Here is a 57671-nt window from a genome sequence, read left to right as displayed (position 1 = left end):
TTCGAGTGTGGAACATTGTAATGGGCGATAGACTTTAAAATGTGCAAGGCTCATTTAAATATGAGCCTCAGTATCGCTTAACTTTTATGGAGCATACTTTAACTTTATTTCACTTCCACCAAGGGAATATTGTTCCAGCTATTGCTGCCATAGTTATCAATAGAAGCGTTTAGGTAATCTGTATCAAATCGTACTGGCACATCAAATTCGAAGCTTGCGGTGATTATTGTGCCTTTTGCTGGTGGTTTCATAAATGCTATTTCTCCAGTTGAATAATTCACTGAATATTTTTCTGTCTTTTCACCATCTAGGTAAATTTTTATTGTATCATGCACTGGCTTTTTAATAGTTCGTGTATGCTTGTCTTTTCCACTTATGTAAGTTTTCATCAGTTGAAAGATCGTTTTTTTATCGTCTCCTATGCCAATTTCTTGATTGATAACTGTAAAGTCTGACCAATCCTTAAAACGAAACCCTATTGCTTTACCTTTTCGTGCCTGAAAAAATGTTATGAGTTCTGTTAGCTGCTCGTTTGACCTGACTCCATAAGCTATGTTATACCTGGCACGTGCACGAGACCAATTAATATTGCGCTGCTCACAACCATTATGAGTTGTTACAACGTCAGTGGAAAATTCAGGTCCTCCAGTGGAACCATAAGATATATTTTCTGGAAATCTAATTTCTGTAAATGACATATGCCCTCCTGTAAAAATAAAATTGAGTTGATATAGATGAAGTAGGAAAGATCTTAAATTTTTGAAGCTGCTTTATCAATCAGGCTATAAATTTTAAATCCCGTTTCTTCTAAAAAAGTAAAGGTGTTGTTTTCTCCTACCTTACCTTTCAGTTCGTTAATGTCTTGATGACTCTGCGTTAACTGATATACACAAACACATGCAATGGCTAAAGCAACTCCAGCAAGACATGCTAAAGGAATTGGTTGGGTAAAAATAGCAACTGTAGCAAATGCTGTGAATGCTATAGCTGTTATTACAGCAGCTATGCTATAAATAGCTTCTCTTCTGTAACTATTGATTAATTTCTTTTCTATTGCCTCTTGTTGTGTTTCTTGCCCTTGTTGATGAGAAATAGTAATTACTGTATCTGTATGAATTGGCTCACTAGCGCTGGTATCAATTCTCTCTTTTTGTGTTTTTTGTTCTTTATGATCTTGCGCAATTGCTGCTTTGCTAGTTCTGATATTATATTGTTCTTCTTGCTCTGATTGATCAGAAGCAGGAACTTCTGTCACTTCACCAAAGATTTCTTCATTAGAAACTGGTTGACTTTCTGTTATATCTTCAGAAATTTCACTTAGGAGTGGCACAAAATGCCTCATGTAATTCACTACTCCTACAGTTTTTTTGCTACTATCTATCTCTAGTTGATTGAGATTTATATCTTGTATAAAAACTTCTGGATCATCATCATGTGCTGTAATTTTAGTTACTGTAATTTTTTGACTATCTTCCTCTATTGAATAAACACGGAGCTCCACTTTGTACTTGTCGCATATCATTCTGCCTTCAATGTTTGAACGACCCCATATAGGTGAAGAATCAGTTTCTGTAACCGTATTTTCAATGTCTTTTAAGTATTTACGAAAAGTCTTCTCTTCATCTATCATATTTATTTTAGTTTTTGGGTTTTGTATAGGACCATACGGACCTTCTAGTGCAACAAAGTAGTCACCAATAGCAGCGTCTTTTATTATTGCTTTATAGGTCCAACTATCTTGTTCACCATGTTGCTTAGCATAATCTGCACAATCTTTTCTTAATGATTTTGCGGTAAAATGATGACCGAGTCTTAACTAGTTCAATCCTTGAGCCACAGAGTCAAAAAAGCCATACGCGTCAAGTTAAGGAAATAAAGGTATGAAAGAGATAGAATAATAAGGTATAAGTTCTCCCAGATATACTTTTAGTGAGAGAACCAATGAATAAAATAACTTGCTTATCAAAAAAGCTCAAAGAATTTTTTAATGAAAAAGCAGAGAAAATCTCAATTACAACAAGGTTTATAAAAAGAAAGAGAAAGCTAAAAGGTTCATCATTCGTAAAAGCCATGGTCTTGGGTAATATAGGAGTTGATAATTGTAGCGTAGAAACAATGTGTCAATTACTAAACGAGGACTCGATAGATATAACAAAACAAGGTTTGGATTTTAGATTTACTGAAGAAGCAGTGGAATTTATGAAAAGGATGTATAATGAATCTGTGATTCTCTTTAAAAATATCTTGCAAGTTGATTGCAAAATCTTACAGCAATTTAATAGTGTTAAATTATTGGACAGTAGCTATATTACTCTACCTAACAGTATGGAAGAGATGTATAAAGGTTATGGTACTAGCTACAGTGGCTATGAAAGCAATACTAAGTCTGGAATAAAGTTACAATTAGTTTTCGACTACATGAATCAGATAATAGACCAACTTAATTTAACGGAGGGGGTAAGATCAGACCAGGGATATAGGAAACATTTAAGTAATATATTAAGCAATGATTTGCTAATATCTGATCTCGGTTATTTTGTGCCAAGTTCTTTTAAACAAATCAATGAAATAGGAGCTTATTTCATAAGTCGTTATAAATCTGATACCAACATATATGATGTAGAAACAAATCAAAAAATGGAGTTATTAGAATGTTTAGAGGATAAGTTATTTTTAGAAAACGAGGTATTGTTAGGAAAAGAAGCAAAAATTAGAGTAAGAATTATATGTCAGAAACTAACTGAAGAACAGTCTATGGCCAGAAGAAGGAAAGCTAATAGATTAGCAAGATCGCAGGGATATACATCCTCTAAAAGAAATCAAAAATTGTTGAACTGGTCAATATTTATAACTAATGTTCCAGAAAATAAAATTAGTGCTGAGCAAGTATTAACGATTTACAGAGTAAGGTGGCAAATTGAGTTATTATTTAAATTGTATAAAAGCCATATCAGGCTTGATAAGCTAAAAGGAAAGCCATGCAGAGTATTATGTGAACTATATGCTAAATTGTGCGCAATTCTTATATTTCACGGCATAGTTGGTTGCACAGAAGTGAAAAAGAATACAGAACTTAGCTTAACAAAGGCATTTATTGAGCTAAAAAGGCGGGTTAGAGAGTTATTTTTAGTATTAACCAAAATTAATAGTTTAAAAGCATTTCTTAAAAAACTCACTATAACTTGGTCGCTATTTTCATTAAAAGACAAACGTAGAAGGGCTAGAGTATCCACTTTAACCTCTCTAAATTTGCTCACAATCTCTTAACTTGACGCGTATGGATATGGCTTTTATACAATTTAAATAATAACTCAATTTGCCACCTTACTCTGTAAATCGTTAATACTTGCTCAGCACTAATTTTATTTTCTGGAACATTAGTTATAAATATTGACCAGTTCAACAATTTTTGATTTCTTTTAGAGGATGTATATCCCTGCGATCTTGCTAATCTATTAGCTTTCCTTCTTCTGGCCATAGACTGTTCTTCAGTTAGTTTCTGACATATAATTCTTACTCTAATTTTTGCTTCTTTTCCTAACAATACCTCGTTTTCTAAAAATAACTTATCCTCTAAACATTCTAATAACTCCATTTTTTGATTTGTTTCTACATCATATATGTTGGTATCAGATTTATAACGACTTATGAAATAAGCTCCTATTTCATTGATTTGTTTAAAAGAACTTGGCACAAAATAACCGAGATCAGATATTAGCAAATCATTGCTTAATATATTACTTAAATGTTTCCTATATCCCTGGTCTGATCTTACCCCCTCCGTTAAATTAAGTTGGTCTATTATCTGATTCATGTAGTCGAAAACTAATTGTAACTTTATTCCAGACTTAGTATTGCTTTCATAGCCACTGTAGCTAGTACCATAACCTTTATACATCTCTTCCATACTGTTAGGTAGAGTAATATAGCTACTGTCCAATAATTTAACACTATTAAATTGCTGTAAGATTTTGCAATCAACTTGCAAGATATTTTTAAAGAGAATCACAGATTCATTATACATCCTTTTCATAAATTCCACTGCTTCTTCAGTAAATCTAAAATCCAAACCTTGTTTTGTTATATCTATCGAGTCCTCGTTTAGTAATTGACACATTGTTTCTACGCTACAATTATCAACTCCTATATTACCCAAGACCATGGCTTTTACGAATGATGAACCTTTTAGCTTTCTCTTTCTTTTTATAAACCTTGTTGTAATTGAGATTTTCTCTGCTTTTTCATTAAAAAATTCTTTGAGCTTTTTTGATAAGCAAGTTATTTTATTCATTGGTTCTCTCACTAAAAGTATATCTGGGAGAACTTATACCTTATTATTCTATCTCTTTCATACCTTTATTTCCTTAACTTGACGCGTATGGTAGGACCCACATAGTAATACAGAGAAAAACATGCCGACAAAAATAAAAGATATAAAAGCCTCACAAACCACACCTAAATACACGGCGGTAGTCTACATCATAGTTTAATCATCTGTCAACCCATATTCCTTCCACTTCTCTGTAACTTTCTTTATTATTTCCTCGCTCATTTCAATTTTTCTTCCCCATTCTCGTTTGGTTTCAGGTGGAAGTTTGTTTGTTGCATCAAACCCTATTTTACCTCCGAGACCACTTTCAGGAGAAGCGAAGTCTAAATAATCAATTGGAGCATTCTCTATCATGATTGTATCACGTACAGGGTCCATTCTTGTTGAAACTGCCCACATTACTTCCTTCCAATCACGTATATTTATATCATAATCAACAACTATAATAAATTTCGTGTATAACAACTGTTTGAGAAAAGATAGTGTGCCCATAACAATTCTTTTTGCATGCCCTGGATAAGCCTTTTTTATCGACACTACCGCTATTCTATATGAACAACCTTCTGGGGGCAGATAAAAATCTACTATTTCCGGAAACTGATTGATGAGAATCGGCACAAAGATTTCGTTGAGTGCTTCACCAAGAATTGATGGTTCATCAGGTGGTTTGCCAGTAAAAGTGCTGAGATAAATTGGATCTTTGCGCATTGTAATTGCAGTGATGTTAAACTCAGGAAACTGTTCAACAGCATTATAGTAACCGGTATGGTCTCCATATGGCCCTTCATCTTGGTAATTATCCAAACTTACATATCCTTCCAAAACAATTTCTGCATGAGCTGGAACCTGAAGAGGAATAGTTTTACAATTTACAAGCTCAAGTGTTTTTTTTCGCAGCAGCCCGGCAAATTGGTATTCTGATAAAGTCTCCGGCACCGGAGTTACCGCAGCAATAATCGTTGCAGGATCGCTACCAATCACAGCAGCCGCAGGAAACTTCATATTTTGTCCCCTCTCCTTCCACCGTTTATGGTGACCTGCACCACCACGATGTGCAAGCCAGCGCATGAGAGTCGTTTTTTTATTCACAACCTGCATACGATATATTCCAAGATTGAAATTATCTTGCTTGTCTGCTGTTGGTCCTTTTGTTACCACAAGTGGCCAAGTGATAAGCGGTGCAGGCTCGTTTGGCCAGCATGTCTGAATAGGTAGCAAACTAAGATCCACCTTATCCCCAGTTAGCACCACCTCTTGACATGGGGCTTTGCTCACAACTTTGCTCCGCATCGACAATACAACTTTTAGTAGAGGAAACATTTTCACAGCATCTTTGAAGGTTTTTGGCGGCTCAGGTGATCGCAAAAATGCTAGAAGTTTACCCAGATCCCTTAATTCATCAGAATTTATACCAAGTCCGAATGCAATTCTCTCAATAGTACCAAATAAATTCACTAAAACGGGAATTGAATTTTTGCCATTTTCTGTGACAACATTTTCAAAGATGATAGCTGGTCCCTTGTTTGACAAAACCCTACGATGAATTTCTGTCATTTCAAGAATAGTTGAAACTTCTTTTTTAATTCTAATTAGATCTTTTTTTTCTTCTAATGCTCTGATGAAGTCGCGTAAGTTATTGTACATATTTTAAAAATTTTAAGCCTTTTAAGAAGTGCTTTTCCCAGCACAACTCATTCACTTATTATTATAGAGGCTCTAGAAAAATTATTCTCCAATTCGCTTTTTAAGTTTTTATATTCAGCAGTCTTTAATTCTTCATTGGTAATAAAGCTTTTCTTTATGGTTATTAAATTGCTAAATTCGGTTCCATCATTTTTATATTTACAGAACCTATTTACATATAACCAAGGAGAATCTATTTCAAAATTCAAATTTTCACAGTTTTTAATTTTGATATCTTTTATTATCATATGGCTTTCCTTAGTTTTAGGAACACCAATAAAAAGGTCTGACACTTGGTCAGAAGCTGTATTGACAACATCATTAAGCCAATTATCTCCTAAATTCAAAGCCGGCCCTAGATTTGTCTTGAAAATCTTATTTTTTTGCTGGAACTCATATTTTATTGTAAGATCCTCTACATTACGCAAGGTAAGGTCAGGCAATTCTAAGAACTTCTTTTCTTCTTCATCAAGATATACTCCACTAATCATACGAAAAACAGAATCTCTTAATTGCTCATCTGAATAATATAATCCAACACCTGTTAAGCCTAAGGCTGCTTCCCCTTGCACGGTAAGCTGGCCATATTCATTTACAACGTTATCTTCTATAGTTAATTCACTATGGGATATCACTTTTGAATTTTCACCTTGTACAGCAGGAATTTTTATGTAACTAGCTTCCTCAGAATCCAGTACTAGAGCGTTCCTATCAGCAATGTCTGGAAAAATACCCTGCGCCATACTGATGGTATTAGTTGGATCAATCCAGTATATTTTTCCATCTTCATTCATTACTCTAAGCATCACATGATTAAAATTACCCATATTGGGTAACGCTTCAGGATTAGAAGTATTAGTAGTTCCTCTCATAACTAAAATAGGTTGAACTTTGTAACCAAGTTCTTGTAAAATAGCAGCCGTGCTAGCAGAAAAGTCTTTGCAATCCCCAATTTGAGAATCAGCAATTTTCTCTAAATCTCTCGGGAAATATTTTCCTGATACTGTACTCCAGTCTCCCATGTACTGAACTTTTTCATTCAATAAAGAAGTAACAGCATTGATCTTATCTTCATCAGTACTCTCACTGGTAGCAGATTCTGCTATAGCTTTAAAAGTTGCAGGAAGTGGCTGGTTAATGATGCTATGATATCCAGGGGCTAATTTTTTAGCCAAATCCTCCCATTTAGATAGGCTCGACAGTGATACCCAAGTGTTATGTTTAATATTCAATATTCCATTATGTGGTTCATTTATTGTGTTTTCATAAATTGCTTTCTTTAAGGTAATGTTTATATAATGTACACTATCCTTTTTTTCCTCAGCAATCTCTAATACTTTTCTTGGATCATTCACTTTAATCTCTAGAGGCAATTCAGAGTTGATTTTAGTATTTTCTGCTTGTAAATAATCTCCATAATAAGAGAAGCTCAAGCCATAAAAATTATCAACAGGAACCTTTTTGTTAACTTTTTTATATCTTAAATATACTTCTGTGCCAATTTCTATTTTGGGAAATGGTATGGTTACTTGCCTTAGCTGATCAAAGCCTTTGCCAGGACTAGCCAGTGGCTTATCCTCCATCATATCTTCAGTAACTATATATTCCTCTCCATTATAAGCTGCTTTAGCCTCTAAAACAGTAAAATCTGCACCATCATCATTGTAAACAAGACTGTATAGAGAGAATCTATCACGTCCAGATTCTTTGAGTATTTTTGCTTGAAGTTCTACTTCCGTTTCGTAGGTACCATCTCTATTAACATTAATGTTAACATTAGAAAACTTAACCTCAACAGAAGCATCTTCGTACTTGCTCCACCTTGCTTCAGCTATAGTAGACATGAAAAATACTAGTAATGCTAAGTTAAAGAGAGTTTTTAAAAATTTCATTATGTCCCTACACTTATTGAACCATTAAATCCATGCAATTTTGTTCACAGTGTAAACAGGAATAAACTCAGCAGATTGGGAAAGAAGCTTATTTTCTAGAATGGCTATTTCTTTCTCTCTACCAATTATTGGTTCCGTATAATTTACCGCCGTGTTTGTCATCATTATATGCGGCGGTTATAAAATAATCAACTTTTTTACCGCCGCGGTTACAATTGTTATACGCAGCGGTAAGGAATATCTAAAATCTCTTAAATGCTCAATTTTGCACATCGCCAAGTTTTCTACTGTGTAAAGTTTGCGCTTCTTAATGTAAATGTTTTAACATTGAACATTTTTTTACTATAATATGTCTTATTATTTCCCTTAGGTAAGTATATGTCTAAGATACCACTTTTATTGATTTTTATATTTGCAGTAGCAAGTTTACCAGTAATAAACAATTGGCTTTCACATCGCAGTCAAGTCTTAAACGATGATCATATAAGTGAGAGATTAGATGACTACATAAGTAAAAATTTTGATAAGATCATAAAAACTCTCCAGGAAGAGTCAGCTAAAAATAGTTATGCTAATGCAACCAAAAATAAAATTTCTCAGCATAAAAATGAAATATTCGACTCCACTTATCCTTACTCAGGAAATGAAAATAGCAATGTCATAGCTGTAGGTTTTTTTGACTATTCTTGTGGATATTGCAAAGCTATAAAGAACGATGTAAAACAATTGATCAATGATGGCAAAATTAAGTATATCTTTAGAGATGCTCCAATACTTGGTAACAATTCTTTAAAGGCAGCAAAAGGTGCTTTAGCAACTTATTTTATCGATAAAGAAAAGTACTTAGATTTTCACTATGCTGCACTAGATCACAGAGGAGAATTTTCAGATAAAACTATATTAGGTATAGTGAAAAATATAGGGGTTAACGAGAACGACTTTAATAATTCTATGAAAAATAATGCAGACAAAATTGAGCAAATGATAAACAACAGCAAACTTTTAGTAAGGAATTTAGGAGTAGGCGGTACACCTTTTTTGATAATTGGAGATAGTCTTTTTGTAGGAGCAACTGATTTAAATGTGCTACGCAAAAAAGTGGATGAGTTAAAAGATTAATAAATTCCCTGCTTGACAGCACAAGAGAGTTTAAGTATAGTTAAAATATACTAAGTAACAATATGTATATGCTACATATTAGTTCAAGAAGAATAGTTGATGTCTGCTTGCAACATAGCATGACCTTAAGTAATTAGCCTTCCTAGGCTGATTAATCTATTAAAATACAATCATTATTTTGGAGTTATAACATGAGAGATTCTAACTATGTAAGAGAGCCAATTGCTCTTTTTCAACAAATCAAAGAAAATAAAAAATCAAGTGATTTATTGCATAATCTAAAGAGCGCTCATCCTGAAAAGCTAAAAATAGGAGCTGCTATAAAGACAGGAGATTGCTTTTTTGACCATACGCGTCAAGTTAAGGAAATAAAGGTATGAAAGAGATAGAATAATAAGGTATAAGTTCTCCCAGATATACTTTTAGTGAGAGAACCAATGAATAAAATAACTTGCTTATCAAAAAAGCTCAAAGAATTTTTTAATGAAAAAGCAGAGAAAATCTCAATTACAACAAGGTTTATAAAAAGAAAGAGAAAGCTAAAAGGTTCATCATTCGTAAAAGCCATGGTCTTGGGTAATATAGGAGTTGATAATTGTAGCGTAGAAACAATGTGTCAATTACTAAACGAGGACTCGATAGATATAACAAAACAAGGTTTGGATTTTAGATTTACTGAAGAAGCAGTGGAATTTATGAAAAGGATGTATAATGAATCTGTGATTCTCTTTAAAAATATCTTGCAAGTTGATTGCAAAATCTTACAGCAATTTAATAGTGTTAAATTATTGGACAGTAGCTATATTACTCTACCTAACAGTATGGAAGAGATGTATAAAGGTTATGGTACTAGCTACAGTGGCTATGAAAGCAATACTAAGTCTGGAATAAAGTTACAATTAGTTTTCGACTACATGAATCAGATAATAGACCAACTTAATTTAACGGAGGGGGTAAGATCAGACCAGGGATATAGGAAACATTTAAGTAATATATTAAGCAATGATTTGCTAATATCTGATCTCGGTTATTTTGTGCCAAGTTCTTTTAAACAAATCAATGAAATAGGAGCTTATTTCATAAGTCGTTATAAATCTGATACCAACATATATGATGTAGAAACAAATCAAAAAATGGAGTTATTAGAATGTTTAGAGGATAAGTTATTTTTAGAAAACGAGGTATTGTTAGGAAAAGAAGCAAAAATTAGAGTAAGAATTATATGTCAGAAACTAACTGAAGAACAGTCTATGGCCAGAAGAAGGAAAGCTAATAGATTAGCAAGATCGCAGGGATATACATCCTCTAAAAGAAATCAAAAATTGTTGAACTGGTCAATATTTATAACTAATGTTCCAGAAAATAAAATTAGTGCTGAGCAAGTATTAACGATTTACAGAGTAAGGTGGCAAATTGAGTTATTATTTAAATTGTATAAAAGCCATATCAGGCTTGATAAGCTAAAAGGAAAGCCATGCAGAGTATTATGTGAACTATATGCTAAATTGTGCGCAATTCTTATATTTCACGGCATAGTTGGTTGCACAGAAGTGAAAAAGAATACAGAACTTAGCTTAACAAAGGCATTTATTGAGCTAAAAAGGCGGGTTAGAGAGTTATTTTTAGTATTAACCAAAATTAATAGTTTAAAAGCATTTCTTAAAAAACTCACTATAACTTGGTCGCTATTTTCATTAAAAGACAAACGTAGAAGGGCTAGAGTATCCACTTTAACCTCTCTAAATTTGCTCACAATCTCTTAACTTGACGCGTATGGTAGAAACTACATTGTTGCATTTTGCTGCTAAGAGTGGCTATGAGAACATAGTAATAGCTCTAATTGAATATGGAGCATATGTTGATGCATGGGACAGCGATGGATGCACTCCTTTACATTTTGCTGCTGAATGGAACCACAAAGGCATATTAGATATTTTAATTGAAAGTGGAGCAAATGTTAATGCGTGGGACAATGATGTATGTACACCTTTACATCTTGCTACCGAAGGTGGGAATGAAAGTGTAGTAAGAGCTCTAATTGCATGTGGAGCAGATGTTAACGCGCAGAACAATGATGGACACACTCCTCTACATTTTGCTACTAAGAGTGGTATGAGAACATAGTAATAGCTCTAATTGAACACGGAGCATATGTCGATGCGTGGGATAATTATAGAAGCACTCCCTTGCATTTTGCTGCTGAAAGTGATAATGAAAACATAGTAAGAACTCTGATTGAACATGGAGCATGTGTTAATGTGTGGGATAGTTGTGGACGCACTCCTTTGCATTTTGCTAGCGATCATGAAAGTATAAGAGATATTTTAATTGAAAGTGGGGCATATGTTAGTAAACAGAACAATAATAGATATGCTCCTTTACACTTTGCTATTGAATGGGGCTGCAAAGATGTGATAAGTTCTTTGTCAGGTAATGCTAGTCCTAGGGCTGAAATGGCAGTAGGAAGAGTGGAACAAATTACACTTGCAGGAAGATTGGAGCTTTTTTAACCAAACTTGCATTTACTGAGATAATTGTTTTGTTATGAATTAAACCAAAAGTTCTGTAATATATTGAAGCTTAAAGATATCTTTAGATATGGAAGTTATTGCAGAAAATAGAAAAGCAAGGTTTGAATACTTTATCTTAGAAGAATTTGAAGCAGGTATGATCCTCTTAAGTAGTGAAGTGAAATCACTAAGGGAAAGAAAAGCAAACATTTCTGATGCTTACGTTACTGAAAAAAAAGGTGAAATATGGCTAAACAATATGCATATCGCAGAGTATAAAGCTGCAAACCAAAAGAATCACAAGCCAAAAAGAGAACGAAAATTGCTTTTGCATAAAAAAGAGATAAATAAGCTAATTGGTCAAATTAAAACCTCTGGAATAACTGTTGTGCCACTTTCTATCTATTTTAATGATAAAGGGTTGGCAAAAACTAAAATTGCCATTGTGAAAGGAAAAAAACTCTATGATAAGAGAGCAACCATAAAGCAGAGAGAGTGGGAACGTGAGAAAAGTAGATTGTCTAAGAATAATTTGTAGTAAAATATGTCTTTAAGTCCAGTTATTTTTAGCATCGGTCCTGTTTCTATATATTGGTACTCTTTAGCATATGTTTTGGGTATAGTTTTTGCATATTGGTATTTACATAAGCTAGACAATCAAAAAATATTTACTAAGAATTTTTACGATTCGTTATTAACAGCCGTTATTATAGGCATTATCCTTGGAGGTAGGCTTGGGTACGTATTGATATATGATCCAGTTCTCTATATAAGCAATCCTATCGAAATACTAAAGACCTGGGAAGGAGGTATGTCATTTCATGGCGGTGCTATAGGAGTTTTGCTTGCAGTAATAATCTCCTGTAGAAGACATAACATTCCTATATTTTACACACTGGATCTAATTTCTTGTGGAGTTCCGATAGGTTTACTTCTAGGCCGCATAGGTAATTTTATAAATGGAGAGTTATTTGGCAGGGTTACAAATATGCCGTGGGGTATGGTATTTCCAGAAAATGGTGATAATTTATTGCGCCATCCAAGCCAACTTTATGAGGCATTTTTTGAAGGAGCGCTACTTTTTGTAGTTGCAAATTCACTGTTTTTCTTGACTAGAGTGAAACTGTATTACGGTGCAACAACTGGTATTGCAGTTATGTGGTATGGAATAGCACGTTTTGTGGTTGAATTTTTCCGTGAGCCAGACTATCAAATTGGCTATTTATGGTTCAATTTAACTATGGGACAATTTCTTTCTATACCTATGATTTTGCTGGGAATGCTTATATATTTAGGTGCGTTGAACTTAAGATTTAATACGAAATCTGTTCAATAGAGAAAAGGTGAGTTTAATCGAAAAATATAGTGGAAGTTTATTTATTCCATACTATGTACAATTATGTGAATTTTTTGTCTTGCAGAGAATAAATGTAAGACCAGCAAACCTTCGTTGTATAGCTATAAGAAAAACTTAGTAGCTACTGACCAAATTCATTACTAAGTAGATATTCATTTTCCACCAGAATATTCCTGATTGAGAAGCTACTTTATTAAAACATATTTTTAAATTTTTGCCAAAACCCTGGTTGATTATCATTAACCTTTGTGAAGGCTATGTTTAAACTGTATCTCGAATCATTTGGCATGTCATATCTAATATTCAGTATTGAAAATTTGTTTTTATTATGAACAGAAACATCGTCATATGATAACTTTGTCGTGTAGCACTTTATATGTTTTTGCTTATCATATACTATATCACCTGATTCCCCTTCTAGTTCTACAAATTTAGTTTTTTTCTGACATTCTTTTATTTTTATTAGATCCTCGTTTAGTGATATTGAAACCGGTAGTGTATTCCCAGCATACTCTTTAGCTAAAAGCTCACTTTGAGGATACATTTTTATTTCCTTTCCAAAATGTGAGTCTATAAAATTATTGCTCCAAAATTTGTCTCCAGAATGTACATATTCGTCAGTAGCATACGGTACACCACCATAATTGCATTGAACTTTGTAATCTCCAACACCATTATTTTGAAAAAAATCATGAATGGCAGCGTAACTATCAGCAGCATCATTTATGTAATCCATTACCTACCCCTTAAAACCTTTTAATTTATTATATCACAAGAAATTACATCTATCAATAAAAAGACTTTTTTTGATATCAAGTATCTAGGGAGCATATTGATAGGATTGTGACATTCGTATTTCCCAGTTCTTCACATACTGCTGGACTAATTCAGGATAATTTTCAATAATTAATAAATTTTCAGCGTTTCCCTTTTCAGCTGTCTTACTGAGGTTAAACGATCCTGTGATGACTTTTTGATTATCAACAATTATTACCTTATTATGAGCAATTTTTGGCTTATTATCGATCCAAATCGGTATTCCATTTGAAAACAATTCGCTTATGACACTATATTTTGAATGGAGTTGTGATTTATCTAAGACGACTTTAACATCAACACCACGCTCTTTGGCGTTAATCAAAGATTTTGCAACTGTTCCAAGAGTAAATGTATATTCTTGAACTAAGATAGATTCTTTAGATTGGTCTATCTCGCTGATTATCGGTACAGCACAGTCTTGTTCAGGTGAGAAGCAAACTGTTGCTTTTGGGCAAGGCGAGAATGTAGGACCCACATACGCGTCAAGTTAAGAGATTGTGAGCAAATTTAGAGAGGTTAAAGTGGATACTCTAGCCCTTCTACGTTTGTCTTTTAATGAAAATAGCGACCAAGTTATAGTGAGTTTTTTAAGAAATGCTTTTAAACTATTAATTTTGGTTAATACTAAAAATAACTCTCTAACCCGCCTTTTTAGCTCAATAAATGCCTTTGTTAAGCTAAGTTCTGTATTCTTTTTCACTTCTGTGCAACCAACTATGCCGTGAAATATAAGAATTGCGCACAATTTAGCATATAGTTCACATAATACTCTGCATGGCTTTCCTTTTAGCTTATCAAGCCTGATATAGCTTTTATACAATTTAAATAATAACTCAATTTGCCACCTTACTCTGTAAATCGTTAATACTTGCTCAGCACTAATTTTATTTTCTGGAACATTAGTTATAAATATTGACCAGTTCAACAATTTTTGATTTCTTTTAGAGGATGTATATCCCTGCGATCTTGCTAATCTATTAGCTTTCCTTCTTCTGGCCATAGACTGTTCTTCAGTTAGTTTCTGACATATAATTCTTACTCTAATTTTTGCTTCTTTTCCTAACAATACCTCGTTTTCTAAAAATAACTTATCCTCTAAACATTCTAATAACTCCATTTTTTGATTTGTTTCTACATCATATATGTTGGTATCAGATTTATAACGACTTATGAAATAAGCTCCTATTTCATTGATTTGTTTAAAAGAACTTGGCACAAAATAACCGAGATCAGATATTAGCAAATCATTGCTTAATATATTACTTAAATGTTTCCTATATCCCTGGTCTGATCTTACCCCCTCCGTTAAATTAAGTTGGTCTATTATCTGATTCATGTAGTCGAAAACTAATTGTAACTTTATTCCAGACTTAGTATTGCTTTCATAGCCACTGTAGCTAGTACCATAACCTTTATACATCTCTTCCATACTGTTAGGTAGAGTAATATAGCTACTGTCCAATAATTTAACACTATTAAATTGCTGTAAGATTTTGCAATCAACTTGCAAGATATTTTTAAAGAGAATCACAGATTCATTATACATCCTTTTCATAAATTCCACTGCTTCTTCAGTAAATCTAAAATCCAAACCTTGTTTTGTTATATCTATCGAGTCCTCGTTTAGTAATTGACACATTGTTTCTACGCTACAATTATCAACTCCTATATTACCCAAGACCATGGCTTTTACGAATGATGAACCTTTTAGCTTTCTCTTTCTTTTTATAAACCTTGTTGTAATTGAGATTTTCTCTGCTTTTTCATTAAAAAATTCTTTGAGCTTTTTTGATAAGCAAGTTATTTTATTCATTGGTTCTCTCACTAAAAGTATATCTGGGAGAACTTATACCTTATTATTCTATCTCTTTCATACCTTTATTTCCTTAACTTGACGCGTATGCTTGGGTATACACTCCTCATATATCCTAATTTATACACTCTATTTCTTACTTTATGCCTTTCTTGAGATTATGAACAGGTTCTTAGAAAGCTAGCGTTCTACTAGTCATGTTCTTTATCTTGCTTTACAACAATGCATCTTTTCATTCCAGCCAAGTCGTATACGTATTCCTGAAAAGCCAGTCCATATAAGGGTATTATTTTGTCAATATTGCTTTGATCTTCGCCTATTTCCAGTATCGCAAACCCATCTTTTTTAAGGCACTTTTTCAATATTGGAAAAATACTCAGGTAACAGCTCAATCCATCGATACCACCATCAAGAGCAATTCTTGGCTCTTTTTGTACTTCAGCTTGCAGATCTTTTAACTTACTTCTTTTGATATATGGAGGATTGCTTATTATGAGATCAAATAAATCTCTACATTCTGTCCACGAATTTGGAAATATTTTAGCTCTGTTGAGAAGATTATGTTTCTTTGTGTTCTGGCAGGTAATTTTGTATGCTTCCAGGCTTTTTTCAAAACCAACTCCAATAGCATATTCATACTCACTAAGTATGGAGATCAACAAACAGCCTGTGCCTGTGCCAAAATCTGCAATTTTTATTTTTTGCTTCTTATTTTGGTAATATTTTAACACTGTTGAAATTACTGTTTCACTATCTGGTCTTGGATCTAGAACATGTTGGTTAACTATAAAATTTTTACTCCAGAATTCACGATTACCTATTATTTGCGATATTGGATATCTTTCTGCTCTTTTTTTTGTTAATTTCCAGAATAGAAGTTCTTTGTTTCTTGGTACCTGATTGGTGTGATTCATGATTGTGAATGATCTTTCTACTCCAAGTACGTACTGCATGATGATTTCACAATCCAAATGTGGTGATTCAATTCTATGTGATGATAGTAGCTTTGACCCTTCTTTAATTAAAGCGCTGATTGTTTTCATTATTCTAAAAACGTGTTCCTTGTATACAAGAACAGCAAAATTGAGTATAGAATTTTGAACTTAGGGTAGCTGCATTAAATCTAAGTGTCAAGAGTAGGATTGTAAAAATCATCTGGCTTTACTGGTAATTCGGTTAGTATTTTTGCATTAATGTTAGAAGCTCTTGGCTCTATTATAAGGATTATTTTCTGCATATTCTTTGATAGCTATCACAGTATATTACTTGTTCCATATCTATATTAATTCGACCACAGCAAGTGATAATTTCTTAATATTAAAACCAATATGCGCTTTAGCATATAATTATCGGTAGCTTTCAAAGCAATTAGGCTGAGATTATTAGAGTAGTAATGTTTATTTTTATATTGACTATTGAGGTTTATTATTTTATAACTAAGACTTAGTTATTTTCAGAGTTTTAAATTTACAGTATATGCCTACGATAAATCAATTAATATGTAAAGGTAGATCAGGGTTAACTCGCAAGAAGAAGGTGCCAGCTTTGGGAAAATGCAATCCTCAAAGAAGGGGTGTTTGCACTAAGGTATATACTACAACTCCTAGAAAGCCTAATTCAGCACTACGTAAGGTAGCTAGAGTAAAGATTAGTGGATACGGTGAAGTGACGGCTTATATACCTGGCGAAGGTCATAATTTACAAGAGCATTCCGTTGTTTTAATACGTGGTGGGCGAGTTAAGGATTTGCCGGGTGTACGTTATCACATAATAAGAGGTGCTCTTGATCTGCGTGGTGTGCAAAATCGAAAGAAAGCTCGTTCAAAATATGGTGTAAAGAAATCTGGTTAAAATTTATGGCACGTCGTAATAAAGCAAAAAAAAGAACAAGCCCTGACTCTCGTTATGGTAGTGTCTTGCTTATGCGTTTTATTAATATAATTATGAAATGTGGTAAAAAATCTATTGCAGAAAAGATTGCTTATAGTGCTTTGTCCTTAGCTGAAAAGAAAATAGGCAAAGATGCCTTATCAATTTTTGAAACAGCAGTAGAAAATGTTACCCCTTCTATAGAAGTACGCTCTCGGCGTATTGGTGGTGCAACTTATCAAGTCCCTGTTGAAATTCGTCAAGATAGAGCAATTTCTTTGGCATTAAGGTGGATTGCTAGAGCAACTTCTGCTGCTCGAAAAAAGAGCGGTAGAACTACTATTTATTGTTTGCAGTCTGAAATATTAGATGCTTATAATAAATGTGGTGGTGCATTTAAGATGTGTGAAGAAAAGTATAAAATGGCTGAAGCTAATAAGGCATTTTCTCATCTTCGTTTTTAATATTAGCTGATTGATTGTGGTATGGAAGTTTTAATATCTAGGTATAGAAATATAGGAATAATGGCTCATATAGATGCTGGCAAGACCACCACAACAGAGCGTATTTTATTTTATACTGGTAAACAAAATAGGATTGGTGAAGTGCACGATGGTGCGGCTTCTATGGATTGGATGGAGCAAGAGAAGGAGCGTGGCATTACAATTACCTCTGCTGCAACAACATGTTTTTGGAATGATCATAGGATTAATATAATAGATACTCCTGGTCATGTTGATTTCACTATTGAGGTTGAGAGATCTTTGAGGGTTTTGGATGGTGCAGTTGCTGTATTTGATGGAGTTGCTGGAGTTGAGCCTCAGTCTGAGACAGTTTGGCGTCAAGCTGATAAATATACCGTTCCTCGTATCTGCTTTGTTAATAAAATGGATAGAATCGGGGCAAATTTTTATCGATGTGTCGATATGATAAAAACAAAGCTTGGCGCATCACCTTTAGTTATTCAGTTGCCAATAGGAAGTGAGAAAGATTTTAAAGGCATAATCGATCTTATTTCTATGAAAGCTATTATATGGCAAGAAGAAACATTAGGCGCTAAATTTTCTTATGAAGATATTCCTTCCGATTTGCTTGATAAGGCTCAAGAGTATCGAAATCTTTTATTAGATGCTGCAGCTGAAATGGATGATGAGGCGATAAATACTTACTTTGAATCTAACGATCTGCCAATTGATTTATTGAAAAAGTGTGTGAGAAATGGGACCATTAAAAGAAAATTTGTCCCTGTATTATGTGGGTCAGCTTTTAAAAACAAAGGCGTGCAATCACTTTTAGATGGTGTGGTTGATTTTTTACCCTCTCCTATTGATATTGATGTAATTATTGGAACTGATCCTAAAGATTCAGAAAAGAAAATTGAGATCAAACCTTCAGAAAAAGAGAAATTCGTTGCTCTTGCGTTTAAAGTGATGACGGATAAATTTGTAGGTAGCTTGACGTTTATTCGTATTTATTCTGGTAAGTTAAAATCTAAATCTGCTGTGTTAAATGCTGGAAAGAATGAGACTGAAGGAATTGGTAGAATGTTGCTTATGCATGCAAATAACAGAGAAGATATAAACGAAGCTAAAGTTGGCGATATAGTTGCCTTAGTTGGATTAAAGAAAACAATTACTGGTGATACTTTATGTTCATCTGATTTTCCTATACTATTAGAGCGTATGGAATTTCCTGATCCTGTTATTGAAACTGCTATAGAACCGAAAACTACCTCAGATCAGGAAAAATTAGGTGTTGCTTTGAATAGATTGGTTGCAGAAGATCCTTCTTTAAGGATGTCAGTAAATGCGGAGAGTGGGCAGACTATATTGAAAGGTATGGGTGAGCTGCATCTTGAGATTATTATTGATAGAATGAAGCGCGAGTTTAATGTTGAAGCTAACGTTGGTGCGCCTCAAGTTGCATATCGTGAAACTATCACTAAATCTGTTGAAATTGATTATACTCATAAAAAACAATCAGGTGGTGCTGGTCAGTTTGCTAAAGTTAAAATAAAATTCGAACCTCTTGAGCCTGGTTTTGGCTTTCAGTTTGAAAGTAAAATTGTAGGCGGTGCTATTCCAAAAGAGTATATACCTGGAGTGCAAAATGGCTTAGAGTTGATAAAAGAAGGTGGTATAATTTCTGGCTTTCCATTGATTGATTTTAAGGCTACTCTTCTTGATGGTGCTTTTCATGATGTTGATTCTAGTCCTTTGGCTTTTGAACTTGCTGCTAAAGGTGCTTTTAAGGAAATGGCAAATAAAGCTGGTCCAAAAATGCTAGAACCTATAATGAAAGTGGAAATCATTACTCCTGAAGAATATATGGGTGATGTTATGGGTGATATAAATAGTAGAAGAGGCAGTGTTGTTGATATGCTGGATTTAGGTAATAATAGCAAAATAATTACTGCTTCGGTTCCTCTTGCCAATATGTTTGGTTATATAAATGTTTTGCGTTCTATATCTCAGGGAAGAGCTCAGTATAGTATGCATTTTTCTTGTTATGAACAAGTGCCACAATATGTGGTTGATGAGTTAAAGTTAAAGTATAATTAAAGGTTAGTAATTATGACAGCGATAGTAGAAGCATTTGGAAAGCCGCATGTAAACGTGGGAACGATAGGACATGTGGATCATGGGAAGACAACGTTAACAGCGGCGATAACAAAGCATTATGGTAATTTTGTAGCATATGATCAAATAGATAAAGCGCCAGAAGAGAGAAAGAGAGGTATAACAATAGCAACAGCGCATGTTGAATATCAAACAGAAAAGAGACACTATGCACACGTTGATTGCCCTGGACATGCTGATTATGTAAAGAATATGATAGTAGGTGCAGCACAGATGGATGCAGCGATATTGGTAGTGTCAGGGGTTGATGGGCCGATGCCACAAACGAGAGAGCATATATTGCTGGCAAAACAGGTGGGTGTTGGATATATCGTGGTATATATAAATAAAGCTGATGTTGCTGATGCTGATATGATAGATTTGGTAGAAATGGAAGTGAGAGAGTTGCTGAGTAAGTATGGATTTTCAGGTGATGAAGTGCCTATGATAGTTGGGTCTGCGTTAAAAGCATTAGAGGATGATAGTAGTGAGTATGGAAAGAAATCAATAGATAAATTGATGGAGAAGTTAGATGAGTATGTGGCAGTACCTCCAAGGCCTATAGATTTGCCGTTTTTGTTGCCAATAGAAGATGTATTTTCAATATCGGGCCGAGGGACGGTAGTAACAGGAAGAATAGAGAAGGGGGAGATAAAGACAGGGGACGAGATAGAGATAATAGGTCTGAAAGGGACGCAAAAGACGATATGTACTGGTGTTGAGATGTTTAAGAAGTTGCTAGATAAGGGAAGTGCAGGACTCAATGTAGGAATACTACTAAGAGGAACAAAGAGAGAAGAAGTGGAGAGAGGGCAAGTATTGGCAAAACCAGGGACAATAACCCCGCATAAGAAATTTAATGCGGAGGTGTATATATTGAAGAAAGAAGAAGGAGGAAGGCATACACCATTTTTTGGAAATTATCAGCCACAGTTTTATTTAAGGACAACGGATGTAACTGGGAGCATAAAATTGCTAGATGGAAAGGAGATGGTAATGCCAGGGGACAATGTAAGTATAGAAGTGGAGTTGCAAGTACCAATAGCAATGGATAAAGGATTGCGTTTTGCGATAAGAGAAGGTGGTAGAACTGTTGGTTCTGGGGTTGTTTCGGAAATTTTAGAGTAAACTTTGAATTATAGGAGTGTAGCTCAATTGGTAGAGCGCTGGTCTCCAAAACCAGAGGTTGTAGGTTCAATTCCTATCGCTCCTGCATTAATATTATGGTAGAAATGTTAAAAAACCTATATGTTTTTTTTTGCGATATGAAGCAAGAAATAAGGAGAATTGCTTGGATAAAAAAACAGCAAGTATTGTCATCTTTGTTTATTGTAATAATTGTTATATTATGCTTTTCGATTTTCTTTTGCTTCGTAGATTTTATGTCTCTTTACATAATTAAGACTTTATTTGGAATTATTTATGGAATATAAGTATAAATGGTATATCATTAAAGTCGATTACGGGTATGAGAAGGATATATGCGAGTTGGCAATCAATACTGTTTACTTTAAGGAGGTGTTTATTCCTTATCAGACAGTATGTGATGTAAAATCTGATATAAAAGAGTTATGTGAAGTATATATATGTATGCATCTGTGTGATGAAAGCAAAAATATTTTGAATCAAATGACTGGGTTTTGTGGTGATGAGTCTGGTCATTTTGAGATGATTTCAGATGATGAAGTAATTTTAAAACGTAAGGAATTTAATAGGTATAAGTGGTACATTTTAAGAGTTGCCTCTAATTATGAAGAGAAAGTGCGCCAATATATATTAGAAAATTCTATGAGATTGAATATTAATAATTATTTTAATAGGGTTTTTATTCCTTGTGAAGAATTAAGTGAGATGGATTTAAAATCTAAAAAAAATGCTAAACGAAGGAAGTCCTTTCCTGGTTATGTCTTTTTATACATGAATTTATGCGATGAGGTGTTAAATTTTATTAATAATATACCAAAATCTCTTAAGGTTTATGGATTTTTGAAAAATGGTAATGTTCCAAAGGTGATTGAGGATAATGAGATTCGCTCAATGTGTAGTGCGCTTTACAATGCTCAAGAAACGAAAAAGTTGAGTTATGGTTATGAGAAAGGTGAAAAAGTAAAAATTAATGATGGTCTTTTTCAAAATTTTACTGGTAAGGTAGATATGGTAAATGACGAGAAAAAAATTATTAATGTTGAAGTATCAATCTTAGGTAAGCCAACAATAATAGAGCTTGATTTGGCTCAAGTAGAGAAAATAGAGGATTAATTATGAGTAATATAGTTGCTAAGATTAACTTACTTATGGAAGCTGGGAAAGCAGTTCCAGGACCGAAAATTGCTTCAGTACTTGGCCCGCGTGGTATACCTGTTCCTAAATTTTGTGAAGCTTTTAATAAAGCTACTAGCGCTGCTAACGCTAGTCATAAAGTAGGTGATTTAGTAACAGTGAGAATTTCCATAAAGGATGATCGCTCTCATGATTTTACTGTCAGCGGTCCACCTGTGGCTTATTTGCTTAAGCAGGAAGCTAAATTAAGTAAAGGTTCTGGTAATTCTGGTAAAGAATTAGTGGCTAAATTATCTATGTCTGCTATCATTAAAGTGGCAAAGTGTAAGATGGTTGATATGAAAGTGGATAATGAAGATTCAGCAGTGAAGATGGTTATAGGCACTGCAAAATCTATGGGTATAGAAGTTGTGGAAGGTTAGGTAAATGAGTACATATAATGATAATTCTAAGCAGTGTTTGGAGAAGATTGTTGAGTCTGCTTCAGCAAAATTTAATGAATCAGTTGATATCGCAGTCAATTTAGGTGTAGATTCACGTAAATCTGAAGAGCAAGTGCGTGGTACAGTAGTTTTGCCTAAAGGTATCGGGAAGAATATTAAAGTAGCTGTTTTTGCTCAAGATAAACATTTATTAGAAGCTGAAAAAGCTGGTGCTGATATTACAGGAGGAGAAGATTTGGTTGAAGAGATAAAAAAAGGTAGAAAGTTGAATGTTGATTGGTGCATCACTACTCCTGATTTCATGGCAAAAATCACTTCTATTGCAAAAATATTGGGTGCTAAAGGGCTGATGCCTAACCCTAAATTTGGTACTGTGACTTCTAACATTGCGGAAGCTACTAAAACCATTAAGTCTGGTCAAATAAAATTCAGGACGGATAAAAATGGTGTTATTCATGGTAAATTAGGAAGTATTAAATTTGATATTGATGATTTGCTGGAAAATTTAAAAGCCTTTCTTAAAGTAATTAGAGACAATAAACCTGCTTCTGTGAAAGGAGTTTACTTTAAAAGCGTTTTTTTAAATTCAACTATGGGTAAAGCTCATAAAATAAACAAAGTAGAAGATATAATTTAAGGGAGCGAAATTGTGAAGCGTAAAGATAAGGATGAATTTATACAAAACATAATGAATGTGTTTGTAAATAATGATTTCTTAATATTGGTAAATTTCAAGTCTATGAATGTTAGCAATTCATTAATTCTTAGGAATAGTCTAAAATCTGTAATGGGTGGGATGTTAGTAGTTAAAAATACTCTAGCTTGCTTGGCTTTGGAAAGGACTGGTAAATTTTCTTATTTATCAGGTAAATTTTCTGGTTCTGTTGCTATTATATACTCTAGCGCTATAGTAGAAGCTGCAAAGTTAATAGTTGATTTTATTAATGCTAACAAAGAAAAAATGTCTGTGATTTGTGCGGCTCATATAAATGAATTATTAACAGTGGAAGATGTTAATAAATTGGCTAAGCTTCCCTCTCTGGATGAATTACGTGTTAAAATTATGCGTTTAATATCTTATGATATTCCTGCTCGGTTAGCATTGTCTATTAATTCATCTTCTATGAGGCTTATGAGAGTTTTGGATTACTATAGTTCTAAAAAATAAATTTGTTGTTAAATAAGGTGGTCAGTATGAATAATGTAACAAGTGATTTGGTTGATAAAATATTATCTTTAAATCTATTAGAAGCTTCTGAACTTGTAAAAGTTCTAGAAGAAAAAATAGGGTTGCCTAGTGGTTCTTTTCTTGGTGGAGCTGTTGGTGCTGGGGTGCCTATTAGTGATAATGCTAATGCTCCTGTTGCTCAAGAAAAAGCTGAATATAAAGTTGTAATCAAAGAGATTGATGCAAGCAAAAAAATAGGAGTGATTAAAGCTATTAGAGAAGTTAATTCTACATTGAATTTAAAAGAAGCGAAAGAATTAGTTGAGTCTTTACCCAAAGATTTGACTGCTAATGTTTCTAAAGACGAAGCAGAAAAAATAAAGCAAAAACTTATTGAAGCAGGAGCAACTAAAGTTGAGCTTGAATAAAATGTTAGTATATTAATTTTATGTTGATATAGCTCTTTTAATTAGTGAAGGTATTTTAATGGTTGATTCTTCTTATATGTGTGCTTCTAGTGCTTTTGTTCCTAGAGTTTCTTATTCCAGGTCGATTGATTTAAAAGATTCTTTGTTGGATTTGGTTAAAGTCCAAAAAGGGTCATATAATTCCTTTACTCCTAATGATGAGAGTAATGAAAGACTTGAAGCTATCTTTCATACAATTTTTCCAATATCTGATCCTTTGCATAGGGCTACTATCGAATTTTTGAATTGTAGGGTAGATGATCTTAAGTATAGTGAATCTGAATGTATAAAACGTGGTATAACTTTTTCTGCTCAGGTTATTGCTTCTATACGTCTTGTTATTATGCAGGATGGTGTTTCTCTTGAAAAATATCAAGAGATTAAAGAAGATGATGATCATTCTAAGCTTGCAACTGTTATAAAATCTGCTGAAGAGCAGGAGGTTCGCTTTTGTGAACTGCCTATGATGACTGATAAAGGTACTTTCATCATCAATGGCGTAGAGAAAGTTATCGTTTCACAAATGCATAGATCTCCTGGAGTGTTTTTTGATAGTGATAAGGGAAAAACTTACAATTCTGGCAAATTAATCTATTCTGCTAGAGTTATTCCTTATAGAGGTTCTTGGCTTGATATTGAGTTTGATGTTAAAGATCATTTGTATTTTCGTATTGATAGAAAGAGAAAGTTGCCAATATCAGTTTTATTAAAGGCTTTGGGCTTATCAAACAATGACATACTTAATAAATTTTATGAAAAAATAGAGTATATAAAACATAAAAGTGGCTGGAGAGTACCTTTTTCCCCTGATAAATTCAAGGGAGTGAGGCTTCCTTTTGATTTAAAGAATGTTGAAGGCAATGTGTTACTTAAAGCTAATGTTCGTATTACTTCAAAATTAGCTAAAAATCTATATGATAACGGATTGAAAGAGTATCTAATTCCTTATGATTCTATATGTGGTTTATTTCTTGCAGAAGATTTAATAGATAGTGCTAGTTCTACAAAAGTCTTATCTGCTGGTGAATCTATAAAATTAGAGGATATAAAAAAGCTTGAATTATTATCTATAGATAAAATATCAGTGTTGAACATAGATAATGTTTCTGTTGGACCTTACATATTAAACACACTTTTCTTAGATGAAAACATGTCTTATGAGAACGCTCTATATGAAATATATAAGGTTTTGCGTCCTGGTGAAGTTCCTGTTTTAAAGATAGTAGAGGAGTTTTTTCGTAATCTTTTCTTCAGTTCGGAATATTATGATTTGTCTAACATTGGTAGATTAAAACTTAACTCTTGCCTTGGGTTAAATTATGAGGAAAATTTAACTACTTTAACACATGAAGACATTATTGAAATTATAAGAAAAATAGTATTGTTACGTGATGGTCAAGGATCTGTAGATGATATTGATCATTTAGCAAATAGAAGAGTCCGTTCAGTTGGAGAGTTTATAGAAAATCAATTTAGAACTGGATTATTAAAATTGGGACGGGCAGTAGTTGATTCTATGTCTACTTCTAGTTTAGATAAAGTCTCTCCATCTGATTTTATAAATCCAAAAGTGTTAACCAATGTCTTAAGAGATTTTTTCAACTCTTCCCAATTATCTCAATTTATGGATCAGACTAATCCATTATCTGAAATAACACATAAAAGAAGGTTGTCAGCGTTAGGTCCTGGTGGTTTAACAAGAGAGAGGGCGGGATTTGAAGTGCGTGATGTTCATCCAACTCATTACGGAAGAATTTGCCCTATTGAAACTCCTGAGGGGCAGAATATAGGCTTAATTAACAGCTTAGCTATATACGCTCGTATTAATAAATATGGGTTCATTGAAAGTCCTTATAGGAAAGTAGTTAATAAGGTTGTTACTGATCAAATTGAGTATCTGTCTGCTATAGATGAAGGTTTATATTATATAGCCGATACCAGCGCAAAGCTTGATGAGAACAACTGCTTTGTTGATGATATGTTATACTGTAGGTATGCTGGTACCTTTGTAATGGTAAATAGTAGTCAAGTAAGTTACATTGATTTATCTCCTAAGCAGGTAATATCGGTTGCTGCTTCTTTAATTCCATTTTTAGAAAATGATGATGCTAATAGAGCGTTAATGGGTTCAAATATGCAGCGTCAAGCTGTACCTTTATTGAAGCCTACTGCTCCTTTGGTTGCTACTGGCATGGAATCTTTCGTAGCTTCTGGCTCTGGTGCTGTAGTTTTAGCAAAACGTGGTGGCATAGTTGACAGCTCAGATAGTAACTCTATAGTTATACGTGCTTTTGACAAAGGAGGAATTAACTACTTGGATGTAGATATTTATCATCTAAGAAAATTTCAGCGTTCTAACCATAATACTTGTATTAACCAGAAACCACTGGTGCATGTAGGTGATTGTGTTAAGGAAGGTGATGTGATAGCTGATGGTCCTGCTATTAATAACGGTGAATTGGCACTTGGCCAAAACTTGCTAGTCGCTTTTATGTCTTGGCAAGGTTATAATTTTGAAGACTCAATCATTATTTCTAGTGAAGTTGTTAAAAAAGATCTATTTACTTCTATTCATATAGAAGAATTTGAATGTGTTGTACATGACACTCCTTTAGGGTCGGAAAAAATAACTCGTGCCATACCCGGTGTTAATGAAGAAAATCTTTATCACTTGGATGATAGTGGTATAGTAAAGGTTGGTACAAGAGTTGGTCCAGGTTATATTTTGGTGGGGAAAGTTACACCTAAGCATTCTCTTTCATTGCCTCCTGAGACAAAATTGTTAATGACAATTTTTGGTGAAAAGTCATTTGATTGTGTGGATTCCTCTTTATATACATCTCCAGATATTGAAGGGATAGTAATTGATGTGCAGGTCTTTACACGCAGAGGGGAAGAAGAAAACGAAAGGGCATTTCTTATTAAACAAAAAGAGGCAAACGACTTTGAGAAAGAACGAGACCATATAATCAATGTTATTAATCAATATTTCTATGATGAATTAAGAAAAATTCTTATTAATTCTGGCTCTCAAGATCGAGAAAGTATTAATTTTATTGAACGTGAGGGATGGTGGGATATAGGATTGAAAAACCAATCTATTTCTAAGCAAGTTGAGAGCTTAAAAAAAGATTTTGATGAAAAAGTATCACATGCGATAGCAAACTTTAAGCGAAAAGTAGAAAAATTGCATGAAGGCTATGATCTGCCTCAAGGTGTGTCGATGTCAGTAAAAGTTTTTATTGCTGTAAAACATAGTTTGCAGCCAGGGGATAAAATGGCTGGTAGACATGGAAATAAAGGTGTGATTTCTCGAGTTGTTCCAGTAGAAGATATGCCTTATTTAGAAGATGGTACTCCTATTGATATTATTCTTAACCCTCTTGGCGTTCCTTCGCGAATGAATGTAGGTCAAATATTGGAAACGCATGTAGGTTGGGCTTGTAAAAAATTAGGAGAAAAAGTAGGCAATATTCTTGATGAGATCAATAAAATCAAACGTGCTTTTTGTGAGGCAATTAGATCTCTCAGTGATGATGATTTTGAAAAATTTGCAGCATTATATCTTGATAATAAAAAATTTGAGGATATTAATGATGATGAAATAACGGCTTCTATTTTAGATACGCCTAATAAGGATGAATTAAATAATGAATTGACTACATTAGTAGAGAATTATTTCAACTCTTGTAAAGATGCACACAGTAGTTTACGTCACTTCCTGATTGAGGTTTATAGTTGTGGCAGTAATTTATCTATTTGTAATAACATTCGCGATATTAATGATAATCACCTCATTGAATTTGCGTATAAGTTGCGTGATGGCATTCCTGTTACTGCACCTGTATTTGAAGGTCCAAAAGATGAACAAATAGTAAAGCTATTTGAACTTGCTGGATTGGATAACTCTGGGCAAGTTGTATTATATGATGGTTGCTCGGGTGAGAAGTTTGATCGCAAAGTTACAGTTGGTTACATGTACATGCTTAAGTTGCATCACTTAGTAGATGGTAAAATTCATGCGCGTTCAGTAGGACCTTATAGTTTGGTTACTCAACAACCTCTTGGAGGAAAGTCTCATTTTGGTGGTCAGCGTTTTGGTGAAATGGAATGTTGGGCATTGCAAGCCTATGGTGCTGCTTACACTTTGCAGGAAATGTTAACTGTGAAGTCTGATGATATTAATGGCAGGGTTAAGATTTATGAATCGGTAATAAAAGGTGACAGTAACTTTGAATGTGGAATTCCTGAATCCTTTAATGTCATGATAAAAGAGTTGCGTTCCTTGTGTTTTAATGTGGATTTGAAGCAAAATGACATAGTAATTGAAGATATATCTCACACTAATATCGCACAATCTTTTAATGAGGTTAGCATTTCCATTGCTAGCCCTGAAAGTATTAAACGTATGTCTTATGGAGAGATAACAGATGTTTCAACTGCAAACTACCGTACATTCAAAGTTGAGAAAGGTGGATTATTTTGTCCTAAAATTTTTGGTCCTGTCAATGATGATGAATGTTTATGTGGAAAGTACAAAAAAAGAAGACATAGGGGCCGTATATGCGAAAAATGTGGAGTAGAAGTTACATCTTCTAAAGTAAGAAGAGAAAGAATGGGTCATATAGAGCTTGCATCTCCTGTTGCTCATATATGGTTTTTGAAGTCACTTCCTTCAAGAATTGGAGCATTATTAGATATGTCTCTTAGAGATATCGAAAGTATTTTGTATAGTGATAATTATGTTGTAATAGATCCTCTTGTTTCCTCTTTTGAAAAAGGTGAAATTATTAGTGAGAAAGCTTATAATGAAGCTAAAGATAGCTATGGGGTCGATAGCTTTATAGCTATGCAAGGTGTTGAAGCTATAAGAGAATTGCTAATACGCCTTGATTTACATGAAATTAGGAAGAATTTAAGACAGGAGTTAGAGTCTGTTGCTTCTGAAATGAGAAGAAAGAAAATTATAAAGAGATTACGTATTGTTGAAAATTTTATCAAGTCTGGAAACAGACCTGAGTGGATGATACTTACAGCTATACCTATTTTACCACCTGACTTGCGTCCCTTGGTATCCCTTGAAAGTGGTCGACCTGCAGTTTCTGATTTAAATCATCATTATAGAACTATTATTAATAGAAATAATAGATTGAGAAAATTGTTAAGTTTAAATCCTCCTGAGATTATGATTCGTAATGAGAAAAGAATGTTACAAGAGGCAGTTGATTCTCTTTTTGATAATAGTCGTCGTAATGCTCTGGTAAATAAAGCTGGCGCTACTGGATATAAAAAGTCTATTAGCGATATGCTGAAAGGAAAGCAAGGTCGTTTCCGTCAGAATCTTTTAGGAAAAAGGGTAGATTACTCTGGACGTTCTGTAATAGTTGTTGGTCCAACTTTGAAACTAAATCAGTGTGGATTACCGAAAAGAATGGCTCTTGAGTTATTCAAACCTTTTGTTTACTCAAGGCTTAAAATATATGGAATGGCTCCAACTATTAAATTTGCTAGTAAGTTAATAAGAGCAGAAAAGCCAGAAGTCTGGGATATGCTTGAAGAAGTAATAAAAGAGCATCCTGTTTTGCTAAATAGAGCGCCTACGCTACATAGGCTTGGTATTCAGGCTTTTGAGCCAGTCCTTATTGAAGGTAAAGCAATACAGCTTCATCCACTTGTTTGTACAGCATTTAACGCTGACTTTGATGGTGATCAAATGGCGGTACATGTGCCAATTTCATTGGAAGCTCAACTTGAAGCTAGAGTGTTGATGATGTCAATTAATAACGTTTTAAGTCCTTCTAATGGAAGACCGATTATAGTTCCTAGTAAAGATATAGTGCTTGGTATATACTACCTAACTTTACAGCAACTTAAGGAGGATGATTTACCACTTTTCTGTGCCTTTTGTGAAGTTGAGCATTCCTTAAACAACGGTACTCTACATATTCATTCTCATATAAAGTACAAAATGGAATACATCAATAGCGATGGAAACATTCAGTATAAAACTATTTTTACAACTCCTGGACGTTTAATATTATGGCAGATTTTTCCTAAACATAAGAATCTAAGCTTCGATTTAATAAATCAGGTATTAACAGTTAAGGAAATAACTAGCATTGTTGATTTAGTATATCGTAGCTGCGGTCAAAGTGCTACAGTGGTATTTTCTGATAAATTGATGACACTTGGCTTTGAGTATGCTACATTTTCCGGTACTTCTTTTAGTCGTTGCGATATGGTCATACCTGAAACTAAAGCTACACACGTTGATTATACAAGGGGTGAAATTAAGAAATTTTCTGCACAGTATCAAGACGGACTAATCACTAAAAGTGAGAGGTATAATAAAGTTATAGATGAGTGGTCTAAGTGCACAGATATAATAGCGAATGATATGTTAAAAGCGATATCTCTGTATGATGAAAATAGTAAGTACAATTCAATATATATGATGGTTAGCTCCGGTGCAAGAGGTTCTACTTCCCAGATGAAGCAGTTAGCAGGAATGCGAGGGTTAATGACCAAACCTTCTGGTGAAATTATAGAAACACCTATAATTTCTAATTTTCGCGAAGGATTAAATGTATTTGAATACTTTAATTCTACTCACGGTGCGCGTAAAGGTTTAGCTGATACTGCACTTAAAACTGCAAACTCTGGATACTTAACTCGTCGCTTGGTTGATGTATCTCAAAATTGCATAGTTACAAAACATGACTGTAAAACGAAAAATGGCCTTATTGTAAGAGCTATAGTTGAAGGTAGTACTATAGTTGCATCTCTAGAGAGTGTTGTACTGGGTAGAACAGCTGCAAATGATATATATAACCCAGTAACCAAAGAGTTATTATTAAAAGCAGGAGAACTAATTGATGAAGATAAAGTAAAGCAAATCAACATTGCAGGTCTTGATGCTATAAAAATTAGATCGCCTTTAACTTGTGAAATAAGTCCTGGTGTGTGTTCTTTGTGTTATGGAAGAGACCTTGCAACTGGTAAAATTGTTTCAATAGGTGAAGCAGTTGGTGTTATCGCTGCTCAATCTGTTGGAGAGCCAGGTACTCAGTTAACGATGCGTACTTTCCATATAGGTGGGGTAATGACTAGAGGTGTTGAATCCTCAAATATTATAGCTTCTATTAATGCTAGAATAAAACTAAACAATAGTAATATAATTATAGATAAAAACGGAAATAAAATTGTGATAAGCCGTTCCTGTGAAGTCGTTTTAATTGATAGCCTTGGTAGTGAAAAATTGAAGCACAGTGTGCCTTATGGTGCTAAACTTTATGTAAATGAGGGTGAGTTAGTAAAAATTGGTGATAAAGTTGCGGAATGGGATCCGTATACACTACCTATTATTACGGAAAAGAGTGGTACAATATCTTACCAGGATTTAAAAGATGGAATTTCAATCACTGAAGTGATGGATGAATCTACAGGAATATCAAATAGAGTAGTAAAAGATTGGAAATTGCACTCTGGTGTAGCTAATTTACGTCCTCGTATTGCACTGCTTGATGATAATGAAAAAGTAATAACACTTTCAAGTGGTGTGGAAGCATGTTACTTTATACCAGTTGGTGCAGTGCTTAATGTACAGGATGGCCAAAAGGTTCATGCAGGTGATGTTATCACAAGAACGCCGAGAGAGTCAGTTAGAACTCGTGATATTACTGGTGGCTTGCCTAAGGTTATAGAATTATTTGAAGCACGTCGTCCTAAAGAGCATGCTATCGTTAGTGAAATAGATGGCTATGTAACGTTCTCTGAAAAAGACCGTAGAGGAAAACGCAGTATAGTAATTAAACCTTTAGATGAGCAAGCTTCTCCAGTTGAGTATTTAGTATCAAGAAGTAAGCATGTAATAGTCAATGAAGGTGATTTTGTGCGTAAAGGTGATTTATTGATGGATGGCGATCCTGATCTTCATGATATTCTACGTGTGCTTGGGTTAGAAGCGTTAGCACACTATATGATTTCTGAAATACAGCAAGTTTATAGATTGCAAGGTGTGCGCATAGATAACAAGCATTTAGAAGTGATCTTAAAGCAAATGCTACAAAAAGTAGAAATTACCGATCCTGGTGATACTATGTACTTAATTGGAGAAAATATCGACAGGCTGGAAATTGATAGAGAAAATGATGCTATGAATAACTCTGGAAAACGACCTGCTCATTATCTTCCTATTCTGCAGGGAATTACTAGAGCAAGCCTTGAAACTAATTCCTTTATTTCTGCTGCCTCTTTCCAAGAAACAACAAAAGTACTTACGGAAGCAGCATTTTGTGGAAAGAGTGATCCTTTGAGTGGGTTAAAAGAAAATGTTATAGTAGGAAGATTAATTCCTGCTGGTACGGGTTTGGTTATGAATAAGGTGAAAGCACTTTCGCTTTGTGAAAATATAGATAAATATGAAAAATATTTTGATATTGAGACTTATGACGAAAAATTGCTGAGTGATAATAGTTATCAATTACATTCTGATGAAGAAGAGAGTGTGGTGGTATCGCACTATGATCAGTCAAGTTGAATATAGCTAATGAGGTAGTATGTTTAATCTGTTTTTAACTAAAAAAATCAATTATATTTTCTTTCACCTCTGTGCTGTCTATTATGTTATTTACTCTTACACGAAATTCAGATGAGTTTTGAAGCCCGCTACTGTACCATCCTATATGTTTGCGGGCCATCTTTATTCCTGTATCGCTTCCATAGTACTCAAGAATACTGTCATAATGCTTGAGTATTATGCTTAATCTCTCTGAGGCTGTTGGCTCAGAAACTTTATTTCCACTCAAAAAGTTTATTGCTTGATTAATCAGCCAAGGTTTGCCGTAAGCACCACGACCTATCATTACTCCATCTGCTCCAGATTCTTTAAGTGCACTTTGAACATCATTCAAACTCTTAATATCTCCATTTACTATAACTGGAATTTTTACCTGCTCTTTAACATTTCTAACGAATTTCCAATCTGCTTGACCATTATAAAGCTGTGCCCTTGTCCTTCCATGTACAGTAATCATCTTTGCTCCCAAATCTTCTGCAATTTTTGCCAAGCGCGGAGCATTACGATTTTCGTCATTCCATCCAGTACGCATTTTTACTGTAACTGGCACACTCACTGCCTTGACTACAGCTTCTATTATCTCAGCAGCCTTTTTTTCATCACGCATAAGTGCTGACCCTGCGTAACCGTTTACAACTTTTTTAACTGGACAACCAAAATTTATATCTATGATTTTTGCACCCATGCCCTCATTTAACTTTGCAGCTTCCGCCATAACATCAGGCTCACAACCAGCAAGTTGTACAGCGGTTAGTTCATCGACTTTTGCTTTTTGCATGCTCTGGCGAGTTTGTATGATCATAGCTCTGCTTGCAATCATTTCTGAGACTAGCAAACTTGCACCAAGTTTCTTTACAATACTCCTAAATGGATAGTCAGTCACTCCAGACATTGGCGCTAAAATAACTGGAGAATCAATAGTTAGATTTCCTACTTGGAGAGACACAGGCTTTCTAGTTGCTAAAAAATGCATTTTTGACACTGTTATAAGCTGTTATTATAACATCTTGCACAAATGAACTTGTGGCAGGTTGTGTTTCCTCTTTCTTACTATCTTCAAGACTAAGCTGCTGTAGAGCATCATGTAAAATTCCACCTTCAGCAATAGCTTCTTTCCACTCTTCGTCCTCCATAAGTGCTTTTGTAAACTCTCTTCTTTTCTTTTGCAATTGTTCTGAACTAGGTTTGTATTTTGATAACTCTCTGTCAATTTCATCAAATGATTTATCCTCGTTGAACATTTGCGTAATCCTATGAGCATTTTCTAAAGCAAACACTCCACAATTACAGCCATCTTTTTGCTGCTTAGTTGGTGAGCTTCTTATGTTGTCATCATTTCCTATCTCCAACGTTTCCTGCAATATACTCACTATATAATTGCCATCAATTTGCTTACTAACTAATTTGTTTTTGTGTTTTCTTGCGCAATTTAATGTTTCTTGAACATCATCTTTTTTTTCCTTAAGGATGACATTGTCTGGATTATTTTCTTTTTCCCTTATCAAATCTCCGATTTCATTGTCTAAAGGCTCCACACATTCCGCAGTAATCTCATTAGCAAGACTTATATTATCTTTTATTGTTCCATCAATCTTATTTGGTAATTGAGTGCCAAATGAGTCACAATAGTAAGCTCTAAATTGTTTATTTGTTGATTCATATGTACCGACTAATGTTACCCAATGATAATTTCCTATATTAACAACTGCAGTAAATGTTTTTTTTGAGTTTTCCCGCTTTACTTCATTTTTGTACTCTTTTAACCTTTCATTTAATGAGTTTACATCTCCAGGAATAGAGAAAAATACATTATTCGTGGAGGATTCTGAATATCCATATTTCACTCTTGCAATATGCGCAATATCATGCTGCCGCAACAAGTAATCATATTTTTTGAGATTTGTCTGATGCATAAGAGTTTGTAAATCTCCATGAAACTCTTTGCCACCCAAACCACTATCTCCTGAAGCATTAGAATTTCTACGACTATTGTTACTTGAGGCAGGTTCACTTCCTGGTGCAATACCACTATCTGTAGATGGAGAATAGGAATTTCTACGTACCCTCTTATCCGAATCATTTGTTTGTCTTGATATAGTATCTAGTCCACTATCCAGTGATTTACTTCTTGTGAATTTTTGCTCTTTTGGACTCTTTTCTTCCTTTACAGTTCCTTTTTCATCAACATAACCTTTTACCAAGTAAAATAAAGGTTCAATAACCATCTTGTATGTCGCTGCAAGCACTATTCCCATTAAGATCCAAGCTATAGGGTTGGAGATGAGCATAGCAAGTGGTAAGGTTAAGAGGAAAGATCCCATTATCAATCCCAAACAGCCAATGGTAAATGTAGTCGCCAAATATATACAAAAAGCGTAGACAGCAAATCTTCCACTAGCCTTAAGTTTAGTGAAGTGAGTACTCTCTTTAGATTTATTGTATCTTTCTATGATGGCTAACATATTATATTTCAAGTTTATCAATTCTAGCAAATTATGAAGGTAAAATCAATATTAGCATTTATATGTAAAAATATTGAGCATTCAAAGCTTTTGAAGTAGAGTAATGATGTTAGTAATAGCACAACATATGCATGATATAGAACATATACGCAAAAACCCTAAAGGATTTGAAAAAGCAATAAAAAGCAGAGGGGTGAAAGAATTTACTACAGAAGAAATATTAGAGATAGACCATAAAAAAAGATTACTGACTACTAAATTGCAAGCTTTAAATAAGCAACGAAACGAGGTCACGGAAGAAATAAAGAGGCTTAAAATGAACAAAAGCCCATGTGAAGAACAAGTAAAGTTATCAAAAAGCATCACAAGTGAGATAGAGACAATCAGCCTCAAGGAGCAAACAGAAAAAAATAAGTTAGTGGATATTTTATCTAACTTACCAAATATTTCTGCACAAAATGTACCAATAGGTGAAGATGAGAGCTCCAACGTAGAAATCAGAAAATATGGAGAAAAAAGGCAATTTAGTTTTATGCCAAAATTTCATTATGAACTCGGAGAAAGGTTAGGCTTGATGGATTTTGAGCAAGCAGCAAAAATTTCTGGATCAAGGTTTACAATATTAAAAGGACAGTTAGCTAAGCTTGGACGAGCATTAATAAATTTTATGCTGGAAACACATGTTAATGAATTTGCCTATACTGAGGTTTATCACCCAGCCTTGGTGAAAAACGAGGCGATGTATAACGTTGGTCAGCTACCAAAATTTTCTGATGACTCATATTTAACTACCGATAAATTAAGATTAATTCCCACAAGTGAAGTAGTTTTAACAAATTTAGTTGCTGACAAAATAATAGAAGAAAAAGAACTGCCTATTCGTTTTACTGCATATTCAGAATGTTTTCGTAAAGAAGCTGGCAGTGCAGGACGAGATACAAGAGGTATGATAAGGCAACACCAATTTGGTAAAGTGGAATTAGTAAGCATCACAACTGAAGACCAGTCAAATGATGAGCTTGAACGCATGACAAATGCTGCTGAGGAAATATTAAAAAAATTAGAACTACCGTATAGAATAATGCTGCTTTGTAGTGGTGATATGGGCTTTGCTGCACAAAAGACTTATGATATAGAGGTATGGTTACCTGAGCAAAATAAGTACAGAGAAATATCAAGCTGCTCAAATTGCGGTACGTTCCAGGCAAGAAGAATGAACACTAAATACTTCTTAGAAACTGACAGAAAAACAAAAAAATACGTTCACACTTTAAACGGCTCAGCTTTAGCCATAGGAAGAACAATTGTTGCCATAATGGAGAACTATCAAAATTCCGATGGGTCAGTTACAATACCAAACGTGTTGCAAAGACACATGAGTAATGATACTGTTATAAGCAAACAATAATTTTGACATATAGAAAAGCGAGGAAATAAAGATGAAGGTTTTGGTTATAGGTTCTGGTGGGCGTGAGCATGCTTTACTTTGGGCTTTAAAGAAGTCTCCTACCTTGACTAAGTTATATGTTACTCCTGGTCGCCCGGCCATGGAGAATTTTGGAGTTCTTGTGAATATAGATATTCAAGATTCAGTGGATGTTACACAATTTTGCAAGAAAGAAAATATAGAGCTAGTGATTATTGGTCCAGAGCAGCCGATAATTAATGGCCTTGCTGATGATTTAACTGCGGAGGGGATAAACGTTTTTGCTCCAAGTCAAGCAGCTGCAAAACTTGAGGCATCAAAGTCTTTTACGAAGGAACTATGTAAACAATATGGTATACCGACCGCCAAGTATGAACGTTTTATTGATGAAAGGTTAGCTAAAAATTTTGTCCGTAGTAATAAAATAAAATTTCCGCTTGTAATTAAAGCAAATGGAATTGCAGCAGGGAAAGGCGTCATAATATGCCACACAGAAAATGAAGCTTTTTCAGCAATAGATTCAATGCTAGTGGAGAAAAATCTTGGTGAGTCAGGTGAAGAAATAATCATAGAAGAGTTTTTAATTGGAGAGGAAGTAAGTTTTTTTGCTCTTATTGATGGGTTGAAGGTAGTAACCCTTGGGTGTGCAAAAGATTACAAGAGAGTTGGTGAAAATAACGAGGGACAAAATACTGGAGGCATGGGGTCATACTCATCACCTTCGATTATAAGTAAGGAGATGGAGCAAAAAATTATTCAAAAAATAATATATCCTACAATTCAAGCACTGACTAACATGGGAACATCCTATAAAGGCGTACTCTTTGCTGGTTTAATGATTTGCAAAGATAGTCCAAAGCTTCTTGAGTATAATGTTAGGTTTGGGGATCCGGAAATACAATCTATTTTACCTAGACTTGATCCAAATTGTGATTTGTTAAAGTTGATGTTGTCAGTTGCAGAAGGCAAGTTAAATACAAAAATGGTGGAGTTTAATCACAAAACTACAGTTTGTGTAGTTGTTGCAAGTAAAGGCTATCCTGGTGATTATCAAAAAGGAGAGGTAATTAAAGGATTGGATAAAATTGAAAACATTCCTGGTGTGCTAGTTTTTCATGCTGGTACTAAGTTGGATGAAAGTGGTAATTGGATTTCCGATGGCGGAAGAGTGCTAAATATAGTAGGAGAAGGAAACACTGTGGAAGAAGCTAAAAGTAAAGTGTACTCAGCGTTAAATTTTCTAGAATGGTCAGGTGGGTTCTTCAGGTATGATATTGGTAGTTAATTTAGCTCATGCAGAAACAAAAAAAGTCACTTTGTAAGCAGTAAACTAAAGAAAAACATGATATCTGTTCAGATTCATGTGAAACCAGTGCTTCTTTTCTTGTCATGAAAGTAGCTGACACTGGGATCCAGGTTGATGAAAGCACACTAGCATAGAAAGTGGTTACAACGTTTTCGATGAGATTATATGGAAAACTGGATTCCAGTGTCAAGCACTGGAATGACACCCTCTATTATGCAAATTACCTGCTAATTGCAATGTTCGTACAGATGTGGGTCACGCGCTAGAATAACACCCTTGGTGGTAACAACTAAAGAAAAATATCAACTAGGTTTATAGTATACCACTACTGTTTTTGCAATTTTGTCATAAAATGTTTGTTTGTGCTGGTCGAATATTGTAAACATTAAAACTGAGGTTAGTACAATAAAAAAACATCCAGAAACATAATCAGGCAGAGGATAAGATAGCAAATTACAAATAGTCCACATGCCGTCCTTAAAAAAATATCTTCTTATTGCTTGTTTTAGAGTAACATTTTTAAATGTGTTTGAATCTTTTATATATATTCCGCACAGTAATTTCCCTGGAGTGCCACCAAATCTTATTGTCATTAGCATATTAAAAATTATATATATTGGTAGTATCACCATAAAAACTGTCATGCGGATAACTATCTTGTAAGTATTGTCTGCATCGTTGTATGATGTAGATGAATGATGTAGAGAATATAGAAAAAATAATATAATAAAGGCTATTATTACCCATAAAACACAATCAATTACAGATGCGAAGTCTCGCCTAAACATCCCTGCATAACTTATTTTAGTATCCATACACTTTCCATATTTTGCAATGCTATAACCAGTATAAAAGTTCATTATTAAATAACCGTAAATATGCTATTTTAGCAACATTGACCCACTTTATTATTTGAATTAACATTAAATCATTTACAGTTAAGGAAGTTATGTCAACATCAGTCACAGTTGCGTATGGTGATGGTATCGGACCAGAAATTATGGAAGCGGTGCTGTCGATATTGCGTGAAGCGAAAGCAAAGATCTCAATAGATATTATTGAAATAGGGGAGCGTGTTTATAGTAAGGAATGGTCTCATGGAATTTCTCCGAGTGGTTGGGAATCTATCGAAAGGACAAAGATATTACTCAAATCTCCAACAACAACCCCTCAAGGTAAAGGGCACAAAAGCTTAAACGTTGCACTCAGAAAGAACTTAGGGCTGTATGCAAACATTAGACCATGCATTTCGTATCACCCTGTTATAGAAAATAAATTCGATAAATTTGATGTTGTTGTAATACGTGAAAATGAAGAGGACGTTTATACGGGAATAGAGCATAGGCTCACTGGTGACTCGTACCAATGCACTAAAATTATTACTAGATCTGGTTCAGAAAAAATATGCAGGTACGCTTTTGAATATGCGAAAAAACATAACAGAAAAAAAGTAACTTGCCTGACTAAAGACAACATAATGAAAATGACTGACGGCGCTTTTCATGCAGCGTTTGATCGTATTGCAAAAGAATACCCAAATATAAAGATAGAACATTATATAGTTGATATTGGAATGGCAAAAGTTGCTACAGAGCCCGAGAATTTCGATGTTATAGTAACTGAAAATCTATATGGCGACATATTATCAGACATAGTGGCACAAACCTCAGGTTCTGTAGGGCTTGCAGGAAGTAGCAATATAGGTAATGAATATGCAATGTTTGAAGCAGTGCACGGTTCTGCTCCTGATATTGCAGGAAAAAACATGGCTAATCCTTCTGGTCTTTTAAATGCCGCAGTACATATGTTGGTCTATATTGGTCAAGTGAGTACTGCAAAACTAATCTATGATGCATGGCTGAAGACTTTGGAGGATGGAATACACACTGCCGATTTATATAAGAAGAAAAGGAGTAAGCAGAAAGTTGGTACCAAAGAATTTGCAAAAGCTGTTATAGATAATCTAGGGAAAAAACCCACAACGTTATCTGAGCTTATAATTAGCAGTGATTCGGATAGTAAAATAAATAAAGTACAAGACAATTACGAACAAGATTACAAAGTTAAAAAGCTAGTGGGTAGTGATATAACGCTTGCCTGGGATAAATCCAACAATTTTGATCAAATAGTTAGGTTATTTGAATCGAGTAATCTGAAAATGATAGCAATATACTCAAAAGGACTTGCAATTTGGCCAGGAGGATCAAAGTCTTCAAGTGACCAAATAACCTGCAGGTTCATTGCAAATAATGAAATTACAAATAGTGATGTGAATAACTTGCTAGTCAAATTTGAGGAACATAATTTTGATGTGGTGAGAATGGATAAGTTGTATTTGTATAATGGGAAAGGGGGTTTCTTCTCTTAGTGGTTGCTTGATATTTTTATGCTTTTGTGAAACATTAAATATATTATACTAATAGTATCGTGTATTTATGTGAGGTGTAGTAATGAGTCAACATTTTAAGTTAACTGGTCAGGAGTTTTATGATAATAATGATCTGTTTAACGTACTAGAGATAAAAGCTGAACAAATTGTAGGTAAGGATTATCAAGCTCTTAGCAAGTTTCTGGAAAAACAATATAATAAATTGATACTTGTAAACCATCCTGACAAAGGTGGAGACAAAAATAGATTTGATCAGATTTATAAAGCTTATCAAGATCTAAAAAAGTACATTGAACCTTTGGAGTCAGGAAATCCTTGTGTTAAAGTCAGTGTTGTTGCTGAAAGTAATGGACGTTTAACGGCAAGAGAGTTTCACTATAGGAGAAAGTTGTTTAACGAGCTAAAAATCAGTGAGGAAGAAGCTGTAGGTAAAGATTTTGATGGGTTGATTGCTATACTAAAAAGAAATGATTGTTCGTTTGGAGAAGACCTAAAAAGCTATAATGAACTTCAAGCTCAAATAGAGAGGATTTTGCTAAATCCAAATTTAGATAATTCTCAGAAGAGTGTACAAAGTGCAAAGTTAATGCAAGAGTTATATCAATATATAGCAAAGCCAAGCATACAATTATTCAATTATATTACTCCTCTAAAAGAAAAGAGAAGCCTAATTGAAGAAGATAAAAAGACATTAGCATTGAAATTTATAGAGCGCAAAAATGCTCTAATGTTAGTACCAAAAATAAGTTTTCTGCCTTTAGCTATATTAACTACAATTACTATAGGTTGCTATTTTTCATGGTGGATCATAGCACTTAATATCATTATTAATAACGCCTCTCGTTTATTAGTAGGTCATTATATGAAAAAGTATGCCAATTCAGAAATTTCTATTGATGAATTCATAAGTAAGATGAGCTATATCGAGCTAAGCAGTAAATTTCTTATCAACTATCCTTTAGCTGCTTTTTCTGTTTATTTAGTTACAATAAATTTCATTGCTAATGGATTAACTGTTGGTGGAGCTGTACTTGGTTCACTATTGTTATTGGCAGTATTAATTGAAATGTTAGCTCCTGTTTTCTCAAAAGGCTGTGAAATATATGCTGAAAAGCACGCAAAAGATTTATTAGAGGAAGATCCAAGAGATAGAGTACAAAAGGAAACTAATCTGTTAGGACGGTATGATCCACGAAGGCTATTAATGCCGATAATTATGCCTCTTGTTAGAAAGTGTTTTGCAGAAGTGGCAAGCGAATTTGCTGAAAGGAATTTTGATGAGGTAAAAACTGATATGTCTGATGTTAATACTGAAGGACTATCTAATCCTCAAGCAATTGAATTTGCACAGCAAACAGTATAGTATAAGCTTTTAGCTCTATGCATGGACTCAAAAAAAGTAGAATTAATATTTGAAAAATTTCAACAGTCAAATCCTGCGCCAAAAATAGAGCTAAATTATACCAATCATTTTACGTTATTAGTTGCAATAGTTCTGTCAGCGCGGACGACCGATATAAGTGTTAATAAAATTACAAAGGAGCTATTTAGTATCGCTGATACGCCAGAAAAAATGTTGAATCTTGGGCAAAGTGAGCTGAGAAAATACATAAGCAGTATCAACTATGTTTTTTAAAAAATTTTTTATTGTGTAATTTTGCAACTTGATCCAATCATGTAGGTAATAAAAATCCATTCGTCATAGGAATAGAATTTTATGTCAAACAGCTATTGCCTGCTTAAGCCAATGAATATGTGAATAAGTACTTTAAGTTTGTGTGGACGTACTTATTCACAATATTCATTGTCAGTTGCTACTGTGTGAAGCAATTGCTGCTTTAAGTCTTGCATTAGCAATTACTATAATTTTACGCATAAGAGCTGTTATAGCCACCATCTTCTTCTTACCACTTTCAACAAGCTTAGAATAAAAGGCACCAAGTACAGATTTTGACTTTGTAACAGCTATGGCTGATATGAAGAGCTTTGAACGAACATTACTTCTACCGCCCATAATCCTTCGGTAACCAACAGCTTTACCACTTTCCTTAGGATGAGGTGCTACTCCGGCAAGACTTGCTACTTCTTTTCTACTTAAGTAGCCAAGCTCTGGCATTAAACACAAAAAATCTTGTGATAACTTTTTGCCTATTCCAGGAACTGTTTTAAGGATTTTTTGACGTTGTTGTAGCTCATGGCTTTCATCAATAATTTTTTGTATAGTGTCATTGAGTTCGTTTATTTGATTATTGAAAAATTCAATGGTCTTCTGGCAACTTTCCTTTATATGGTCATTTTCAGGAGCTTCCAGTCTACACTTTTCCTGAGTTCTCATTTGCGTAATGTCATCACGACGTTGACACAGTGCAGCTAGAGTTGATTGTTCTTTTGAAGTAGGTACAAATAGAGAGAGAGTTTTATGGCGTTCACATCCGTATTGAGCAAGAGCCATCGCATCTGATTTATCAGACTTTGCTAAAGTTCCGTGAGACAAGATAAAACTTTTTACTTTTCGAGTATTTGCTTGATGTACTGCAATATTCTTGCCAACAAGAAAATGTGATAAACCAAGCTCATATTTGCCTGTATTTTCTAAAGTTACCAAAGAATTAGGTAGAATATCTGAAAACTTTTTAAACAACAGTTGCCAACCATCAGCATTATTGTCGAACTTGATAATGTTATTTTGGTTGTAAACTGCAGCAACATTTTTAAATTTTCCGATGTCAATGCCAATAAAATTTTGATAAGATGTAACCATAATAAATCTCGATAGTTTTAGTTAATTTAAGATTGTAAACGGGCGTATATATATTTCCCAAACAACTATTCAAACGTATCGAGAGATAGGGCTAGTGTACCTTGATACAAACGGTTGTAATACCAATTGGTTTTCGGTCGCACACGCCCGTGATAACTCTATTCCTATAGTGAGTAGAGTTATCTTCCCTCTTACTTCATTTATATCATGTTTTTAACTTACAATTGGTTTATATAATTCCAAAGCAAAAAATATAATCGGGCTCAGCAAAATATTGATTGAGAGGTACAATAGCAAAGTGCCTACTAATTTCGATGATTTGGTATCTTTACCAGGGGTTGGGAGAAAGAGCGCTAATGTGTTCTTAAATTCAGGGCTTGGTATTCCAACATTGGCAATTGATACTCATGTTTTTAGAGTAAGCAATAGAGTTGGGCTTGTGAAAGAAAAAGATATATTTAAAACAGAGCAATCTCTTTTGAATGTGGTTCCAAAAAAATACCTGCTTTATGCTCATCATTGGCTAGTTTTACACGGTAGATACATTTGCAAGGCACAAAAACCTTTGTGTGAAACATGCATAATTCATGATTTATGTGAGTTTGAATGCAAGAGGTTAGTATCTCTTCTTTTTTAATTCAAGTAGCTCACAGAGGTGAAAAAGATTACTTTACACATTTTTCCATTTTCCTTATCATAAGACTGAAGGTATTTTATTATCTTCAATCTGTGCAGATTAAACGACAAAAGTATTATACAGTTGGCGTCTTATTTTTAATTTTTTGCACTACGTGCACCTTATGTCTTCACAATATTTCTAGGTTTTTACCTACATAAGCTGAAACGAGCTTATAAAACGTTTAAGACAGTATAGAACGCCAATTTTCAGGATTAGAGAGTAACAACTAGCTAACGTGAGAGATCTTTTGCCTGGTTGGAAAAATGTAGGCGACTTTGGAAAAATTGCGAGCGTAAACTTAATACTAGCCTACAAATTTGCTTTTACTTCTTTCCTCCTCAAAAGATTATGAACAGGTTCTAAGAGATAAGAAATATAAACCAAAAAGCCATTGGATGACAAAGTTAATGCTTTTTTAGTTTTAATGGTTTATATTTTATTTCTATAACAGTAAAGGAATATTAAAATGGGAGATGTTTTTTCGATGTCAATGGAATCTTCTAAAGACAATAAAGATAGAAATGAACAATTTCTCATGCAAGTAGCCGCTTGGTTGGTTGATAACACTAGCTTAACTTTTGATCAAATAGCACAATGTTGCAAGTTATCCCTTGGAAAAGTACAAGACATAGCTGATGAGGAAATAGAAGTTGAAAAGTATGACCCTATTATTTCTGAAATAATTACTGAAAAAGAAATCGATAATTGCAAAAAAAATCCAAATCGTGTACCAAATTTGATTATAAAAAATATGAAAAAAAGTGCAAAGACGATTAGCTTTCTTGCCTTTGCTTCCACAGCAAGGCGTAGAGATAAACCTAATGCGATTTATTATTTGGTAAAAAAATTTCCTATCTTGAACAATAATGTGATAGCTAAGCTAGTTGGTACAACAAATTACACAGTTGAGCAGGTAAGAAATAGATCTCATCATAACATACTCAATATCAAACCTCAAGATCCTGTACTACTTGGTTTATGTAGCCAGGAAAATTTAGAAGCGGAAGTAGAAAAAGCGAAAGTAGAAGAAGAGAAGAAACAAAGATTAAAAAATATAAATAATAGCTATTGATGATTCTCAAATTCTTGTACTTTGTTAATATTAAATTGACTTGACTTGTTAGTTTTTATCAGTATAATATGAGTAAAGTATCTAGTTTAATAATAATTAAGTCTAAATACGCACTAAAAACTAGCTCAGCCTAATTTATTGTTTTATACTCACATTTTAGGTTAGTAAGCATCAATTAAAATTTTTGGAGGATTATGACAACAATCAATGAAGATGTCTTAGCAAAAGGAGAGGTTGTAGGTCAACCTGAAAAAAGCGAACAAATTCATAATGCTGACGCAGTAAAACAAATTACCAGTGAAGGTGCTGAAAAAAACAAGAAAACGTTGGACCTGAGCGAATTGAAAGAGAAAACAGCAGAAGAATTGTTAGAGCTAGCTGAAGAAAGAAAAATTTCAACTAGTGGTAAAGGCAATGGCAGGATGCTAAAACAGGAAATGATATTCAGTTTAATGAAGAAAATGAGTGAAGAAGGAGGCATAACCACAGGAAGTGGAGTAGTGGAAATATTGCCTGATGGTTTTGGTTTCTTACGTTCATCAAGTGCAAATTATGCTCCAAGTACCGATGATGTTTATATTTCCAATGGCCAAATAAAGAAGTTTAATTTACGTACAGGAGATATGGCATGTGGAGAAATAAGGCCACCTGGTGATAAGGAAAGATATTTTACTTTAACTAAGGTTCACAGTATAAACTCTACTGAAATCAGTGAATTAAGAAAGTACGTACATTTTGATAATTTGCTTCCACTTTATCCTGAAAAAAGCCTCATCCTTGAAAACAACAGTAGCGGAGATAATAAAAAAGATATAAACATGCGTGCTGTAGATATAGTTACACCTCTTGGAAAAGGACAAAGAGCATTGATAGTTGCTCCACCTCGTACAGGAAAAACGATATTGCTTCAGCAAATGGCTCACTCTATAGCTACAAATCATCCTGAAATAGAACTAATAGTATTACTTATAGATGAAAGACCCGAAGAGGTGACAGATATGATACGCTCTGTAAAGGGTGAAGTGGTAAGCTCTACATTTGATGAGCCTGCCTACCGTCATGTCCAACTTGCTGAAATAGTAATAGAAAAAGCTAAAAGAATGGTTGAACACAAAAAAGATGTAGTGATTTTGCTTGATTCTATAACTCGCCTTGCACGTGCTTATAATGCAGTTATTCCTTCGTCTGGAAAGGTTCTAACCGGTGGTGTAGATTCAAATGCGCTGCAAAGACCAAAACGCTTTTTTGGAGCAGCTCGTAATATTGAAAATGGTGGTTCTTTGACAATCATCGCTACAGCCCTTATAGAAACTGGTTCAAAAATGGATGATGTTATTTTTGAAGAGTTTAAAGGCACAGGTAATGCTGAAATTATACTAGATAGAAAACTTGCTGATAAACGTATATTCCCTGCTATTGATATTACCAAATCCGGAACAAGGAAGGAAGAGCTATTAGTTGATAAGGCCATACTAAATAAAATATGGGTATTGCGTAGGATACTTAACCCTATGGGATCTGTTGAAGCAATGGAGTTTTTACGTGACAAATTACTTTTAACAAAGAGCAATGCTGACTTTTTTAACTCCATGAATCACTAAAAGTAAGCCAATTCTAATAGAGCAAAAAAGCAAAGCTCTCTTATAGCTAAAATAATTTGGATTCATCAAAATATATTAAGCTGGCAATCTGCCTTAAGTTGCTATTCCAACTTATAGCACTGATTTTGATCAAAAATTTTATGTAGTCAGTTTATTTACAATCGATTTTCCAGTGTCAGCCACTTAGATGACATCTTTTTGACTCTTAATATTAATATGTTTATACAATTGTGTACCAGTGTTGAAATGACCATACGCGTCAAGTTAAGAGATTGTGAGCAAATTTAGAGAGGTTAAAGTGGATACTCTAGTCCTTCTACGTTTGTCTTTTAATGAAAATAGCGACCAAGTTATAGTGAGTTTTTTAAGAAATGCTTTTAAACTATTAATTTTGGTTAATACTAAAAATAACTCTCTAACCCGCCTTTTTAGCTCAATAAATGCCTTTGTTAAGCTAAGTTCTGTATTCTTTTTCACTTCTGTGCAACCAACTATGCCGTGAAATATAAGAATTGCGCACAATTTAGCATATAGTTCACATAATACTCTGCATGGCTTTCCTTTTAGCTTATCAAGCCTGATATAGCTTTTATACAATTTAAATAATAACTCAATTTGCCACCTTACTCTGTAAATCGTTAATACTTGCTCAGCACTAATTTTATTTTCTGGAACATTAGTTATAAATATTGACCAGTTCAACAATTTTTGATTTCTTTTAGAGGATGTATATCCCTGCGATCTTGCTAATCTATTAGCTTTCCTTCTTCTGGCCATAGACTGTTCTTCAGTTAGTTTCTGACATATAATTCTTACTCTAATTTTTGCTTCTTTTCCTAACAATACCTCGTTTTCTAAAAATAACTTATCCTCTAAACATTCTAATAACTCCATTTTTTGATTTGTTTCTACATCATATATGTTGGTATCAGATTTATAACGACTTATGAAATAAGCTCCTATTTCATTGATTTGTTTAAAAGAACTTGGCACAAAATAACCGAGATCAGATATTAGCAAATCATTGCTTAATATATTACTTAAATGTTTCCTATATCCCTGGTCTGATCTTACCCCCTCCGTTAAATTAAGTTGGTCTATTATCTGATTCATGTAGTCGAAAACTAATTGTAACTTTATTCCAGACTTAGTATTGCTTTCATAGCCACTGTAGCTAGTACCATAACCTTTATACATCTCTTCCATACTGTTAGGTAGAGTAATATAGCTACTGTCCAATAATTTAACACTATTAAATTGCTGTAAGATTTTGCAATCAACTTGCAAGATATTTTTAAAGAGAATCACAGATTCATTATACATCCTTTTCATAAATTCCACTGCTTCTTCAGTAAATCTAAAATCCAAACCTTGTTTTGTTATATCTATCGAGTCCTCGTTTAGTAATTGACACATTGTTTCTACGCTACAATTATCAACTCCTATATTACCCAAGACCATGGCTTTTACGAATGATGAACCTTTTAGCTTTCTCTTTCTTTTTATAAACCTTGTTGTAATTGAGATTTTCTCTGCTTTTTCATTAAAAAATTCTTTGAGCTTTTTTGATAAGCAAGTTATTTTATTCATTGGTTCTCTCACTAAAAGTATATCTGGGAGAACTTATACCTTATTATTCTATCTCTTTCATACCTTTATTTCCTTAACTTGACGCGTATGCTCAAAAGGGGATTGTATTTACTCTGAATCAGATGATAAATTAGATGCTTGGTAAGCGTAATTTGGAGCTTCCTGTGTAATGATTATATCATGAGCATGACTTTCTCTTAACCCTGATGAAGTAATAGTGACAAATTTGCAGTTTTTTTTCATCTCTTCTATATTACGGTTGCCAGTGTAACCCATTGCAGCTTGCAACCCACCAATTAACTGACAGATCACTCCTGAAGCTGGACCTTTAAAAGGAACTCTTGCTTCTACTCCTTGTGGGACTAAATCGAGTTTTGAATCTTGAAAATAACGGCTAGCTGACCCTCGTTTCATTGCACTAATAGATCCCATTCCTCGATATTCCTTATATGCTCTACCCTTATACATGATAATCTCACCTGGGCTTTCCTCAGTACCAGCAAAGATTGAACCTATCATCACAGTATCAGCACCAGCTGCAATAGCTTTTGCAACATCTCCCGAATATTTTATTCCACCATCAGCAATTAGTCTGACGTTTTTTGTTTTACAAACCTCTGCAATATTCTTGATCGCAGAGAATTGTGGCATACCAACGCCTGTAACTATTCTGGTAGTACAAATTGATCCTGGCCCTATTCCAACTTTCACTGTATCAACACCAGCATCAATCAACGCTTCAGCAGCCTCTGTTGTTGTGATATTTCCGCCGATTAATTGAGTATTCGGATACATCTTTTTTATTTCCTTAATAGTACTGATAACGTTCTGGGAATGACCGTGAGCGGTATCTACAATAACCACATCAACTTCTTCTTCGATCAAAGCTTCACATCTTTCTATACCGTCTTTTTTACCAGTACCAATTGCAGCGGCAACTCTGAGTCGACCTTTACTGTCTTTACATGAATTTGGATATCTATTGTATTTTTCGATGTCTTTAACTGTGATTAGACCTATGCAACAAGAATTTTCATCAACAACCAAAAGCTTCTCTATTCTATTTGCATGCAACAATTTCATTGCTGAGGCGCTGTTTACTGCCTGCTCTCGAACTGTTACTAACTTATCTTTTGTCATTACCTCGGAAACTTTTATATTCATGTTCTGGTCTTCAATAAACCTCACATCTCGATTAGTTAAAATTCCCACTAACTTGCGTTGATCAACTACAGGAATGCCGGAATAATTATACTCTCTCATTAATGAAACTGCTTCTGCAACTGTTTTATCTGGGGAAATTGTAATTGGGTTATACACGATCCAGCTTTCATATTTTTTCACCCTTCTTACTTCTAACACTTGTTCATCTATTGATAAATTCTTATGTATGCAACCTATTCCACCATGTTGGGCAATAGCTATTGCAAAGCCTGATTCAGTGACAGTGTCCATTGCAGAGGATATGAGAGGGATATTTAGTTCTATATTATTTGTTAGATAAGTTCTTGTGTCTGCATCACGAGGCAATACATCAGAATAGGCCGGTAAGAGAAGTACATCGTCAAACGAATAACAAGCTTCCATTTTTTTCATATGCTTTATTTAAAGCTTATACGCCAATTAATGAAATTGCAATAGAGCTTTTGCAAAATTAGCCTGGATCCAGCTATTTTTAGATCAAAATAGGATAGAAGAGGTATGTAGCTCCTAATATATTTATCGCAAAATTACATTATTTGCTAGCAAACAGAACTGCTCAATAGTTAAGCTTTCTGGACGTTCGTCTCCACTCAGTTTAGCATTCTCAAGAGTAGTTGAGACATCACTAGTTATACTTTGCAAGCTATTTCTCAGCATCTTTCTTCTTTGAGCGAACACAGCACGTGTTAGCTTTGTTCAGGTTTCTAAATTTACTGCAAATCTTGGAGTGGGTAAAGGTTTTACTGTAATTACTGAAGAATATACTTTTGGTCTTGGAAAAAATTCCTTAGGTTCAATATCAAATTCCTTTTTTATGTCGCATAGTAACTGGCTTAGCACTGATAGGGAACCATAATCTTTAGAATTAGGTTCTGCTGTAATACGCTCTGCTACCTCCTTTTGGAACATTAACGTCAAATTCGTAAAAAATTTTATATTATTTAACCACTTTAAAAATAACGCTACTGAGATATTGTAAGGCAAGTTAGCAATGACTTTGACTGGACATTCTACCAGCTCTTTTTCTACAACATTAAGTGCATCTGCTTCTATAATTCTATATTTTCCCTGATGCTCATTTAGCAATTGTTCGTGATGTTTCACTAAACTACTATCTTTTTCTATAGAAAGTAGAAACTTTGGATTATACGCCAATATTTCTCTTGTTAACGCACCATACCCAGGACCAATTTCAATAACATTAAAATCTTTCAGGCTACCAGCTAAAGCAACTATTCTTTTTGTTATCTCATTCGATAAAATAAAATTTTGTCCTAGACTCTTTTTTGGCTTCAGTGAAAATTTTTTCATATGATCTTAGTATGCAGTATTTTAAAAATTAGTTGACGAAAATTCATCAATAATTGTATATTGTCAGTGTATTTAATGCCGGCTTAGCTCAATTGGTAGAGCAACTGACTTGTAATCAGTAGGTTGTCAGTTCAAGTCCGACAGCCGGCACTCTTATCCATACAAGTAAAGTTGATGTCCTTTTTAATAGTAGCAAATTGGAAAATGAATGGAACACGTTCTTCATTTGTTAACTTTATAGGCAAACTTAACAACAAGAGCAACGAAATTACCTCTAAATTAGTAATTTGCCCTCCTTTTACATCATTTCCAAGCAGTATAGAGTTGAACAATAATATTAAAATAGGAGGACAGAATTGTCATCATAAAGAGTTCGGTTCTTACACAGGTGAAATTAGTGCAGAAATGTTGAAGGAACTAGGATGTAGTTACGTAATACTTGGACATTCTGAAAGGGCTCATGAAAAAGATAGTGAAATAAAACTTAAATCGAAAACAGCAATAGAATCAGGATTACACCCAATCATCTGTGTAGGTGAAAACTCAGAAGATTATAAAAATAAAAAAACAAAAGAAGTAATAGAATATCAATGCAAAAACCGTTTGCCAACACAAGGTGAATATACCATAGCATACGAACCGATATGGGCAATAGGAACAGGAAATGTGCCAAATAATGACGCAATTGCTGAGGTGATAGAGATAATAAAATTGTGTACTGGTAAAAAACACATTATATATGGTGGCTCAGTCAGCTCAGAAAATATAGGAAACTTGCTCAGTATTCCAAATCTATTAGGAGTTTTAATTGGTAGTGCAAGCTTAGATTTTGATCACTTTTATCAAATTATACAACAAGTCGAGAAAAAACTTTCTCTTAATTAATTCTAAAGGATAAATACTCTTATTGTCATGGTAAGGGAGTTGGCAAAATGTGTCAAGGAGTTTTCTATTGGCTAAGGTTGTGACAATAAAGTTAAGCACTGCCAAAAACTATGGAAGAAGTCATTATAATTTGTATTATATCTTTATAAAATGGTTCGCATAAGTTATCTAGAAGTGCAACTAAACAAATACAAAAATCAAAGTGTTGCGGTTTTCGGCCTTGGTAAAACTGGTTTGTCCGTTATTAATGCTCTAACAAAAAGCAGTGCAAAAATATATGCATGGGATGATAATAAAGAGCAAATAGCAAATGCAAAAAAGATATATAAAGAGTGTAACTATACTCATCCCAATGAGTATAATTGGCATGAGATAAGCACACTAATTTTGAGCCCTGGAGTGCCAATACCAACGCATTGGGTAGTAAAACTTGCAAGAAGCTTTGACTGCAAAATAAAATCAGACATTGAGCTATTTCTCGAAACGAAAACTACAAGCCAGAAGGTTGTAGGCATCACCGGAACAAATGGCAAATCAACCACCACGTCACTAATAGGGCACATATTAAAATCCACAGGGAAAAAAGTAGCTATTGGCGGGAATTTAGGTGTGCCTATTTTGGATTTAGAAAGAGATGCAGAAATTTATGTAATTGAATTCTCCTCTTTTCAATTGGAGCTAATAAATAAAATTAATGTAGACATTTCTGTATTGCTCAACATCACACCAGACCACATAGATAGACATGGAAGTATGAATAACTACATAGCAACTAAATTAAAACTGATAAACAGTAGCAAGATTGCCGTGATAGGATGTGATAACAAAATTACCGCTGATGTATTCAATAAATTCACTGGGAACAAAATTCCAATTTCAGTAACATATTCCCTGGTGTCATTCCAGCGCATGACCAGAAAAGAAAAACCATTGCCAACTACTCAGATGATAGAGGGTAGTGCAAGAGATCTAATATCATTGGCAGATAACAATTTGCTTGATTATAGTGAACAGATTACTGGTATAGATCGAAATTATCTGGATCCCAGTGTCAGCTACTTGGATGACAAAAGGAGTGCTGAGATTCAGGAGATCTCGATAAAATTAGAGAATCACAACTTATCAATGAGTGATATGAAAGTAAACCTAGTATCCAATGTAGAAAATATAGTAGCTGCACACGCTGTGTGCAAGTTACTTGGAGTAGATAGCAGCACTATTGTCAATGAAATCAAATCCTTTCCAGGGCTAAGACACAGAAATGAATTTCTTGGCAAAATACATAATGTACTTTTTATCAACGATAGCAAAGCAACCAATGCAGAATCGACCGAAAAGGCAATTTTATCTTATAAAAACATATATTGGATTGTTGGCGGAAAAAGCAAAAAAGGCGGAATAGAATCATTAAGCAAGCATTTCACCAAGATTAGAAAAGCTTTTCTTATTGGAGAATCAACTGAAGTTTTTGCAAACATTATGGAGAACAAAATAGATTATATGAAGTGCTATAATCTAGAAAACGCATTTAAACTGGCTTTTGAAGAGGCCATAAATAGCAAAGAAGAAGTAGCGATATTACTTTCTCCTGCATGTTCTTCTTTTGATCAGTGGAAAAATTTTGAAGAGCGCGGTGAAGCATTTTGCAGAATGTTTGAAAATCTCAGGTACAATTATATGTGATGTTTAGTATAGTATTGTATGGAACAAAAGTTAATAGTAGATGAGCTGATTAAGGTTATTCCATTTGAAGGAATAAGTGATGCAACCTTATTGAAAGTGTGCACGAACCTTAACCTAGCCAATAGTTTTTGTAAATTTCAAAATGGAATATATAGTGCTTTGGAGTACATAGCAGAGGACTTAAATAGCTCAATAGAAACTGAACTTTGGAATTCCAATTTAGAAGATATGAAGGTAAGAGAGCGGATAAAGTTAGCTGTCCAAATACGCCTTTCAAACTATGCTAAGTTACAAAATTACAGAGAGTTTTTAAAAAATGTTTTATCATTCTCTATATTACCCCAAAATACATATTTTTCTAGTAAACTCTTGTACAGAACTGTTAGCGCGATTTGGTATGGCATTCATGATCAATCAACAGATTTTAACTACTATACAAAAAGAGCAATATTAGCTGGAGTGTACTTAAGTACGATACTTTTTTTTATCAATGATTATTCAGAAGATTTTGCAGATACCCTGTCGTTTCTTGACAAACGTATCAACAATGTCATGACATTTCAAAAGTTTAAAACCCGTTTGAATAGAATGGTAAGAAACTTCTTATAGCCTCTTTACTTATACGAGTTACTCGTATTTATACCTAAAGCTGCCTTGATTTTTATGTTAAGATAATTGAACATCCACTAACAGTGAGCTTAACAAAGAACTTGATTGAAAGCAATACATTAGAAAGTAGTTTTGCTGGAAACTTGAAGTAGACAGAGTTGATACACATAAAGCTGATTCATGTACAAAAGTATCTGTTCAGATACACGACTAATGCTGTGTGATCCATAGAGGTTATTACAATAAGAATGTAAGATCAAATAGAAATTTGGATTTGCAGTAGTTTATAGACCTTATTACAATTGCAAAGGATAAATTAGTTAATCTAGGGTTAAACTACGTCTGAGTTGGATAAAACTATACAAAATGACTACTTTTAGCAGCAAACATTAGAGCAGTTTTTCCAAGAGCAGTTTTTTCATAGTCAAAATGAGGTAGACTAAGAGTACTAACTACATAATTAACACCTGCGTTTGCTATTTCTACTAAGTATTTTACTACATCCAAGTGACCTGCTTGAGCAGCATCAAGTAAAAAGAGTGGAGCAACTATCTCCATGAGGCTTCTTTTGCCTTTTTTTGCTTGCTTAATATTTATAGCTAAAGCTTCAGGGTGTCATTTCAGTGCGTGACGCAGAGATGTACGGAGATTGAAGATCAGTGCTTGACACTGGAATCCAGAAATTTTTTGAGAACAAAAGTTATGCTAAGTTTTTGTTGGTAAGAAAGGCTGGTGTCTGGGCACTGGGATGAAAGTAGTGTGAAATGGGGCTACTTGGGGATGACAAAAAAGAATGTACTGGGATGACAAGAAATAGGGCAAATGTATAAAAATAAATATTTCTATATTCAGGAAATTGTGGACTTTAATATATCGGAATTTAGTAACTTCAATAAATTGTGATATATCTTTTACAGATTCATTCAAACTTAATTAAGTGGGAGTATTGTTAATGCGAAAAGGGTTTAATTAAAATGGTATGGCGTGTGAGGAAGACATACATCAATTGGTAGAAAGTGGATTTGATATTAACTCAAAAGATGTAAGCGGAGTCACTCTCTTGCATAAGTTTACAAAAGAAGGCGATTTAGTTGGAGTAAAATCATTATTAGAGCACGAAGCTGACTTTAATGTTGTGGACAACGAAAATAGAAATCCACTGCATTATGCTATTATGCATGGACACAAAAAAATTGCTAAACTTCTTGTTAATCAACTGACAATTAATTCTAGAGATAAAAATGGATTTACTCCACTTCACCTTGCTACACTACAAGATGACACAGAATTAATGGATTTTTTAATAACAAAAGGCGCAAAAATTAATGAAAAAGATGCTGAGAAAGGCTATACTCCTCTTCACATAGCTTCATTATACGGTTCTAAAAAGAGCGTCCAGATTTTAATTGATAGCGGAGCAAATCTTGAATGTGAAGATAACAACTTTCGTACTCCTTTATTTTTGACCATTTATCAATGTACTACACATTATGAAAGTAGAGCAGAGATTATAGAATATCTGATAAAGAAAGGTGCAAACATAGAAGCAAAAGATGCAGAAAATAATACTACGCTTTTTCTAGCAGCATATAACAACAAAATGCAACTGGTAAAGCTTATTGTAAAGCAAGCAAAAGCTAAGTTAAAAGAGTTTATTTGCACAAAAAATAAACATGGTTTTGATGCACTGGATTGCGCTATTAAGAATAATAATAGGCAAATGGTAACATTTCTTGTTTCAAAGGGAATAGAAGCAGATGACCAAGATTGTAGCGGTAACACCAGGTTACATAAAGCTAGCTATAATGGTGATACTAAAGCAGTTAAGTTCTTATTGGAGCTTAAGGTAAACGTTAATGCCGTCACTAGATGCAACAGAACTCCTCTGCTACTTGCAGCTAAAAAAGGCCATGTAGAAATTGTAAGAATGTTGTTAGCAGTAAAAGCCAATATGAATATTTGTGATCAACAAGGTTTTACACCTCTGCATCTTACTATTCAAAAGGATTATTTTGATATAGCTCAGCTATTAATAGAAAAAGGGGCAATTAATTGTAGTAATGATTATACTGCAATAGATATGTTTATTGACAAGGCTCATAGCAAAAAAAATATTGAAGAAAATTACAAAAAATTTTGTAGGTTTTTGATGCTTTACTTGAAAGAGCTACATAGTAAACACAAAGCCTTTTGTGTACTTTCAATCCTAGCTCTAAGCTTAACAATTATAGGTTTACCATTTATTTTCAAGCCTATTATTAAATATAGAGAAAGAAGTAAAATATATAAAAAATTAGGGCTATGCTGATTTATATTTAAGTATAACAGGAGAACTAAGCTAATATATGACAATTATCTGCTCGATAAAAATGGAATTAAATGTATCCGTTTAGCAGAGTGGCAAAATAAAATAGACAAAACCATAAAAATAAATGGTGTCATGCAATTTGAGCTTCGGCATAGATCCCACATAAATTTTTTGGTACATATTTTTTCAACATTAATTTCGTATTCCATTCAAAGAATATTAATATTGGCATATAAGTATGAATATTATGCTAATATAATTACTTTTTAGGTATACATGGCAAATTTATGCCTGGAAACAGTTTTTAGTTATTTCCTAGACTTTCTTTATAAAAATCACAGGCGCCTGTTATTAGCTAAAGTAAAGGTCAAGTATCTGGAATTCTGGACATAAAATCCTCCTGTATAAAAAGATTAGAAAAAAATGCAGCGCACATATGACAGACGTGTGTATACGCTGAAAAAGATACGCTACGTTTTTTATTGAAAAGTTAACTGAAAGTCTGCAGACAAAGATAGATTTTGAGCTCTTAAAATATCTCTAATTGTCATTATAATCAGATTCAAAATATGCGGAAGTAATTTTTTTGACAATAGATTTCTTGCATAACCAAGTGTTATTCCAGCTGGGATCCAGCTAAGTTGGTAAACACTTTACAACGTTTTTTGCGCGAAAAGGCTGGATGCCAGTGTCAGCTACTTGCATGACATCGTCTTGGATGAAAATCAGTACGTGATGCACCAAAAATTGTGCATCAAAAGGGTGTCATTTGAGTAACTTTTTTGTTGTCATGCCAGTGTCAGCTACTTGCATGACACCTATTTGTTCCTATGATAGTCTTATCTGTCTATCTTATTTTGCTACTCTGCTGAACAGATACGTTTCTTTTACCTTTTTTATTCTGTAAATTTTTTAGTATTTGTATGTTTAACATAAGAACTACACAAGACTACAAATGGTGAATCAGCATTACCTTAAAGAGAGTACCCATATTTTCAGTTAACCTTAAAAATTCACTGAAGATCTTATTCTTCTGTTCATTACTTGCATTTTTCATTAAAGCTTGCGCTCTTTCCTTTATACCAAACAAATATAAAAATTCTCTTTGAGTTAAAATCTCACAATTTAAGTATTTTAATGAATCTTTTAACGCTTGAAAGTTTACAAGTGCAGTAATATCACTGTTACCAATATTTTCAAGAAAATTAGCATACTGATGCTGCCTTATCGATTGCAAAGTGCTCTTGTATGAAGGATATAAATAACCATAATCTATAATCAGGGCAGCTCCTCCGTTATTGACTATCTTATTCTCAAGTTTCTTTAATATTTCGATTCCGGCTAGGTATACTTCCACTACTGCACCATTGAAACCCCCTGTCATTCCAGTCTGGAGTCCAGTTTTTGGTCTGGTTAAGCACTGGAGTGACAATGAAAGAC

The 57671-nt window shown here is 34.0% G+C and carries 45 protein-coding genes, 2 tRNA genes and 7 pseudogenes (2 of these 54 running past the window's edge); 36 read left to right on the top strand and 18 right to left on the bottom strand.

The features are described from left to right. Window positions 1-31, top strand: partial view of a hypothetical protein gene (locus M1L26_RS05335; RefSeq protein ID WP_250120094.1) — the final stretch only. The gene continues 731 nt to the left of window position 1, outside the view; 31 of the gene's 762 nt are visible here — the last part of the coding sequence; the start codon falls outside the window, past its left edge; it ends in the stop codon at window positions 29-31. Between the two features lie 73 nt (window positions 32-104). Here the strand turns inward: M1L26_RS05335 and M1L26_RS05330 are convergent, their stop codons facing one another. Both M1L26_RS05330 and M1L26_RS05325 read right to left on the bottom strand, forming a co-directional pair. Continuing rightward, the gene (locus tag M1L26_RS05330; protein ID WP_010405410.1) at window positions 105-698 is read right to left on the bottom strand and encodes a TIGR02217 family protein; all 594 of its coding nucleotides are present in this window, start codon (window positions 696-698) and stop codon (window positions 105-107) included. Window positions 699-751: 53 nt separating this feature from the next. Then, window positions 752-1630: an OTU domain-containing protein gene (locus tag M1L26_RS05325; RefSeq protein WP_246433235.1), complete on the bottom strand. Its 879-nt coding sequence runs from the start codon at window positions 1628-1630 to the stop codon at window positions 752-754. Between the two features lie 311 nt (window positions 1631-1941). Between M1L26_RS05325 and M1L26_RS05320 the strand changes: the two genes are divergently transcribed. Next, on the top strand, window positions 1942-3267 hold the full coding sequence (locus M1L26_RS05320; protein WP_250119932.1) for an IS4 family transposase: 1326 nt from the start codon (window positions 1942-1944) through the stop codon (window positions 3265-3267). Here M1L26_RS05320 and M1L26_RS05315 read toward each other — a convergent pair. From M1L26_RS05315 to M1L26_RS05305, 3 genes and pseudogenes are all read right to left on the bottom strand, one after another. Further along, window positions 3263-4291, bottom strand: a pseudogene (locus tag M1L26_RS05315) (IS4 family transposase); the annotation flags it as partial. The gene M1L26_RS05320 and the pseudogene M1L26_RS05315 sit on opposite strands and share 5 nt — an antisense overlap. Before the next feature lie 195 nt (window positions 4292-4486). Continuing rightward, a complete protein-coding gene (locus M1L26_RS05310; protein ID WP_250120093.1) occupies window positions 4487-5974 on the bottom strand; it encodes a UbiD family decarboxylase in 1488 nt (495 codons plus the stop codon). Between the two features lie 47 nt (window positions 5975-6021). Next, the gene (locus M1L26_RS05305) at window positions 6022-7905 is read right to left on the bottom strand and encodes a DUF3857 domain-containing protein (protein ID WP_250120092.1); all 1884 of its coding nucleotides are present in this window, start codon (window positions 7903-7905) and stop codon (window positions 6022-6024) included. A 378-nt stretch (window positions 7906-8283) separates the two neighbouring features. Between M1L26_RS05305 and M1L26_RS05300 the strand changes: the two genes are divergently transcribed. From M1L26_RS05300 to lgt, 7 genes are all read left to right on the top strand, one after another. Then, window positions 8284-9024, top strand: a complete 741-nt coding sequence (locus M1L26_RS05300; RefSeq protein ID WP_250120091.1) for a DsbA family protein — start codon at window positions 8284-8286, stop codon at window positions 9022-9024. Window positions 9025-9215: 191 nt separating this feature from the next. Continuing rightward, complete coding sequence (locus M1L26_RS05295) at window positions 9216-9404, top strand: hypothetical protein (RefSeq protein ID WP_250120090.1); 189 nt, start codon at window positions 9216-9218, stop codon at window positions 9402-9404. Between the two features lie 57 nt (window positions 9405-9461). Beyond that, window positions 9462-10787, top strand: coding sequence for an IS4 family transposase (locus M1L26_RS05290; protein ID WP_250119932.1), 1326 nt, complete (start codon window positions 9462-9464; stop codon window positions 10785-10787). Between the two features lie 10 nt (window positions 10788-10797). Further along, window positions 10798-11148, top strand: coding sequence for an ankyrin repeat domain-containing protein (locus M1L26_RS05285; RefSeq protein ID WP_250120089.1), 351 nt, complete (start codon window positions 10798-10800; stop codon window positions 11146-11148). 62 nt (window positions 11149-11210) lie between these two features. Next, the gene (locus M1L26_RS05280; RefSeq protein WP_250120088.1) at window positions 11211-11534 is read left to right on the top strand and encodes an ankyrin repeat domain-containing protein; all 324 of its coding nucleotides are present in this window, start codon (window positions 11211-11213) and stop codon (window positions 11532-11534) included. 88 nt (window positions 11535-11622) lie between these two features. After that, window positions 11623-12072, top strand: a complete 450-nt coding sequence (smpB, locus tag M1L26_RS05275) for an SsrA-binding protein SmpB (protein WP_007301946.1) — start codon at window positions 11623-11625, stop codon at window positions 12070-12072. 6 nt (window positions 12073-12078) lie between these two features. Further along, a complete protein-coding gene (gene lgt, locus M1L26_RS05270) occupies window positions 12079-12870 on the top strand; it encodes a prolipoprotein diacylglyceryl transferase (protein ID WP_114517403.1) in 792 nt (263 codons plus the stop codon). Window positions 12871-13084: 214 nt separating this feature from the next. On the opposite strand, the gene M1L26_RS05265 is transcribed toward lgt, so the two are convergent. From M1L26_RS05265 to prmC, 4 genes are all read right to left on the bottom strand, one after another. Continuing rightward, window positions 13085-13627: a hypothetical protein gene (locus tag M1L26_RS05265; RefSeq protein ID WP_211908426.1), complete on the bottom strand. Its 543-nt coding sequence runs from the start codon at window positions 13625-13627 to the stop codon at window positions 13085-13087. An 84-nt stretch (window positions 13628-13711) separates the two neighbouring features. Continuing rightward, window positions 13712-14185, bottom strand: a complete 474-nt coding sequence (locus M1L26_RS05260) for a phospholipase D family nuclease (protein WP_250120087.1) — start codon at window positions 14183-14185, stop codon at window positions 13712-13714. Between the two features lie 12 nt (window positions 14186-14197). Further along, window positions 14198-15523, bottom strand: a complete 1326-nt coding sequence (locus tag M1L26_RS05255; protein ID WP_250120086.1) for an IS4 family transposase — start codon at window positions 15521-15523, stop codon at window positions 14198-14200. 191 nt (window positions 15524-15714) lie between these two features. Continuing rightward, window positions 15715-16566, bottom strand: coding sequence for a peptide chain release factor N(5)-glutamine methyltransferase (gene prmC, locus M1L26_RS05250; protein WP_211908505.1), 852 nt, complete (start codon window positions 16564-16566; stop codon window positions 15715-15717). A 433-nt stretch (window positions 16567-16999) separates the two neighbouring features. Between prmC and rpsL the strand changes: the two genes are divergently transcribed. The 12 genes from rpsL to M1L26_RS05190 all read left to right on the top strand — a co-directional run bounded on the left by rpsL (window position 17000) and on the right by M1L26_RS05190 (window position 32907). After that, on the top strand, window positions 17000-17374 hold the full coding sequence (rpsL, locus tag M1L26_RS05245) for a 30S ribosomal protein S12 (protein WP_010406837.1): 375 nt from the start codon (window positions 17000-17002) through the stop codon (window positions 17372-17374). Between the two features lie 5 nt (window positions 17375-17379). Next, complete coding sequence (gene rpsG, locus M1L26_RS05240) at window positions 17380-17856, top strand: 30S ribosomal protein S7 (RefSeq protein ID WP_211908503.1); 477 nt, start codon at window positions 17380-17382, stop codon at window positions 17854-17856. A 21-nt stretch (window positions 17857-17877) separates the two neighbouring features. Next, window positions 17878-19953 carry an elongation factor G gene (fusA, locus tag M1L26_RS05235; RefSeq protein ID WP_211908501.1) on the top strand — a complete coding sequence of 692 codons (2076 nt, stop codon included), beginning with the start codon at window positions 17878-17880 and terminating at the stop codon, window positions 19951-19953. A gap of 12 nt (window positions 19954-19965) precedes the next feature. Further along, window positions 19966-21138, top strand: coding sequence for an elongation factor Tu (tuf, locus tag M1L26_RS05230; RefSeq protein WP_250120085.1), 1173 nt, complete (start codon window positions 19966-19968; stop codon window positions 21136-21138). A gap of 12 nt (window positions 21139-21150) precedes the next feature. Beyond that, window positions 21151-21223: transfer RNA gene (locus M1L26_RS05225), tRNA-Trp, on the top strand. A gap of 10 nt (window positions 21224-21233) precedes the next feature. Further along, window positions 21234-21443 (top strand): preprotein translocase subunit SecE, encoded by a 210-nt coding sequence (gene secE, locus M1L26_RS05220; RefSeq protein ID WP_211908499.1) that lies wholly within the window; start codon window positions 21234-21236, stop codon window positions 21441-21443. Next, on the top strand, window positions 21433-22269 hold the full coding sequence (gene nusG, locus M1L26_RS05215; RefSeq protein WP_250120084.1) for a transcription termination/antitermination protein NusG: 837 nt from the start codon (window positions 21433-21435) through the stop codon (window positions 22267-22269). Before secE ends, nusG begins: the two co-directional genes overlap by 11 nt. Before the next feature lie 2 nt (window positions 22270-22271). Beyond that, a complete protein-coding gene (locus M1L26_RS05210) occupies window positions 22272-22712 on the top strand; it encodes a 50S ribosomal protein L11 (protein WP_250120083.1) in 441 nt (146 codons plus the stop codon). Window positions 22713-22716: 4 nt separating this feature from the next. Continuing rightward, complete coding sequence (rplA, locus tag M1L26_RS05205; RefSeq protein ID WP_250120082.1) at window positions 22717-23370, top strand: 50S ribosomal protein L1; 654 nt, start codon at window positions 22717-22719, stop codon at window positions 23368-23370. Window positions 23371-23382: 12 nt separating this feature from the next. Continuing rightward, window positions 23383-23901 (top strand): 50S ribosomal protein L10, encoded by a 519-nt coding sequence (gene rplJ / locus M1L26_RS05200; RefSeq protein WP_007301987.1) that lies wholly within the window; start codon window positions 23383-23385, stop codon window positions 23899-23901. 26 nt (window positions 23902-23927) lie between these two features. Further along, window positions 23928-24329 (top strand): 50S ribosomal protein L7/L12, encoded by a 402-nt coding sequence (gene rplL, locus M1L26_RS05195; protein WP_007301986.1) that lies wholly within the window; start codon window positions 23928-23930, stop codon window positions 24327-24329. A gap of 58 nt (window positions 24330-24387) precedes the next feature. Next, complete coding sequence (locus M1L26_RS05190) at window positions 24388-32907, top strand: DNA-directed RNA polymerase subunit beta/beta' (protein WP_250120081.1); 8520 nt, start codon at window positions 24388-24390, stop codon at window positions 32905-32907. Window positions 32908-32941: 34 nt separating this feature from the next. Here M1L26_RS05190 and dusB read toward each other — a convergent pair whose 3' ends face one another. After that, window positions 32942-33919, bottom strand: coding sequence for a tRNA dihydrouridine synthase DusB (gene dusB, locus M1L26_RS05185; RefSeq protein WP_370107307.1), 978 nt, complete (start codon window positions 33917-33919; stop codon window positions 32942-32944). Then, on the bottom strand, window positions 33900-35267 hold the full coding sequence (locus tag M1L26_RS05180; protein ID WP_250120080.1) for a C48 family peptidase: 1368 nt from the start codon (window positions 35265-35267) through the stop codon (window positions 33900-33902). The genes dusB and M1L26_RS05180 overlap by 20 nt, the downstream gene beginning before the upstream one ends. A gap of 268 nt (window positions 35268-35535) precedes the next feature. Between M1L26_RS05180 and serS the strand changes: the two genes are divergently transcribed. From serS to M1L26_RS06600, 3 genes and pseudogenes are all read left to right on the top strand, one after another. Beyond that, the gene (serS, locus tag M1L26_RS05175) at window positions 35536-36816 is read left to right on the top strand and encodes a serine--tRNA ligase (protein ID WP_250120435.1); all 1281 of its coding nucleotides are present in this window, start codon (window positions 35536-35538) and stop codon (window positions 36814-36816) included. A gap of 31 nt (window positions 36817-36847) precedes the next feature. Then, window positions 36848-38119: a phosphoribosylamine--glycine ligase gene (purD, locus tag M1L26_RS05170; RefSeq protein ID WP_250120079.1), complete on the top strand. Its 1272-nt coding sequence runs from the start codon at window positions 36848-36850 to the stop codon at window positions 38117-38119. Window positions 38120-38302: 183 nt separating this feature from the next. Continuing rightward, window positions 38303-38368 (top strand): annotated as a pseudogene (locus M1L26_RS06600) (WPE palindromic element domain-containing protein); the annotation flags it as partial. A 74-nt stretch (window positions 38369-38442) separates the two neighbouring features. Here M1L26_RS06600 and M1L26_RS05165 read toward each other — a convergent pair. Then, a complete protein-coding gene (locus M1L26_RS05165) occupies window positions 38443-39000 on the bottom strand; it encodes an RDD family protein (protein ID WP_250120078.1) in 558 nt (185 codons plus the stop codon). An 89-nt stretch (window positions 39001-39089) separates the two neighbouring features. Between M1L26_RS05165 and icd the strand changes: the two genes are divergently transcribed. The 3 genes and pseudogenes from icd to M1L26_RS05150 all read left to right on the top strand — a co-directional run. After that, entirely contained in the window at window positions 39090-40508 is a 1419-nt protein-coding gene (icd, locus tag M1L26_RS05160) for an isocitrate dehydrogenase (protein ID WP_250120077.1), read from the top strand. A gap of 82 nt (window positions 40509-40590) precedes the next feature. After that, window positions 40591-41892 carry a molecular chaperone DnaJ gene (locus M1L26_RS05155; protein ID WP_211908487.1) on the top strand — a complete coding sequence of 434 codons (1302 nt, stop codon included), beginning with the start codon at window positions 40591-40593 and terminating at the stop codon, window positions 41890-41892. 21 nt (window positions 41893-41913) lie between these two features. Next, window positions 41914-42150, top strand: a pseudogene (locus M1L26_RS05150) (endonuclease III domain-containing protein); the annotation flags it as partial. 186 nt (window positions 42151-42336) lie between these two features. Here M1L26_RS05150 and M1L26_RS05145 read toward each other — a convergent pair. Beyond that, window positions 42337-43290: an IS110 family RNA-guided transposase gene (locus M1L26_RS05145; protein WP_211908252.1), complete on the bottom strand. Its 954-nt coding sequence runs from the start codon at window positions 43288-43290 to the stop codon at window positions 42337-42339. Between the two features lie 220 nt (window positions 43291-43510). Here M1L26_RS05145 and M1L26_RS05140 point away from each other — a divergent pair. From M1L26_RS05140 to rho, 4 genes and pseudogenes are all read left to right on the top strand, one after another. Beyond that, window positions 43511-43927 (top strand): annotated as a pseudogene (locus tag M1L26_RS05140) (endonuclease III domain-containing protein); the annotation flags it as partial. 279 nt (window positions 43928-44206) lie between these two features. Then, window positions 44207-44321, top strand: a pseudogene (locus M1L26_RS05135) (IS5/IS1182 family transposase); the annotation flags it as partial. A 114-nt stretch (window positions 44322-44435) separates the two neighbouring features. Further along, complete coding sequence (locus tag M1L26_RS05130) at window positions 44436-45041, top strand: cell cycle transcriptional regulator TrcR (protein ID WP_250120076.1); 606 nt, start codon at window positions 44436-44438, stop codon at window positions 45039-45041. 194 nt (window positions 45042-45235) lie between these two features. Further along, the gene (gene rho / locus M1L26_RS05125; RefSeq protein WP_250120075.1) at window positions 45236-46642 is read left to right on the top strand and encodes a transcription termination factor Rho; all 1407 of its coding nucleotides are present in this window, start codon (window positions 45236-45238) and stop codon (window positions 46640-46642) included. A 264-nt stretch (window positions 46643-46906) separates the two neighbouring features. On the opposite strand, the gene M1L26_RS05120 is transcribed toward rho, so the two are convergent. The 3 genes and pseudogenes from M1L26_RS05120 to rsmA form a co-directional block, all read right to left on the bottom strand. Continuing rightward, window positions 46907-48232 (bottom strand): IS4 family transposase, encoded by a 1326-nt coding sequence (locus tag M1L26_RS05120; protein ID WP_250119941.1) that lies wholly within the window; start codon window positions 48230-48232, stop codon window positions 46907-46909. A gap of 108 nt (window positions 48233-48340) precedes the next feature. Next, window positions 48341-49828 carry an IMP dehydrogenase gene (gene guaB / locus M1L26_RS05115; RefSeq protein ID WP_211908481.1) on the bottom strand — a complete coding sequence of 496 codons (1488 nt, stop codon included), beginning with the start codon at window positions 49826-49828 and terminating at the stop codon, window positions 48341-48343. A gap of 123 nt (window positions 49829-49951) precedes the next feature. Beyond that, window positions 49952-50746: pseudogene (gene rsmA, locus M1L26_RS05110) on the bottom strand (16S rRNA (adenine(1518)-N(6)/adenine(1519)-N(6))-dimethyltransferase RsmA). Window positions 50747-50823: 77 nt separating this feature from the next. On the opposite strand from rsmA, the gene M1L26_RS05105 reads away from it, so the two are divergent. From M1L26_RS05105 to M1L26_RS05090, 4 genes are all read left to right on the top strand, one after another. After that, a tRNA-Thr gene (locus tag M1L26_RS05105) sits at window positions 50824-50896 on the top strand. A gap of 24 nt (window positions 50897-50920) precedes the next feature. Beyond that, window positions 50921-51631, top strand: a complete 711-nt coding sequence (locus M1L26_RS05100; RefSeq protein WP_250120074.1) for a triosephosphate isomerase — start codon at window positions 50921-50923, stop codon at window positions 51629-51631. 150 nt (window positions 51632-51781) lie between these two features. Next, window positions 51782-53314: a UDP-N-acetylmuramoyl-L-alanine--D-glutamate ligase gene (gene murD, locus M1L26_RS05095; protein ID WP_211908476.1), complete on the top strand. Its 1533-nt coding sequence runs from the start codon at window positions 51782-51784 to the stop codon at window positions 53312-53314. Between the two features lie 18 nt (window positions 53315-53332). Next, window positions 53333-53923 carry a COQ9 family protein gene (locus M1L26_RS05090; protein WP_250120073.1) on the top strand — a complete coding sequence of 197 codons (591 nt, stop codon included), beginning with the start codon at window positions 53333-53335 and terminating at the stop codon, window positions 53921-53923. Window positions 53924-54280: 357 nt separating this feature from the next. Here the strand turns inward: M1L26_RS05090 and M1L26_RS05085 are convergent, their stop codons facing one another. Next, complete coding sequence (locus M1L26_RS05085) at window positions 54281-54481, bottom strand: ankyrin repeat domain-containing protein (RefSeq protein ID WP_010405605.1); 201 nt, start codon at window positions 54479-54481, stop codon at window positions 54281-54283. A gap of 421 nt (window positions 54482-54902) precedes the next feature. Here M1L26_RS05085 and M1L26_RS05080 point away from each other — a divergent pair. Continuing rightward, a pseudogene (locus tag M1L26_RS05080) lies at window positions 54903-56242 on the top strand (ankyrin repeat domain-containing protein). A 938-nt stretch (window positions 56243-57180) separates the two neighbouring features. On the opposite strand, the gene M1L26_RS05075 reads toward M1L26_RS05080, so the two are convergent. Next, window positions 57181-57671: the 3' end of a class I SAM-dependent methyltransferase gene (locus M1L26_RS05075; protein WP_250120071.1), read on the bottom strand. 538 nt of this gene lie beyond the right edge of the window; 491 of the gene's 1029 nt are visible here — the last part of the coding sequence; its start codon lies off the right edge, out of view — the gene reads right to left on this strand; it ends in the stop codon at window positions 57181-57183.

This window comes from Wolbachia endosymbiont of Ostrinia scapulalis (assembly GCF_023559145.1).
Lineage (GTDB): Bacteria > Pseudomonadota > Alphaproteobacteria > Rickettsiales > Anaplasmataceae > Wolbachia.
The sequence above is the reverse complement of the archived record's forward strand: the minus strand, read 5'-3'. Positions and strand labels throughout refer to the sequence as shown.

Bases quoted from the DNA above. Each gene is read 5' to 3' on its own strand.
- rpsG (WP_211908503.1), top strand. From the start codon at position 17,380: ATGGCACGTCGTAATAAAGCAAAAAAAAGAACAAGCCCTGACTCTCGT.
- M1L26_RS05320 (WP_250119932.1), top strand. From the start codon at position 1,942: ATGAATAAAATAACTTGCTTATCAAAAAAGCTCAAAGAATTTTTTAAT.
- M1L26_RS05090 (WP_250120073.1), top strand. From the start codon at position 53,333: ATGGAACAAAAGTTAATAGTAGATGAGCTGATTAAGGTTATTCCATTT.
- M1L26_RS05190 (WP_250120081.1), top strand. From the start codon at position 24,388: ATGGTTGATTCTTCTTATATGTGTGCTTCTAGTGCTTTTGTTCCTAGA.
- rplL (WP_007301986.1), top strand. From the start codon at position 23,928: ATGAATAATGTAACAAGTGATTTGGTTGATAAAATATTATCTTTAAAT.
- M1L26_RS05265 (WP_211908426.1), bottom strand. From the start codon at position 13,627: ATGGATTACATAAATGATGCTGCTGATAGTTACGCTGCCATTCATGAT.
- M1L26_RS05285 (WP_250120089.1), top strand. From the start codon at position 10,798: ATGGTAGAAACTACATTGTTGCATTTTGCTGCTAAGAGTGGCTATGAG.
- nusG (WP_250120084.1), top strand. From the start codon at position 21,433: ATGGAATATAAGTATAAATGGTATATCATTAAAGTCGATTACGGGTAT.
- fusA (WP_211908501.1), top strand. From the start codon at position 17,878: ATGGAAGTTTTAATATCTAGGTATAGAAATATAGGAATAATGGCTCAT.
- M1L26_RS05305 (WP_250120092.1), bottom strand. From the start codon at position 7,905: ATGAAATTTTTAAAAACTCTCTTTAACTTAGCATTACTAGTATTTTTC.
- rpsL (WP_010406837.1), top strand. From the start codon at position 17,000: ATGCCTACGATAAATCAATTAATATGTAAAGGTAGATCAGGGTTAACT.
- M1L26_RS05310 (WP_250120093.1), bottom strand. From the start codon at position 5,974: ATGTACAATAACTTACGCGACTTCATCAGAGCATTAGAAGAAAAAAAA.
- purD (WP_250120079.1), top strand. From the start codon at position 36,848: ATGAAGGTTTTGGTTATAGGTTCTGGTGGGCGTGAGCATGCTTTACTT.
- serS (WP_250120435.1), top strand. From the start codon at position 35,536: ATGCATGATATAGAACATATACGCAAAAACCCTAAAGGATTTGAAAAA.
- M1L26_RS05155 (WP_211908487.1), top strand. From the start codon at position 40,591: ATGAGTCAACATTTTAAGTTAACTGGTCAGGAGTTTTATGATAATAAT.
- M1L26_RS05145 (WP_211908252.1), bottom strand. From the start codon at position 43,290: ATGGTTACATCTTATCAAAATTTTATTGGCATTGACATCGGAAAATTT.
- lgt (WP_114517403.1), top strand. From the start codon at position 12,079: ATGTCTTTAAGTCCAGTTATTTTTAGCATCGGTCCTGTTTCTATATAT.
- M1L26_RS05300 (WP_250120091.1), top strand. From the start codon at position 8,284: ATGTCTAAGATACCACTTTTATTGATTTTTATATTTGCAGTAGCAAGT.
- M1L26_RS05165 (WP_250120078.1), bottom strand. From the start codon at position 39,000: ATGAACTTTTATACTGGTTATAGCATTGCAAAATATGGAAAGTGTATG.
- guaB (WP_211908481.1), bottom strand. From the start codon at position 49,828: ATGAAAAAAATGGAAGCTTGTTATTCGTTTGACGATGTACTTCTCTTA.
- rplA (WP_250120082.1), top strand. From the start codon at position 22,717: ATGAGTACATATAATGATAATTCTAAGCAGTGTTTGGAGAAGATTGTT.
- M1L26_RS05325 (WP_246433235.1), bottom strand. From the start codon at position 1,630: ATGATAGATGAAGAGAAGACTTTTCGTAAATACTTAAAAGACATTGAA.
- icd (WP_250120077.1), top strand. From the start codon at position 39,090: ATGTCAACATCAGTCACAGTTGCGTATGGTGATGGTATCGGACCAGAA.
- M1L26_RS05130 (WP_250120076.1), top strand. From the start codon at position 44,436: ATGGGAGATGTTTTTTCGATGTCAATGGAATCTTCTAAAGACAATAAA.
- M1L26_RS05210 (WP_250120083.1), top strand. From the start codon at position 22,272: ATGAGTAATATAGTTGCTAAGATTAACTTACTTATGGAAGCTGGGAAA.
- M1L26_RS05295 (WP_250120090.1), top strand. From the start codon at position 9,216: ATGAGAGATTCTAACTATGTAAGAGAGCCAATTGCTCTTTTTCAACAA.
- M1L26_RS05100 (WP_250120074.1), top strand. From the start codon at position 50,921: ATGTCCTTTTTAATAGTAGCAAATTGGAAAATGAATGGAACACGTTCT.
- M1L26_RS05290 (WP_250119932.1), top strand. From the start codon at position 9,462: ATGAATAAAATAACTTGCTTATCAAAAAAGCTCAAAGAATTTTTTAAT.
- M1L26_RS05120 (WP_250119941.1), bottom strand. From the start codon at position 48,232: ATGAATAAAATAACTTGCTTATCAAAAAAGCTCAAAGAATTTTTTAAT.
- tuf (WP_250120085.1), top strand. From the start codon at position 19,966: ATGACAGCGATAGTAGAAGCATTTGGAAAGCCGCATGTAAACGTGGGA.
- prmC (WP_211908505.1), bottom strand. From the start codon at position 16,566: ATGAAAACAATCAGCGCTTTAATTAAAGAAGGGTCAAAGCTACTATCA.
- M1L26_RS05085 (WP_010405605.1), bottom strand. From the start codon at position 54,481: ATGGAGATAGTTGCTCCACTCTTTTTACTTGATGCTGCTCAAGCAGGT.
- M1L26_RS05255 (WP_250120086.1), bottom strand. From the start codon at position 15,523: ATGAATAAAATAACTTGCTTATCAAAAAAGCTCAAAGAATTTTTTAAT.
- secE (WP_211908499.1), top strand. From the start codon at position 21,234: ATGGTAGAAATGTTAAAAAACCTATATGTTTTTTTTTGCGATATGAAG.
- M1L26_RS05180 (WP_250120080.1), bottom strand. From the start codon at position 35,267: ATGGGATCTTTCCTCTTAACCTTACCACTTGCTATGCTCATCTCCAAC.
- smpB (WP_007301946.1), top strand. From the start codon at position 11,623: ATGGAAGTTATTGCAGAAAATAGAAAAGCAAGGTTTGAATACTTTATC.
- murD (WP_211908476.1), top strand. From the start codon at position 51,782: ATGGTTCGCATAAGTTATCTAGAAGTGCAACTAAACAAATACAAAAAT.
- dusB (WP_370107307.1), bottom strand. From the start codon at position 33,919: ATGCATTTTTTAGCAACTAGAAAGCCTGTGTCTCTCCAAGTAGGAAAT.
- M1L26_RS05330 (WP_010405410.1), bottom strand. From the start codon at position 698: ATGTCATTTACAGAAATTAGATTTCCAGAAAATATATCTTATGGTTCC.
- rho (WP_250120075.1), top strand. From the start codon at position 45,236: ATGACAACAATCAATGAAGATGTCTTAGCAAAAGGAGAGGTTGTAGGT.